Origin of the sequence: Buttiauxella sp. JUb87, assembly GCF_004361975.1 — a bacterium.
In the GTDB taxonomy this organism is placed as follows: domain Bacteria; phylum Pseudomonadota; class Gammaproteobacteria; order Enterobacterales; family Enterobacteriaceae; genus Buttiauxella; species Buttiauxella ferragutiae.
In genome coordinates, this window is record NZ_SNVY01000001.1 from 1,646,429 (window position 1) to 1,704,099 (window position 57,671).

47 protein-coding genes (2 of these 47 running past the window's edge) are annotated in these 57,671 nt (G+C 50.8%); 15 read left to right on the forward strand and 32 right to left on the reverse strand.

Annotation, left to right across the window (positions count from 1 at the left end; translation table 11 throughout):
• Positions 1-338, reverse strand: partial view of a uracil phosphoribosyltransferase gene (upp, locus tag EC843_RS07780; protein WP_034459132.1) — the 5' portion only. It extends 289 nt beyond the left edge of the window; only the first 338 of its 627 coding nucleotides appear in the window; the start codon lies at positions 336-338; its stop codon lies off the left edge, out of view.
• Between the two features lie 235 nt (positions 339-573).
• Between upp and purM the strand changes: the two genes are divergently transcribed.
• Together purM and purN are read left to right on the forward strand one after the other, a co-directional pair.
• The gene (gene purM, locus EC843_RS07785; protein ID WP_064544499.1) at positions 574-1,611 is read left to right on the forward strand and encodes a phosphoribosylformylglycinamidine cyclo-ligase; all 1,038 of its coding nucleotides are present in this window, start codon (positions 574-576) and stop codon (positions 1,609-1,611) included.
• Complete coding sequence (gene purN, locus EC843_RS07790) at positions 1,611-2,252, forward strand: phosphoribosylglycinamide formyltransferase (protein WP_064544498.1); 642 nt, start codon at positions 1,611-1,613, stop codon at positions 2,250-2,252. Before purM ends, purN begins: the two co-directional genes overlap by 1 nt.
• A 40-nt stretch (positions 2,253-2,292) precedes the next feature.
• Here purN and EC843_RS07795 read toward each other — a convergent pair whose 3' ends face one another.
• Positions 2,293-2,556, reverse strand: a complete 264-nt coding sequence (locus EC843_RS07795) for a SemiSWEET transporter (protein ID WP_064544495.1) — start codon at positions 2,554-2,556, stop codon at positions 2,293-2,295.
• The gene (locus EC843_RS07800; RefSeq protein ID WP_064544493.1) at positions 2,549-3,904 is read right to left on the reverse strand and encodes a glycosyl hydrolase family 28 protein; all 1,356 of its coding nucleotides are present in this window, start codon (positions 3,902-3,904) and stop codon (positions 2,549-2,551) included. The genes EC843_RS07795 and EC843_RS07800 overlap by 8 nt, the downstream gene beginning before the upstream one ends.
• A gap of 444 nt (positions 3,905-4,348) precedes the next feature.
• On the opposite strand from EC843_RS07800, the gene EC843_RS07805 reads away from it, so the two are divergent.
• Entirely contained in the window at positions 4,349-5,794 is a 1,446-nt protein-coding gene (locus EC843_RS07805; protein WP_064544491.1) for an MFS transporter, read from the forward strand.
• A gap of 10 nt (positions 5,795-5,804) precedes the next feature.
• Complete coding sequence (locus EC843_RS07810; RefSeq protein WP_064544489.1) at positions 5,805-6,911, forward strand: glycoside hydrolase family 88 protein; 1,107 nt, start codon at positions 5,805-5,807, stop codon at positions 6,909-6,911.
• A gap of 44 nt (positions 6,912-6,955) precedes the next feature.
• Here the strand turns inward: EC843_RS07810 and EC843_RS07815 are convergent, their stop codons facing one another.
• Positions 6,956-8,617 (reverse strand): hypothetical protein, encoded by a 1,662-nt coding sequence (locus EC843_RS07815; RefSeq protein ID WP_064544487.1) that lies wholly within the window; start codon positions 8,615-8,617, stop codon positions 6,956-6,958.
• A gap of 190 nt (positions 8,618-8,807) precedes the next feature.
• On the opposite strand from EC843_RS07815, the gene ppk1 reads away from it, so the two are divergent.
• Positions 8,808-10,868, forward strand: coding sequence for a polyphosphate kinase 1 (gene ppk1 / locus EC843_RS07820; protein WP_064544485.1), 2,061 nt, complete (start codon positions 8,808-8,810; stop codon positions 10,866-10,868).
• Between the two features lie 4 nt (positions 10,869-10,872).
• On the forward strand, positions 10,873-12,414 hold the full coding sequence (gene ppx, locus EC843_RS07825; RefSeq protein ID WP_064544483.1) for an exopolyphosphatase: 1,542 nt from the start codon (positions 10,873-10,875) through the stop codon (positions 12,412-12,414).
• Positions 12,415-12,619: 205 nt separating this feature from the next.
• Here ppx and EC843_RS07830 read toward each other — a convergent pair whose 3' ends face one another.
• Positions 12,620-14,857: an EAL domain-containing protein gene (locus EC843_RS07830; protein WP_133522010.1), complete on the reverse strand. Its 2,238-nt coding sequence runs from the start codon at positions 14,855-14,857 to the stop codon at positions 12,620-12,622.
• 365 nt (positions 14,858-15,222) lie between these two features.
• On the opposite strand from EC843_RS07830, the gene EC843_RS07835 reads away from it, so the two are divergent.
• Both EC843_RS07835 and EC843_RS07840 read left to right on the forward strand, forming a co-directional pair.
• Positions 15,223-15,393, forward strand: a complete 171-nt coding sequence (locus tag EC843_RS07835; RefSeq protein ID WP_083963314.1) for a YfgG family protein — start codon at positions 15,223-15,225, stop codon at positions 15,391-15,393.
• A 150-nt stretch (positions 15,394-15,543) separates the two neighbouring features.
• Positions 15,544-16,434: a manganese-dependent inorganic pyrophosphatase gene (locus EC843_RS07840; RefSeq protein WP_121815110.1), complete on the forward strand. Its 891-nt coding sequence runs from the start codon at positions 15,544-15,546 to the stop codon at positions 16,432-16,434.
• Between the two features lie 192 nt (positions 16,435-16,626).
• Here EC843_RS07840 and guaA read toward each other — a convergent pair whose 3' ends face one another.
• Together guaA and guaB are read right to left on the reverse strand one after the other, a co-directional pair.
• Positions 16,627-18,204: a glutamine-hydrolyzing GMP synthase gene (gene guaA / locus EC843_RS07845; RefSeq protein WP_064544477.1), complete on the reverse strand. Its 1,578-nt coding sequence runs from the start codon at positions 18,202-18,204 to the stop codon at positions 16,627-16,629.
• A gap of 68 nt (positions 18,205-18,272) precedes the next feature.
• On the reverse strand, positions 18,273-19,739 hold the full coding sequence (gene guaB / locus EC843_RS07850; protein WP_064544475.1) for an IMP dehydrogenase: 1,467 nt from the start codon (positions 19,737-19,739) through the stop codon (positions 18,273-18,275).
• Positions 19,740-19,908: 169 nt separating this feature from the next.
• On the opposite strand from guaB, the gene xseA reads away from it, so the two are divergent.
• Positions 19,909-21,291 carry an exodeoxyribonuclease VII large subunit gene (gene xseA / locus EC843_RS07855; protein WP_133522011.1) on the forward strand — a complete coding sequence of 461 codons (1,383 nt, stop codon included), beginning with the start codon at positions 19,909-19,911 and terminating at the stop codon, positions 21,289-21,291.
• Positions 21,292-21,294: 3 nt separating this feature from the next.
• Here xseA and EC843_RS07860 read toward each other — a convergent pair whose 3' ends face one another.
• On the reverse strand, positions 21,295-21,516 hold the full coding sequence (locus EC843_RS07860; RefSeq protein ID WP_133522012.1) for a zinc ribbon domain-containing protein: 222 nt from the start codon (positions 21,514-21,516) through the stop codon (positions 21,295-21,297).
• 211 nt (positions 21,517-21,727) lie between these two features.
• On the opposite strand from EC843_RS07860, the gene EC843_RS07865 reads away from it, so the two are divergent.
• Positions 21,728-22,336, forward strand: coding sequence for a lysozyme inhibitor LprI family protein (locus EC843_RS07865; protein WP_064544469.1), 609 nt, complete (start codon positions 21,728-21,730; stop codon positions 22,334-22,336).
• 84 nt (positions 22,337-22,420) lie between these two features.
• On the opposite strand, the gene der is transcribed toward EC843_RS07865, so the two are convergent.
• The 10 genes from der to EC843_RS07915 all read right to left on the reverse strand — a co-directional run bounded on the left by der (position 22,421) and on the right by EC843_RS07915 (position 39,161).
• Entirely contained in the window at positions 22,421-23,926 is a 1,506-nt protein-coding gene (gene der, locus EC843_RS07870) for a ribosome biogenesis GTPase Der (RefSeq protein WP_064544467.1), read from the reverse strand.
• Between the two features lie 120 nt (positions 23,927-24,046).
• Positions 24,047-25,228 (reverse strand): outer membrane protein assembly factor BamB, encoded by a 1,182-nt coding sequence (bamB, locus tag EC843_RS07875; RefSeq protein ID WP_133522013.1) that lies wholly within the window; start codon positions 25,226-25,228, stop codon positions 24,047-24,049.
• 10 nt (positions 25,229-25,238) lie between these two features.
• Positions 25,239-25,859 carry a YfgM family protein gene (locus EC843_RS07880; RefSeq protein ID WP_064544463.1) on the reverse strand — a complete coding sequence of 207 codons (621 nt, stop codon included), beginning with the start codon at positions 25,857-25,859 and terminating at the stop codon, positions 25,239-25,241.
• A 36-nt stretch (positions 25,860-25,895) separates the two neighbouring features.
• On the reverse strand, positions 25,896-27,170 hold the full coding sequence (gene hisS, locus EC843_RS07885) for a histidine--tRNA ligase (protein WP_121815105.1): 1,275 nt from the start codon (positions 27,168-27,170) through the stop codon (positions 25,896-25,898).
• 117 nt (positions 27,171-27,287) lie between these two features.
• The gene (gene ispG / locus EC843_RS07890; protein WP_121815104.1) at positions 27,288-28,409 is read right to left on the reverse strand and encodes a flavodoxin-dependent (E)-4-hydroxy-3-methylbut-2-enyl-diphosphate synthase; all 1,122 of its coding nucleotides are present in this window, start codon (positions 28,407-28,409) and stop codon (positions 27,288-27,290) included.
• Between the two features lie 37 nt (positions 28,410-28,446).
• Positions 28,447-29,457, reverse strand: coding sequence for a cytoskeleton protein RodZ (rodZ, locus tag EC843_RS07895; protein ID WP_064544458.1), 1,011 nt, complete (start codon positions 29,455-29,457; stop codon positions 28,447-28,449).
• Positions 29,458-29,897: 440 nt separating this feature from the next.
• A complete protein-coding gene (locus EC843_RS07900; RefSeq protein ID WP_064544455.1) occupies positions 29,898-31,064 on the reverse strand; it encodes a bifunctional tRNA (adenosine(37)-C2)-methyltransferase TrmG/ribosomal RNA large subunit methyltransferase RlmN in 1,167 nt (388 codons plus the stop codon).
• Between the two features lie 176 nt (positions 31,065-31,240).
• On the reverse strand, positions 31,241-31,672 hold the full coding sequence (ndk, locus tag EC843_RS07905; protein ID WP_064544453.1) for a nucleoside-diphosphate kinase: 432 nt from the start codon (positions 31,670-31,672) through the stop codon (positions 31,241-31,243).
• A gap of 190 nt (positions 31,673-31,862) precedes the next feature.
• Complete coding sequence (gene pbpC, locus EC843_RS07910; protein ID WP_133522014.1) at positions 31,863-34,184, reverse strand: peptidoglycan glycosyltransferase PbpC; 2,322 nt, start codon at positions 34,182-34,184, stop codon at positions 31,863-31,865.
• Between the two features lie 12 nt (positions 34,185-34,196).
• A complete protein-coding gene (locus tag EC843_RS07915; RefSeq protein WP_133522015.1) occupies positions 34,197-39,161 on the reverse strand; it encodes an alpha-2-macroglobulin in 4,965 nt (1,654 codons plus the stop codon).
• A gap of 323 nt (positions 39,162-39,484) precedes the next feature.
• On the opposite strand from EC843_RS07915, the gene EC843_RS07920 reads away from it, so the two are divergent.
• The 4 genes from EC843_RS07920 (at position 39,485) to EC843_RS07935 (ending at position 44,139) form a co-directional block, all read left to right on the forward strand.
• The gene (locus EC843_RS07920) at positions 39,485-41,029 is read left to right on the forward strand and encodes a PTS transporter subunit EIIC (RefSeq protein ID WP_133522016.1); all 1,545 of its coding nucleotides are present in this window, start codon (positions 39,485-39,487) and stop codon (positions 41,027-41,029) included.
• A gap of 11 nt (positions 41,030-41,040) precedes the next feature.
• A complete protein-coding gene (locus tag EC843_RS07925) occupies positions 41,041-42,408 on the forward strand; it encodes a 6-phospho-alpha-glucosidase (protein ID WP_064544445.1) in 1,368 nt (455 codons plus the stop codon).
• Positions 42,409-42,514: 106 nt separating this feature from the next.
• Positions 42,515-43,366, forward strand: a complete 852-nt coding sequence (sseA, locus tag EC843_RS07930; RefSeq protein WP_064544601.1) for a 3-mercaptopyruvate sulfurtransferase — start codon at positions 42,515-42,517, stop codon at positions 43,364-43,366.
• Complete coding sequence (locus tag EC843_RS07935; protein WP_133522017.1) at positions 43,366-44,139, forward strand: MurR/RpiR family transcriptional regulator; 774 nt, start codon at positions 43,366-43,368, stop codon at positions 44,137-44,139. The genes sseA and EC843_RS07935 overlap by 1 nt, the downstream gene beginning before the upstream one ends.
• A 33-nt stretch (positions 44,140-44,172) precedes the next feature.
• Here the strand turns inward: EC843_RS07935 and EC843_RS07940 are convergent, their stop codons facing one another.
• From EC843_RS07940 to trmJ, 12 genes are all read right to left on the reverse strand, one after another.
• Positions 44,173-46,155 carry a M48 family metallopeptidase gene (locus EC843_RS07940; RefSeq protein WP_166642047.1) on the reverse strand — a complete coding sequence of 661 codons (1,983 nt, stop codon included), beginning with the start codon at positions 46,153-46,155 and terminating at the stop codon, positions 44,173-44,175.
• A gap of 145 nt (positions 46,156-46,300) precedes the next feature.
• Positions 46,301-47,077 carry an enhanced serine sensitivity protein SseB gene (sseB, locus tag EC843_RS07945; RefSeq protein WP_133522019.1) on the reverse strand — a complete coding sequence of 259 codons (777 nt, stop codon included), beginning with the start codon at positions 47,075-47,077 and terminating at the stop codon, positions 46,301-46,303.
• Between the two features lie 124 nt (positions 47,078-47,201).
• Positions 47,202-48,488: an aminopeptidase PepB gene (gene pepB, locus EC843_RS07950; protein WP_064544437.1), complete on the reverse strand. Its 1,287-nt coding sequence runs from the start codon at positions 48,486-48,488 to the stop codon at positions 47,202-47,204.
• Between the two features lie 70 nt (positions 48,489-48,558).
• On the reverse strand, positions 48,559-48,759 hold the full coding sequence (iscX, locus tag EC843_RS07955; RefSeq protein WP_064544436.1) for a Fe-S cluster assembly protein IscX: 201 nt from the start codon (positions 48,757-48,759) through the stop codon (positions 48,559-48,561).
• Between the two features lie 12 nt (positions 48,760-48,771).
• Positions 48,772-49,107 (reverse strand): ISC system 2Fe-2S type ferredoxin, encoded by a 336-nt coding sequence (gene fdx / locus EC843_RS07960; protein ID WP_034459208.1) that lies wholly within the window; start codon positions 49,105-49,107, stop codon positions 48,772-48,774.
• 1 nt (position 49,108) lies between these two features.
• Complete coding sequence (gene hscA, locus EC843_RS07965) at positions 49,109-50,959, reverse strand: Fe-S protein assembly chaperone HscA (RefSeq protein ID WP_133522020.1); 1,851 nt, start codon at positions 50,957-50,959, stop codon at positions 49,109-49,111.
• 13 nt (positions 50,960-50,972) lie between these two features.
• Positions 50,973-51,488, reverse strand: coding sequence for a co-chaperone HscB (gene hscB / locus EC843_RS07970; RefSeq protein ID WP_121815095.1), 516 nt, complete (start codon positions 51,486-51,488; stop codon positions 50,973-50,975).
• Between the two features lie 61 nt (positions 51,489-51,549).
• Complete coding sequence (gene iscA / locus EC843_RS07975; RefSeq protein WP_064544430.1) at positions 51,550-51,873, reverse strand: iron-sulfur cluster assembly protein IscA; 324 nt, start codon at positions 51,871-51,873, stop codon at positions 51,550-51,552.
• 24 nt (positions 51,874-51,897) lie between these two features.
• Positions 51,898-52,284, reverse strand: coding sequence for a Fe-S cluster assembly scaffold IscU (gene iscU / locus EC843_RS07980; RefSeq protein ID WP_015703172.1), 387 nt, complete (start codon positions 52,282-52,284; stop codon positions 51,898-51,900).
• Positions 52,285-52,327: 43 nt separating this feature from the next.
• Positions 52,328-53,542: a cysteine desulfurase gene (gene iscS, locus EC843_RS07985; protein ID WP_064544428.1), complete on the reverse strand. Its 1,215-nt coding sequence runs from the start codon at positions 53,540-53,542 to the stop codon at positions 52,328-52,330.
• Between the two features lie 331 nt (positions 53,543-53,873).
• Positions 53,874-54,362 carry a Fe-S cluster assembly transcriptional regulator IscR gene (gene iscR / locus EC843_RS07990; protein WP_064544427.1) on the reverse strand — a complete coding sequence of 163 codons (489 nt, stop codon included), beginning with the start codon at positions 54,360-54,362 and terminating at the stop codon, positions 53,874-53,876.
• 130 nt (positions 54,363-54,492) lie between these two features.
• Positions 54,493-55,233 (reverse strand): tRNA (cytosine(32)/uridine(32)-2'-O)-methyltransferase TrmJ, encoded by a 741-nt coding sequence (gene trmJ / locus EC843_RS07995; protein WP_133522021.1) that lies wholly within the window; start codon positions 55,231-55,233, stop codon positions 54,493-54,495.
• A 119-nt stretch (positions 55,234-55,352) separates the two neighbouring features.
• Here trmJ and suhB point away from each other — a divergent pair, with 119 nt between their 5' ends.
• A complete protein-coding gene (gene suhB, locus EC843_RS08000) occupies positions 55,353-56,156 on the forward strand; it encodes an inositol-1-monophosphatase (protein ID WP_064544422.1) in 804 nt (267 codons plus the stop codon).
• Between the two features lie 192 nt (positions 56,157-56,348).
• Here suhB and EC843_RS08005 read toward each other — a convergent pair whose 3' ends face one another.
• On the reverse strand, positions 56,349-57,332 hold the full coding sequence (locus EC843_RS08005) for a nickel/cobalt transporter (RefSeq protein ID WP_133522022.1): 984 nt from the start codon (positions 57,330-57,332) through the stop codon (positions 56,349-56,351).
• Positions 57,323-57,671 carry the 3' portion of a DUF1007 family protein gene (locus EC843_RS08010; RefSeq protein ID WP_232886323.1) on the reverse strand. Its footprint extends 287 nt past the window's final position, so the window shows 349 of its 636 coding nt (coding positions 288-636); its start codon lies beyond the right edge, outside the window; the stop codon is at positions 57,323-57,325. Before EC843_RS08010 ends, EC843_RS08005 begins: the two co-directional genes overlap by 10 nt.

Genomic DNA, 57,671 nt, shown 5'->3' on the forward strand with positions numbered 1-57,671 from the left:
TAAGGCACCGGCTCCAGGGTTTCTTCATTACGATAGATACCCACTACGCTGATACGTGCGCTTGGAACGTTTTCCAGCACGCCTTCCATCATGCCCAAACCGGCACGCAGAATTGGCACAACGGTAATCTTTTTGCCTTTGATCTGGTCAATTTCTACCGGGCCGTTCCAGCCTTCGATAGTGACTTTTTCAGTTTCCAAATCCGCCGTGGCTTCGTAAGTTAGCAAGCTGCCAACTTCTGAGGCGAGTTCACGAAAGCGTTTGGTGCTAATGTCGTTCTCACGCATCAGGCCCAGCTTGTGTTTGACGAGTGGGTGTTTGACTTCCACGATCTTCATACTCTTTCTCCCCGAGATAGTTGGCCACCACAAAAAAAATCGCCGGATTATACCGCTTTTTGATGGTGGTGCCACAGGAATTGGCACTGATTGGGGTTGATCAAGATCAACGAGACTGGAATGAGTATATATCAACAATAATTACATCCTGCTGAATAAGGGGCTCGCAAACGTTTGCCTGCACTGTTAGAATTGCGGCGTTTTTTATTCCTAACCCATCCGCGGGGACTTAGCAGTGACCGACAAAACTTCTCTTAGCTATAAAGATGCCGGTGTTGATATTGATGCTGGTAACGCTCTGGTCGATAAAATCAAAGGTGTAGTGAAAAAGACCCGCCGCCCGGAAGTGATGGGTGGCCTGGGCGGTTTCGGTGCGCTGTGTGCGTTACCGCAGAAGTATCGTGAACCTGTGCTGGTTTCCGGCACCGACGGTGTGGGTACTAAACTGCGTCTGGCTATGGATTTAAAACGTCACGACACAATCGGCATCGACCTGGTGGCCATGTGTGTGAACGACCTGGTCGTTCAGGGTGCTGAACCGCTGTTCTTCCTCGATTATTACGCAACGGGAAAACTTGAAGTCGAAACGGCTGCAAGCGTCATTACTGGTATTGCCGAAGGTTGTCTGCAATCTGGCTGCGCATTAGTCGGCGGTGAAACTGCTGAAATGCCGGGCATGTACCACGGTGAAGATTACGACGTGGCTGGTTTCTGTGTCGGCGTGGTCGAGAAATCTGAAATCATCGACGGCTCCAAAGTGACCGATGGCGATGTGCTGATTGCGCTGGCTTCCAGTGGCCCGCATTCCAACGGTTATTCTCTGGTGCGTAAAGTGCTGGAAGTGAGCGGTACTGACCCACTGACTACCGAATTAGAAGGCAAACCGCTGGCAGATCACTTGCTGGAACCGACGCGCATTTACGTGAAGTCGATTCTGGAATTGATTGAACAGGTTGACGTTCACGCGATTGCTCACCTGACCGGTGGCGGTTTCTGGGAAAATATCCCACGCGTTCTGCCAGACAACACTCAGGCGATTATCACTGAGTCTTCATGGCAGTGGCCTGCGGTATTCGGCTGGTTACAACAAGCCGGAAATATCAGCCGTCATGAAATGTACCGCACCTTTAACTGTGGCGTGGGTATGCTGATTGCGCTGCCTGCTGCTGAAGCGGACAAAGCGGTTGAGTTTTTGAATGCAAAAGGTGAAAACGCCTGGAAAATCGGTAGTATCAAAGCTTCCGATTCCTCTGAGCGCGTGGTTATTGAGTGATGAAACGCATTGTGGTGCTGGTTTCCGGCAACGGAAGCAATCTTCAGGCAATCATTGATGCCTGCAAGCTTAAAAAGATTAATGGCACTGTAGCGGCTGTATTCAGTAATAAAACCGAAGCTTTTGGGCTTGAACGTGCGCGTGAAGCAGAAATTCCTGCTCACGCGTTAACCGCCAGCCAGTTCGTCGATCGCGCAGCGTTCGATCGTGAGTTAATGCTTGAGATCGACGCTTACGCCCCGGATCTGGTGGTTTTGGCAGGTTACATGCGTATTTTGAGCCCAGAGTTTGTCGGGCATTATGCCGGGCGCTTGATTAACATCCACCCTTCTCTGTTGCCGAAATATCCCGGCCTGCATACCCATCGTCAGGTGCTGGAAAACGGTGATGAAGTCCATGGGACATCGGTGCATTTTGTCACCGAAGAACTGGATGGCGGCCCGGTTATTCTGCAAGCCGAAGTGCCGGTATTTGAAGGTGATGACGAAGAAGACATCACCGCTCGCGTGCAGAATCAAGAACACGCAATTTATCCGTTAGTCGTTTCCTGGTTTATTGAGGGGCGACTGGAGATGCGTGAAAACAGCGCCTGGCTTGATGGCAAAGAATTACCACCGCAAGGCCACGCTGCAGACGAGTAAATCAACTGCCTTCTCCTCAACAGAGAAGGCAGTATCCCGCTTATTTCGCTCGTTCGTTCATCACCTTCATTGTTAACACGGTCGCCGCTAACAACAGGGTGATGCCGTTGGCGATCATCAGCGGCATATCACCGCTTGTTAGCCCATAAAGCAACCAACACAACACCCCAAAAACAAACACCAGATACATACTCAGAGAGATCGCTTTAGTATCGCGATTTTTCAGGATATGAATCACTTGCAGGGCAAAAGAACCGGTGGTGCAGCAGGCAGCAACTCCACCCAGCCATGCGAAATCAGACATCTTGTTTTACTCCATCACACTCTACCAATACCACAGCCTGTTCGTTCCAGTCGGAAGGTAGAGGCTGTGGACGAAAAACATCGATATTGCGCAGCGTCAGGCCATTCACTCCACAGCAATACAGCGCGGGCAAACCACCGGGATAAGCCTCAACACCGTAAGCACGCTGCGTATCTGGATTAAGACACCAGGCGTTGTCCAGCCCCATACCCGTTGGCGAAAGCGGGTTACAGGGTGGACGAATGTCGTATAAACCCTGCTCCGGTGAGGCGCTGATGCTTTGGGTGAGTTGCAAACCATCAATGATTACCTGGCGCACCAGTCCTGGTTGCTCGCTGTGTAAATTAACCGCCCCTTCACTCACGCCGGTTAAACCACGGAACTGGATAAACTCAATCGCACCTGGTTGAATCGCCGGGTCACGGAAACGGGCAGACAAGTAGACTGGATCAGCCTTACCCCAATGGCAGGCATGCACCATCTCGCAGTTAAAAGTGATGTTACTGAAGATCATGCGTCGTAAGCGTCCGCCGTCACGGGAGACAATCCCGATGGCGCGGTTTGATTCGTAAATGGCACAGTTGGTGACACAAATATCTTCAATGTCTTCCCAGGTTTCAGTACCAATTTTTACCGCACAACTTTTGGAACGTAACGTGCAGTTGTTCACTACCACATGGCGCGTCGGGCGTTGCAACGGTGCCGGTTTACGGCTCGTCTTCAAGCAGATAGTGTCATCGGCGGCGCTGAAATGACTATTGCTGATATGCACTTGCTGGCAACTGTCGATATCCAGTGCATCGGTATTAGCCAGTGAAAGATCGTTATCGATGGTGATGCCATGCACTTTTACCAGCTCACACGCCACCAGATGAATCGTCCACATTGGGGCATTTTCGATAGTAAAGTCGCGGAGCTGTACGTGACGGCAATCTTCAAAAACAATCATGCGCGGGCGCTGTTCGGCAGGCTTGCGATAGCCCATATCATCAGCCTGTGCATCAAACCAACCGTCAGCATTGCCATTAATCTTCCCGGCGCCACAGATGGTGATGTTATGCGCACCATAGGCGTATAAGAATGCCCAGCGCGAGCATTCCGCCTGGCTTTTAGTGGTGGCTTGCCCAAAGTCCTGGCCGTCATCGCTGACCCACAACTCAGCACCAGCCTGCAAACTGAGCGTAATATTGGAGCCAAGTGTCAGACCACCCAACCTGTAACAGCCACTTTCAACTTCCAGCGTTCCTCCCCCCTGTTGCGCCAAAGTATCCAGCGCTTTCTGGAAGCGGAGCGTATCGTGATTCTTATCGTCAGTATTCGCCCACTGCGGGGTCAGAGTCAGTTTCATGGTTCTCTCATCACTCGATGTAATAGACCCAGACATCTCACCATGCCCCTTCTCAGCACTCCACCGCGCCGCAATAGCTGATTAGCAGGAATGTTGCCTGACTCGCAAAATACCTTTTGCCCTGGGGTAAAAGGTGATCTTCATCACATCAGGTTTAAGCAGCATTTTTCCATTAGTGACGCAGATCACACTTTATTGCCCTTTCTGGCTTCTACGCCGCTCAAATACCAGGGGAACGATGAATACACATTCGATATTTCCCCACCCCCTTCGCATTACCGGACAAAACCCTTCCTGTCGCCATAGAGACTGCGGCCCACACTTCGTACCGTAGATGCCGAACTCCTTTTTTATCGACACGAGATAAGAACAATGGACACAACGACAAAAAACACGGCTCCAGCTGGAAGGGAAGTCAAAACCAAAAATATTCTCGCCTGGGGTATGGGCGATATTTTTGGTAGTGGCGCGATGACCATTACCGGCCTTTGGCTGCTGTATTTCTATATTGAGGTTGCCGGGTTATCGCCTGCTGCTGCCGCTTCCATCTTTGCCATCGCCAAAATTTGGGATGGGATTACCGACCCGGTGATGGGCTACATCACGGATAACATTCGCAGCCGTTGGGGACGCCGCCGCCTGTTCTTTATTATTGGCGCACCGTTCTCACTGACCTTCGCCTTGATGTGGATGAGTGGCTACGGATACTTCTGGTATCTCGGCACCTATTTGCTGTTCAGCACTGTCTTCACATTGCTGATGGTGCCTTACGATACGCTACCTGCGGAGATGACCAACCGCTACGAAACCCGCTCGAAAATGTCGGGTGCACGTATGCTGTTTGCACAAGCCACCGCGTTTCTTTCCGCACTGATACCTGGGCAAATTCTGGCGCACGTTGCTGATAAAGATCAGGCATTTATGCTTATCGGTATTACCTTCGCCGTGCTGTTCTCGCTGCCGTGGATTTTCGTCTGGCGTGGCACCTGGGAGCGTGACAACCTGCCGCCGCCACAAACGCAAACCGGGCTGCTCAACACGCTGAAATCTCTGTATCGGGAAATGTTGTCAACGTTTCGCCTTAAGACCTTCCGCATTCATATCATGATGTATGTCGGCGGCGCGGTTGCACTGGATATCTTCGGCTCGCTGTTTATGCACTTCATGACCTACGTGCTGCAAATCAGTGCCGGTCTGGCTTCGCAGGCGCTGAGCCTGATGACCTTGTTCCAGTTTCTCGCCATCCCTGTTTTCACCTGGCTGTGTATTCGCGTCGGCAACGGCCATGCGTATAAAGCGGCTATCGGCATGATTTTGATAAGCCTGGTCTACTTCAGCCAACTTTCCGCAAGCTACGCCTCCATTGGCATGCTGGTGCTTGGCGGGGCTGTCATGATGGGTATCGCGCGTGGTGGTACCTATCTCATTCCATGGAACGTGTACAACTTCTTACCTGATGTCGATGAGGCTTATACCGGCGTGCGCCGTGAAGGGATCTATGCCGGTGTCATGATGTTGACCCGCAAATTCTCCCAGGCACTGGCACTGTTTATTGTTGGCCTGGCGCTTGAGTCTTTCGGTTTTACCAAAGGTGTGGCATCGCAAAGCAGCACGGCCATTGATGGCATCTGGTGGGTGTTCGTTGTCGGCCCTGGCGTGTTGGCAGTCATGGCGATGTGCGGTGCCTTCCGCTTCCGCCTCAGCCAGTCACGCCACCAGGTACTGATCAGCGAACTGGAACGCTTACGTGCAGGTGGGAAACCGGAAGATGCTAGCCCTGAGACCAAAGAGGTTGTCGAAACCCTGACCGGCCACCCGCACAGCAATGCTAACTGGGCGTATCGTCCAACCCACGAAATCAAAATTACTCCAGCTACAACTTCTGTTTAAGGAACAGACCATGACTACGACACTGTTATCCCCAACCCGTGAACACACCACTGAGCTGATTGATAGCCTGATTGGTGGTCTGGTCGACATCAAAGACGCTGACGGGCGTTTTTTACAACGCCTCAGTGATGGCCGAATTGTTGATACCAAAGGCTGGGCAGGCTGGGAATGGACACACGGAATCGGCCTGTTTGGTTTATATCGCTACTATCAAGTAAGTGGCTCTGAGCGCGCCAAAGAGCTTATCGACCTCTGGTTTAGCGATCGTTTTGCCGAAGGCACTCCGGTCAAAAACGTCAATACTGCCTGCCCATTCCTGACACTGGCATTATGTTATGAAGAGCAGCCAAATCCGCAGTGGCTGCCATACCTGGAAACCTGGGGCCGTTGGCTCCAGCACCAGCTGCCGCGCACCGATGAAGGCTGCTTCCAGCATGTGACTTATGAAAACGACCACCACCAGCAAATCTGGGACGATACGCTGATGATGGCAGTTCTTCCGCTGGCTAAGATTGGCAAAATGCTTAACAAACCAGAGTGGATTGAAGAAGCAAAGTATCAGTTTACTCAGCATATTCAGTACCTGGCGGAACCTAAAACAGGACTGTGGTATCACGGCTGGAACTTTGAAGGGCGACACCATTTTGCTGGCGCACTGTGGGCGCGTGGCAACAGCTGGATTACGCTCGCCATTCCTGAGTTTTTGGAGTTGTTAGATTTATCACCGCAGGACGCGCTGTATCGCCAGTTGTGCAATGTTTTGCGCAATCAGGTCGCGGCACTGGCCGAATGCCAGGCGGAAAATGGCCTGTGGCCAACGCTGCTTAATGACCCTGAAAGCTATGTTGAAGCTTCGGCCAGTGCTGGCTTCGCGGCGGGGATCTTCAAAGCTGTGCGTCTGGGTTACCTGGAAAGCCACTGGCTGCCAGTCGCACAACGCGCCACCGATGGGATTATCAAGCACATCACGCCAGAAGGTGAATTGACGCAGGTTTCATTTGGTACCGCGATGGGTCACGACCTTGACCACTACCGAAATATCCCTCTGACCTCAATGCCATACGGGCAAGCAATGGCCATTCTTTGCCTGGTTGAATCACTGCGTTTACACATCTAGTCATCAGGTGGATAAAGCTTTTGCTTTATCCACCTTTTCTCCCCCTAACCTGACAATTTCGCTAACTCTTTGCTTAAACTCCCGGCCAGTGCGCGGGCGCGCCCGGCATCAAACATCACATGAATGGCCGGAGGAATGTCACTCCATTTGCCACAGAAATCTTCCATCTCATGAGCAGTGCCATACAAAGCCTGAATATTGGCCTGGCAAACTTCACGTAGGCTCCAGTTGTTTTCAACTTCACGCGCGTAGTGCAGGGTGAAAAAGGCTTTCTGCGCATGAATAAACGCCCGGCAATATAAAAACAGCCCCTGCCACTCCGTTTGCCAGCGTTGCGCTAATGCTGGCGGGAAGCCAGCATGTTTCGCGAATTCTAATGCCTGGCGCTGTACATTTTCCGCCCCTTGCCAGGCGAGATCTTTCTCGGCAGCAATCAACGACAGCTTCCGTGAAGCCCCTGCCGCATCCTGGCTTGCAAAGACGATGTCATCAGCAGAACCGGGCAACCAGTGGTTACGGTTAAGTTGCCCGTACAAACTCCAGACCACCTGGCCGTAGCTTTCAGGCAACAAGCTGTGACGATGAAAAACATGGTGGCGGGCATAAATAGCGCTGTAAATCACCTGATGCGCCTGTTCAAACAACCCCATTAGTACCAGAAGCTGTTGTTCATCCGCCGGCCATTGCCAGCATTCCAGTAACCAACGTTTCAGCAGTTGCGCGGTATTCTCTGACGGAGCCTGGGGATCGAGAAATTTGGCGCAGCTAAACAGGTTAAATTCACTTAACGTGCCAATCACACAGTGGTTATCGATACCTTCCCAACTGGCTTTGCATAACACACCTTTGATCGCCGGATTGCTGGCCCGGCACCACAGTAATCGCCCCTGGATTTCATCAACGCGGATAAACGGCAGATTTCCCCAGCAGACCTCTTCGCCTGCGGCATCGACTTCCGCCCAGACTTCGCGGTCTGTAATCGCCAGCAATGCCGGGTTATTAGGGAATTCGGGCCAGAAGCGTTCTGGTGTCAGTTTTATCGACACCGCCACATCAGCAGGTAAACCGGTGATAGCTTCAAGAACCGGTTCAACGCCGTCGATACTGGCGGGGAAAAGACGCAGCACCAGATGTTTGTGATGGCGAGCCATGACCTGAGCGGCAGCATTAAAGCAGCAACGATAAAGCGCCGAGCTGGCCGATTTTTTTTGCTGCGCCACGTTCTTTTTCCAGTCAGGCGTGGCTATCGGCACCAGACTGTCAGTATTGGAAATGGCCAGCAGCAGGCCATCTATCGCGGGAATCTGCTGGCACACCAGCGCCAGTTTATCGGCCAGATACTGGCTCCAGAAATCAACATCAAAACGCAGGCCGCCGTGACCATCGAATAATTGCGGTTGATGGAGCAGTAAATCAGCCGGAAAGCCTAGCTCTTTAGCCTGCAGATAAAAACGCAGACCGCGCGCTTTGCAATACTGAGCAAGCCGATTCAGGTAAACGCAACAGCAACGCTGATGCACGGAGATACGGTCATTGTATTGCGCAGGAGTGTAGCCCGCCGGAGTGACAAGCTTGCCGAGCAGATCGGTTTGCCCGATCACCACGGTATTAAAGTTATGTGCACAAGCGTAATCGACAAACTGGCAGGCTTGATGCCAGTTCCATAGCTCCTGGTTGTTCAGTTCAAGCGCCCGTGTTTCCCACATTCCCTACTCCTACTACAGTTTAAAACGCTATTTTAATTTATAGTTTCGCCTGTGACTGTTTCCTTTCTCACAGAGTCATGCGCTATACCTGAAGTTATTCAGACCCCAGCATTGGACAATCCCCGCCAAAGCTCGCCATAATGTCCAACGTGACGGCATTTAACGTCCACGAAAACGCAAGTGAGGGCTAATGGGTCAGGATAAGCTGTATATCGAAAAAGAACTGAGCTGGTTGTCTTTTAACGAACGTGTGCTCCAGGAAGCAGCGGACAAAATTAATCCGTTGATTGAGCGAATGCGTTTTCTCGGCATCTATTCGAATAACCTTGATGAGTTTTACAAAGTCCGTTTCGCTGAACTCAAACGGCGCATTCTGATCAGTGAAGAACAAGGTACGGCGCCCAATTCGCGTCATTTACTCAATAAAATTCAGGCGCGGGTGCTGAAAGCCGATCAAGAATTTGATGGCTTATACAACGATCTGCTGCTGGAAATGGCGCGTAATCAGATATTTTTGATCAACGAACGCCAGCTTTCCCCAAATCAGCAAAACTGGCTGCGCCACTACTTTAAACATTATCTGCGCCAGCACATCACCCCGATTCTGATTAACCACGACACCGACCTGGTGCAGTTCCTGAAAGATGATTACACCTATCTGGCGGTAGAAATTATCCAGGGCAGCGACATCCGCTACGCCTTGCTGGAAATCCCGTCCGATAAAGTGCCGCGTTTTGTGAATCTTCCACCGGAAGCACCACGCCGCCGCAAGCCGATGATCCTGCTGGATAACATTCTGCGCTATTGCCTGGACGACATTTTTAAAGGCTTCTTCGATTACGACTCATTAAACGCGTATTCGATGAAAATGACTCGTGACGCAGAATATGATCTGGTCACCGAAATGGAATCCAGCCTGCTGGAACTGATGTCATCAAGCCTGAAACAGCGTTTGACCGCCGAACCGGTGCGCTTTGTGTATCAGCGAGATATGCCCGACGCGATGGTTGAAATGCTGCGTAATAAGCTCACCATCACTAATTACGACTCTATTATTCCTGGTGGTCGGTACCACAATTTTAAAGATTTCATTAGCTTCCCGAATGTCGGCAAAGCCAATTTAATCAACAAACCGCTGCCGCGCCTGCGTCATATCTGGTTCGACAAATTCCGCAACGGCTTTGATGCGATCCGTAATCGCGACGTGCTGCTCTATTATCCGTATCACACGTTCGAGCATGTGCTGGAATTGCTGCGTCAGGCCTCGTTCGACCCCAGCGTACTGGCGATAAAAATCAATATTTACCGTGTGGCAAAAGACTCGCGCATCATTGAGTCGATGATCCACGCCGCGCATAACGGCAAGAAAGTCACCGTGGTGGTTGAGTTGCAGGCGCGCTTTGACGAAGAAGCCAATATTCATTGGGCAAAACGCCTGACGGAAGCCGGCGTGCACGTTATTTTCTCCGCACCTGGGCTGAAAATTCACGCCAAGTTATTCCTGATATCCCGTAAAGAAGGTGAGGAAGTGGTGCGTTATGCCCACATCGGCACCGGCAACTTTAACGAGAAAACCGCCCGTCTTTATACTGACTATTCGTTGCTGACCTGTGACGCACGTATCACTAATGAAGTACGCCGGGTATTCAACTTTATCGAAAACCCGTATCGTCCGGTGACCTTTGAGCACCTGATGGTCTCGCCGCAAAACTCGCGCCGCCTGCTGTACGATTTGGTCGATAAAGAAATTGCCAATGCGCAAAACGGACAACCGTCTGGCATTACTCTGAAACTGAATAATCTGGTCGATAAAGGGCTGGTAGACCGGCTGTATGCTGCGTCAAGCTCTGGCGTGAAGGTGAATCTGTTGGTGCGGGGAATGTGTTCGTTAATCCCTAATCTGGAAGGCATCAGCGATAACATCCGCGTGATCAGTATTGTTGACCGTTATCTGGAACACGATCGCGTCTATATTTTTGAAAATGGTGGCGATAAGAAAGTCTATCTCTCCTCCGCCGACTGGATGACCCGTAACATTGATTACCGCATTGAAGTAGCCGTCGCTATTCTCGACCCGCGCCTGAAACAGCGGGTGCTGGATATCATTGAAATTTTATTCAGTGATACGGTGAAAGCGCGCTACATCGACAAAGAACTCAGTAATCGCTATGTGCCGCGTGGCAACCGCCGCAAGGTGCGCTCGCAACTGGCGATTTACGATTACATCAAATCTCTGGAACAACCTGAATAACGCCATGCCGATAAAAAAACACGCTCCACGACCGCAAGAATTTGCCGCGGTAGACCTTGGTTCGAACAGCTTCCACATGGTTATCGCCCGTGTGGTTGATGGCGCGATGCAAATTATCGGGCGCCTGAAACAACGCGTCCACTTAGCTGATGGTCTGAATGCTGATAACGAGTTAAGCGAAGAAGCAATGGAGCGTGGGCTGTCATGCCTGGCGTTATTTGCTGAACGCCTGCAAGGGTTCTCAGCCGAAAATGTCTGTATTGTCGGTACGCATAGTTTGCGCCAGGCGGTCAACGCCGAAGCGTTCCTGAAACGCGCCGAGCAGGTTATTCCCTACCCGATTGAAATTATTTCCGGTAACGAAGAAGCGCGTCTGATTTTCATGGGTGTGGAACATACCCAGCCGGAAAAAGGCCGCAAACTGGTGATTGATATTGGAGGGGGTTCCACTGAACTGGTGATTGGCGAGGATTTTGAACCGAAGCTGGTCGAAAGCCGCCGTATGGGCTGCGTGAGCTTTGCGCAAAACTTTTTCCCCAACGGGAATATCACGCCAGAAAACTTCAAACGTGCGCGCCTTGCCGCAGTGCAAAAACTGGAGAATCTCTCCTGGCAGTATCGCTTGCAAGGCTGGAATGTGGCGATGGGCGCTTCCGGCACCATCAAAGCCGCTCATGAAGTGCTGGTGAATATGGGTGAGAAAGACGGAATAATTACCCCTGAACGCCTGGAAATGCTGCGCGATGAAGTATTGAAGTACAAGAGTTTCAGCGCCATGAGCCTGCCGGGGTTATCCGAAGAACGAAAAGCGGTATTTGTGCCGGGTCTGGCGATTCTTTGCGGCGTGTTTGATTCACTGGCAATTCGTGAATTACGTCTGTCTGACGGAGCGCTTCGCGAAGGTGTGCTGTATGAAATGGAAGGCCGTTTCCGCCATCAGGACATTCGTATTCGCACCGCGCAAAGCCTGGCGGATCAGTACCATATCGATAGTGATCAGGCTAAACGGGTACTGACAACCACCGAGCATATGTATCAGCAGTGGGAGATTCAAAACCCGAAACTGGCCAATCCCCAGATGGGCGCACTACTGAAATGGTCTGCGATGCTGCACGAAGTGGGGCTGAATATTAATCACAGCGGGTTACATCGCCATTCAGCTTATATTCTGCAACACAGCAACTTGCCGGGGTTTAACCAGGAACAGCAGATGTTGATAGCTTCCCTGGTGCGCTATCATCGTAAAGCGATAAAGATTGACGATCTACCACGCTTTACCCTGTTTAAGAAAAAGCAGTTCTTGCCGTTAATTCAGATCCTGCGCCTCGGCGTGTTGCTTAATAACCAGCGCCAGGCCACCACCACCCCACCGACTCTGGTGCTGGAAACGGATGAAAGCCATTGGACGTTGCGTTTTCCACACGACTGGTTCAGCCAAAACACGCTGGTGTTGCTGGATTTAGAGCGTGAACAGCAATATTGGGAGAGTACTCCCGGATGGCGGCTCTCAATCGAAGAAGAAGTCAGCCCGAACGTGGCTGCCTGACAGCAAAAAGCACAAACGCCCTGATGGGCGTTTCAGACTGATGACAAACCTCTTCGTAGGTCGGATAAGCGCAGCGTCATCCGACACTTTTATCTGCAACAACAGGCGAAAATGGTGGATGGCGCTAGCGCTTATCCCCCTTACAACACCTGTTTAATGACCGTTGTCAGCCATCTAAAACGCCCATCAGGGCGTTTATTGCTTTCTACGCCTTATCTGGCTGCTCAAGCAGAGTTTCAAGCAGTTGCGGGCGTCCTATCAAATAGCCCTGGACGTAATCGATTCCGAGGCTTTGCACGGCGGCTTTGACCTGTTCGCTTTCAACATATTCAGCCACCAGCTGCATCTTTTTCATGCGTGCCAGCTGACAGATAGAATCCACAATCTGATAATCCAGGCTACTGGTCATCATATTGCGAATAAAACTGCCGTCGATTTTGAGGATGTCCGCATTAATATCTTTCAGACGTGCATAACTGGCGTAACCGGTACCAAAATCATCAATCGCTATCCGGCACCCCATATTTTGTAATGCGTTCAACGTCGCATTGACCTGTTCAATATTAGTTAACGAGTTGCTTTCAGTAATTTCAAAAATAAGCTGCCAGGGTTCAATGCTGTAGCATTTCAACAAGTTTTTCACTTCACTGGCGAACTGCAATCGTCCCACCGATGCCGGAGTTAAGTTGATGGAAAAACGGCTGCCGGGGAGTTGTTCCCGATGGTTATTCATAAATTTCAATGTGGCTTCTAATACCCATCTATCGATTTTAGAAGATAAGCCAAACTCATGTGCCACCGGCAAAAACGCGTCAGGCATAAACAGATTATCCCCTGCGTTATCGCCCTTCATACGCAGCAATATTTCATGATAATTATCGCCGCGGATCCCTTCGATACGCTGCACCATCAACACGAAACTTCCGGAATCAATCGCTATCTGCAGGCGGTTCATCATTGCGACTTTATTTCTCACCGCGTTCTGCACATGGTTTGACCCCTGTTGCTGCAAGCTTTCTGGTTTTAGGGTCGTTAGCGACAAGTCAGCCATGGTGCTGAGTTCGCCCAGCAGGTAGTAAATGTGGGTGACGGGTTGGCGAATATGGCAATAACTGATGCCCACTTGTGGCTGCATCGCCATGCCATCCCACATAAAGCGAAATTTTTTCACATGCTGATCAAGGGACTCAATGCGCTCATGATACGAATCATAATTTACGCGCACTGCCAATTCATGGCCTGACAGGTGATAAACATTTTCGTTATTGCTCAAGAAATGTTGCAGATAATCATTGAGCTGCTGCTTATATTGGATACGTAGTTGTACGCCGTAGTTACGCCCTAAAAGCTCTAGCTCTGGCACACGCAAAAAAGCTAACGCCGACCACGGATGAGTGGATAACTCGCGGTTAAGTGCCCGTAAATTTGGCATCTGTACGACGGGGTCAATAAACGCAACACGGCGTGCTTTTCTATGCAGAAAGCGCTGGCGAGTGGTGACAACCGCCATCAGATAAATAGTCACCGAGAAGACGGCGTAACACGATGAAGCTATAGCCAGATGGAGCTGAAAGCCCATGTAGGGCGGCAAGTAGTTATGAAAACCGCTGCACAGGATAGTTAAAATAACGGTCCAGATGGTGGTGATAAACAGGAAACCAAAACGCATCGCCCCCCACAGCATGACCGGCAGGATGAGCGTTAGCGTGTAATCGGTAGTGAAAATGGTGCTGTAATCATTATTTGGCAATAACAGCAGGCTAATCAGAAGGACGACAAATGCGGCCCAAAGTGCCATCTCCGTTTTCGTCACCCCCGACTGCATCTGCGCTTTCATTCGCGAAACAAACGAGAAAACAAAACGCGGATTGCGGCACATCCGGATGACGATATAAAAGAACGGTATACCGGTTAAACAACCAATCAGCACTGCCTGAAAATTGATTAATGTCCTGGCATGGAAAAGATTTTCTACACTGTTTTGGCCCGCAACCTGGTACCAGCCAAAGAAAATACCAAACTGGTAGATAGCCCAAAAAATCAATGAGTTGATCAGTATCAACCAAATCATGCGTGGTGCTGTAAGGGTGATGACACCAAACATAACTGAATTGCGTCGGGGCACGAAAATACGATAGCCACCCCAGCTTATCATTATGGGAATTAAGAAATGTATGACCGCAATTAATGGGGCAAACTCACCACTAAATGGAATAAAGCAGATCGATAGCGCAAGCATAATTCCCGGCAGGGCTGCCCATCCGAAAATCAACATAAATGCGGTCATCAAACCAAGCGGCATGTAGACCAGGAACACCAGCCCGCCATCCATGATGGTATGGGCGTTACACCACATCGCGATGGGCAGCAGAATACTCGGCAGCACCAAAGGAAGCGCCCACCATTTGTTTTTAGATTTCTGATACCAGCTTGCCAGATACATTGATTGTCGCCAAAAACCCTGTCATCCAGCCTGGGTAAACTCCGAACAGGAATCCTGCCTGGTCGATAAGCCATATTGCTATGGAACGGAGTGCAGATTTTAGTTAGGGATTATCTGATGAAGGTGATCTATATCAACTTCTTGCCGGAGTTTTCATTTCTTGAGTAAAGAATTCAAAACAATGACTGTATATATATTAATCAGCCAATATTAAGATATGCTCATATAACAAGGGTGAATGATTCCGTAAATGACTCTGAGATGTCCGGCATTTGACCTTCAAGTAACGCTGTGTCTAAATACCACCGTCGCCCGCGGTTGACGGGTAAACATCAAGGTTCATTTGCGTGACACAGGTTACGAGTATGCGAAGACGACATAAGTTTAACAATCGTATGACCCGCATTATTCTGCTCATCAGTTTTCTCTTCCTTTTTGGCCGTTTTGTCTACTCTGCTATCGGTGCCTGGTACCATCATCAGGACAAAGTAGAAACACAGCAAAACAGCTTGTCTGTGGATAACACTAGCCGGTAACGCCTCACCTCAAAACATTGATATTCTAACCGCCAGACAGGTGGTCGATTCTGCTCGCCTGAACATTGTGAAATGACTGCGGATGGCGACCTATACTCTAACGACCCGCCATGAAGCGCGAAGAATAAATTTGTGACCAGGAGAGATTAAATGATACATGTCTTTGGCCATCTGAATCCCGACAGCGATACGGTCTGCACTGCATACATGGCTGCGCGTTGGCTGACGATTAAAGGGCAAAATGCTCAGGCATTTCGCCTCGGTGAATTAAACCCAGAAACAGCCTATATTTTTCGCCATGCCGGCCTGACGCCTCCGCCGCTGCTTGATGATTCCCTGGCGGGCAAAGATGTCTGGCTGGTTGATTTCACCGAACCCGCTCAGGGGCCTGCGTCACTGAGTGAAAGCAATGTTGTCGGGATTATCGACCATCACCGTCTTGGCGGCCTAATCACTCAACTCCCCCCTGAAGTCTGGATAAAACCTGTCGGCAGCAGTGCGACCTTGTTATGGCAGTTGATGACCCCAGCTATTCGCCGTGAGATTTCCCCTGGCGAAGCCATTTTGCTGTTAGGAGCCGCGCTGAGTGATACCGTAGCACTTCGCTCGCCGACCACCACTGACGACGATCGCCAGGCCATTGATGAGCTCTGCTCTCTGGCAAAAGTAGATCGGGAAGATTTCATTCGTGATTTACTGACCGCGAAGACAGATATTGTCGGTTTGAGCGCAGAAGAGTTGCTGAATAAAGACAGTAAAATGTTTGATATTTCGGGGAATAAAGTGCTAGCTGCACAACTCGAATTATATTCGCTGGACCAGGTAGAACCGCTTATGGATGAACTTAAATTAGCGATGGAACAGCGGGTCACCACATCCGGGGCTGACCTGGTGGTTTTGATGCTGACCGATATCAGCGCTGAGTGCTCAAGGCTCTATTTTGCTGGCCCTGCACTTGCCGATAATGCCCCCTGCACCATCGCCGGAATGTTAAGTCGCAAAAAACAGCTCCTTCCCTGGCTGCATGCGCGGCTTGGTTAAATTACATCATAAAAAAAGCCCATTAAAAAATGGGCTTCGACTGATGACAAACCTTTTCGTAGGTCGGATAAGCGCAGCGTCATCCGACAAAACTGGCGAATGACGCAAACGCTTATCCACCCTACAAAACCCGTTCATCACCCTTTGTCAGCAATCGACTGCCAGATAGTGACAGTTATGCCTAAAGACGGGTTATTCCCACTCGATAGTCGCTGGCGGTTTGCCAGAAATATCGTAAACCACGCGGGAAATGCCGTTAACTTCGTTGATAATGCGGTTGGATACACGGCCAAGGAAATCATATGGCAGGTGTGCCCAATGCGCGGTCATAAAGTCGATGGTTTCCACTGCGCGCAGTGAGACAACCCAATCGTATTTACGGCCATCGCCCATCACGCCAACGGAGCGAACTGGCAGGAACACGGTGAATGCCTGGCTTACTTTGTTGTAGAGATCTGCTTTATGCAGTTCTTCAATAAAGATGGCATCAGCACGACGCAGCAGGTCGCAGTATTCTTTCTTCACTTCGCCCAATACGCGCACACCAAGACCTGGCCCCGGGAACGGGTGACGGTAAAGCATGTCGTACGGCAGGCCGAGTTCCAGACCAATTTTACGTACTTCGTCTTTGAACAGCTCACGCAGCGGCTCAACCAGACCCATCTTCATCTCTTTCGGCAAGCCGCCCACGTTGTGGTGAGATTTGATGACGTGTGCTTTACCGGTCGCAGAGGCAGCAGATTCGATAACGTCCGGGTAAATGGTACCCTGAGCCAGCCACTTCACATCTTCCAGTTTCAGTGCTTCTTCATCGAACACTTCAACGAACACACGGCCGATGATTTTACGTTTCGCTTCTGGTTCGTTCTCGCCCGCCAACGCAGACAGGAAGCGTTCTTCACCTTTAACGTGAACAATGTTCAGGCCGAAGTGGTCGCCAAACATGTCCATCACTTGTTCAGCTTCGTTCAAACGCAGCAGGCCGTTATCCACGAATACGCAAGTCAGACGGTCGCCAATCGCGCGGTGCAGCAGCATAGCGGTAACGGAAGAATCCACGCCACCAGACAAGCCCAGAATAACTTTGTCGTTACCCACTTGTTCACGCAGACGAACAATCGCGTCTTCGATGATTTTTGCCGGAGTCCACAGCGCTTCGCAGCCACAGATATCCAGAACAAAACGCTCCAGCAGACGCTGACCCTGACGGGTGTGGGTCACTTCCGGGTGGAACTGCACACCATAAAAACGTTTTTCTTCGTTTGCCATAATCGCAAACGGGCAAGTCTCGGTGCTGGCAACGGTAACGAAGTCAGACGGGATCGCAGTGACTTTATCGCCGTGGCTCATCCAGACATCCAGCAACGGTTTACCATCGGCGCTCAGGGAATCTTCGATACCGCGAACCAATGCGCTATCAGTTTTCACTTCAACTTGCGCGTAACCGAACTCACGTTCACTGGAACCTTCAACATGGCCGCCGAGCTGCATCGCCATGGTCTGCATGCCGTAGCACACACCAAATACTGGCACACCTGCAGTAAAGACATATTCAGGCGCTCGTGGGCTGTTCTGCTCGGTAGTACTTTCCGGTCCACCAGAAAGAATGATACCGCTTGGATTGAAATCACGAATCTGTGCTTCCGTGACATCCCATGCCCACAGCTCACAGTAAACGCCAAGCTCGCGCACACGACGCGCAACGAGTTGAGTATACTGAGAACCGAAATCAAGGATAAGTATGCGATGTTTATGGATATTTTCCGTCATTGACGCTTATTCCAAGGCAAGTGAAACAGATAAAGAAAATCGCCCGGCATAAAGCCGGGCGAGGAGAATCAGGAGCCCATACGGTAGTTCGGGGACTCTTTAGTAATCGTCACATCGTGGACGTGACTTTCCTGAATACCCGCACCGCTGATGCGTACAAATTCCGCTTTGGTACGCAGGTCGTCGATGGTACCACAGCCGGTCAGACCCATACAGGAACGCAGGCCACCCATCTGCTGGTGAACGATCTCTTTCAAACGGCCTTTGTAAGCCACGCGACCTTCGATACCTTCCGGTACCAGTTTGTCGGCTGCGTTGTCAGTCTGGAAGTAACGGTCAGAAGAACCTTTAGACATCGCCCCCAGAGAACCCATACCACGGTAGGATTTGAAAGAACGGCCCTGGTAGAGTTCGATTTCGCCTGGAGATTCTTCAGTTCCTGCCAGCATGCCGCCAACCATCACAGCAGATGCGCCCGCCGCGATAGCTTTAGCGATATCACCAGAGAAGCGGATACCGCCGTCAGCAATAACAGGAATGCCTGTGCCTTCCAGTGCTTCAACAGCATCAGCAACCGCAGTAATTTGCGGAACACCCACGCCAGTGACGATACGAGTGGTACAGATGGAGCCTGGGCCGATACCGACTTTAACCGCACTCACACCAGCGTCAGCCAGCGCACGAGCGCCATTGGCTGTAGCAACGTTGCCGCCAATGATTTGCAGGTCAGGATATTTAGCGCGAGTTTCACGAATACGTTGCAGAACGCCTTCGGAATGACCATGAGAGGAGTCAATCAGTAAAACGTCGACACCAGCGGCCACCAGAGCGTCGATACGCTCTTCGTTGCCCGCACCTGCGCCTACGGCCGCCCCAACACGCAGACGGCCCTGGTCGTCTTTACAGGCGTTAGGTTTACGTTCCGCTTTTTGGAAGTCTTTTACGGTGATCATACCGTGCAGATGGAAATTGCCGTCAACGACCAACGCCTTCTCAACACGCTTTTCGTGCATTTTAGACAGCACGACATCACGAGCTTCGCCTTCTTTCACGGTAACCAGACGCTCTTTCGGGGTCATGTACACGCTAACAGGCTGGTTTAAGTCGGTGACAAAGCGAACGTCGCGACCGGTAATAATACCGACCAGTTCATTGGCTTCAGTGACCACAGGGTAACCCGCAAAACCATTACGTGCGGTGAGTTCTTTAACTTCGTGCAGAGTGGTTGTCGGCAGCACGGTCTGTGGGTCAGTTACAACGCCACTTTCGTGTTTTTTCACGCGTTTGACTTCTTCAGCCTGGCGCTCAATAGACATATTTTTGTGAATGAAACCAAGTCCACCTTCCTGAGCCAATGCGATGGCCAGACGGGCTTCCGTTACGGTATCCATTGCTGCTGAGAGCATAGGGATATTCAAACGAATAGTTTTGGTCAATTGGGTGCTGAGATCGGCCGTGTTAGGCAGAACTGTAGAGTGAGCTGGAACGAGGAGAACGTCATCAAACGTCAGTGCTTCTTTAGCGATTCGTAGCATGGCAATATCTCAACCTGGGGTGAATGAGAACAGATAAAATATTGCCGCGGCATTATACAGAGCGGAATCGATTGCATCCACACTTTTTTAAGAAAACTCCTTGCCAAGACGAATACGAAAGGTACTATCGACCGAATAACTTGCTGATTTAGAATTTGATCCAGGTCACATGCCAACGAAAAATACCCCTGCAATTTTTACTGTCAGCCGCCTGAATCAGACGGTGCGTATGCTGCTGGAACAAGAGATGGGGCAAGTCTGGATCAGCGGTGAAATTTCCAACTTTACCCAACCGGCTTCCGGTCACTGGTACTTCACACTCAAAGACGATACCGCTCAAATTCGTGGGGCGATGTTCCGCAACAGCAATCGTCGCGTCACCTTCCGTCCGCAACACGGGCAGCAGGTTTTGGTGCGCGCCACGCTCACACTGTATGAACCGCGTGGTGACTACCAAATCATCGTAGAAAGTATGCAACCTGCCGGTGAGGGGCTGTTGCAGCAGCAGTATGAAGAATTAAAACAGCGCCTCACCGTTGAAGGTTTATTCGACCAAATTCATAAGCAGCCATTGCCAACCCCTGCGCATCAGGTTGGGGTCATTACCTCAAAAACCGGTGCCGCACTGCATGACATCCTGCATATCCTGAAACGTCGTGACCCTTCGTTGCCAGTGATCATTTACCCCACTGCGGTTCAGGGCGCCGATGCGCCACTGCAAATCGTGCGTGCTATCGAATTGGCCAACCTCCGCAAAGAGTGCGACGTGTTGATTGTTGGGCGCGGCGGTGGTTCGCTGGAGGATTTGTGGAGTTTTAACGACGAGCGCGTGGCTCGCGCCATATTTGCCAGTCAAATTCCCGTAGTTAGCGCCGTAGGCCATGAAACTGACGTCACGATCGCCGATTTTGTCTCCGATGTTCGTGCTCCGACCCCTTCTGCAGCGGCAGAAATTGTTAGCCGTAATCAGGTGGAGCTGTTACGCCAGATTCAGTCGCAACAGCAACGCATGGAAATGGCGATGGATTACTACCTCGCCCAGCGCTCGCAGCGTTTCACCCGCTTACATCATCGTTTGCAACAACAACATCCACAGCTGCGTTTAGCTCGCCAGCAAACTACGCTCGAGCGCTTGCAACAGCGCCTGAATGGAGCAATGGATGCCAAACTGCGCCGCACCACTCAGCAGCAGCAACGCCTGATGCAACGTTTGAATCAACAACAACCGCAGCCAAGAATTCACCGTGCGCAGACTCGCTTGCAACAACTTGAATATCGCTTATCGCAGGTTGTGACTGCCCGCCTGAGCAATACCCGCCAGCGCTTTGGCACCGCTATTGCGCAGCTTGAAGCAGTCAGCCCGCTGGCAACCCTTGCGCGTGGTTATAGCGTGACTACGGCGACAGACGGCAAAGTGCTGAAAAAGACCAAACAAGTGCATTCCGGAGATACGCTAACGACGCGTCTGGAAGATGGTTGGGTGGAAAGCCAGGTCACCGGCATTACACCGGTGAAACCTGTTCGCAAGCGAAAAACGGTTGCGAAAAGTTAGAACTTAGTTCGCAACAGGCACGAAATCGACGCGTTTCTTCGAAATCAATCCGTGGCCGTTTTGGCAGAAATAGTCGACTGCGCCACACGCTTTTAAAACTTCCAGCGGCTTATGGCAATCCGGGCAGCGGGCTTCCAGGCGAAAATCCTGCTTGCAGGTTTCGCAGCGCGCGCCCGAGTCTGTTTGCTGTAATGGGGTTTCACACACCGGACATTTCACTTCCATAATTACTCCTGACAACTCTTCGCGATATTTGTCTTTTGATGATAAAGACAAACCTGCCAATAATCACCAATAACACTCCCCATGCTGGCAAACGGCTATTGGGGATGTCGTGTTGGGCGGGGTTCATTTATTTAAAACCAGATAGTGCTGATTGGAAAAAATGGGTGAATAGTGAATAACTTAATTTAGTATTTTTACCTGAGGGTTCATCATGAAAAAGTTGCTTCTTATCGCAGTGGCCTTACTCCCTCTCTCAGCATTGGCTGCCCCTCCGCAGGCGTTCAATTTTAGCTGTGGGAAAACTGGCGGAACTTACAGTGACGGTAAAGGTGGCGTGTGGGTGAATGGTCAAAAAGCGACGATTAAACAGAGCAGCCCGACCTATTGGGAAGCGACCAGTGGAAAAACAGTGATCAGCATTGTGCGTTCAGCAGACGGTAATCCTGAGATTTCTTTTACCGGCCCCAATCGTACTCACGGCGTCTGTTTGCCTGAAGATGAAGTAAGCTTTGCACCGACTGCACAGAAAAAAAATGAGCAGAAATCTGGGCCTTCATTTTCATGTTCAGCAGTAAGTAAAGGCAGTATGGAAGAGTTGATTTGCCAAAACGAAACGCTTTCCGCGCTGGATCTCAAACTGGCGAATATCTACAAGCAAGCTCTGGTGAAATCAAATAATAATTCCACGCTTAAAGCTGAGCAGCGTGGATGGATTAAGGGGCGTGATGAATGCTGGAAAGCAGATGACAAAACCTCTTGCCTGAATGACTCATATCAGCAACGCATCAGCGAATTACAGAAAAAGTACCAGGTACAATAAGCAAAATCGTTACCAATAGCCTGAATGTATAAAAGCCCGCGATGCGGGCTTTTTGTTTTGCTAACGGCTGGTAACCGCGCAGTTTTATTTGCTTTTCTTGATGTGCTTGATCAAACGCTTACGCTTACGCATCTGATTCGGTGTCAGCGTGTTACGTTTGTTGGCAAACGGGTTCTCGCCTTCCTTGAACTGGATACGGATTGGCGTGCCCATAACATCCAGCGATTTGCGGAAGTAGTTCATCAAGTAACGCTTGTAGGAATCCGGCAGGTCTTTCACCTGGTTGCCGTGGATGACGACAATTGGCGGGTTATAACCACCGGCGTGAGCGTATTTCAGCTTAACACGGCGACCACGAACCAACGGTGGCTGGTGATCTTCCGCAGCCATGGTCATGATGCGAGTCAGAAGCGCGGTGCTTACACGACGCGTGGAGCTGTCATAGGCTTCGCGAACAGATTCGAACAGGTTGCCAACACCGCTACCGTGCAACGCAGAGATAAAGTGCACACGAGCAAAATCGATGAAGCCGAGACGGTAATCCAGGGTCTCTTTGACTTGCTCCCTGACTTCGTTGCTCAGACCATCCCACTTGTTGACCACAATCACCAGTGAGCGCCCACTATTCAGGATAAAGCCGAGCAGCGACAGATCCTGATCAGAAATACCTTCACGAGCATCGATAACCAGCATCACAACGTTGGCATCTTCAATCGCTTGCAGGGTTTTGATTACCGAGAATTTCTCAACGGTTTCAGTGATTTTGCCACGCTTACGAACACCTGCGGTGTCGATAAGGATGTATTCGCGCTCGTCACGTTCCATTGGAATGTAGATGCTATCGCGCGTGGTTCCCGGCATGTCATAGACCACAACACGGTCTTCGCCAAGAATACGGTTAGTAAGCGTTGACTTACCTACGTTCGGACGACCAACAATTGCCAGTTTGATGGGTAAATCGATAGGGTTGAAAGCTTCTTCTTCCTCTTCTTCAATCTCTTCGTCGTCTTCAGAAACAATGCCATGTTTAGCATTGAATGCCGCCCAGTAGGCTGTATCTTCATCGATCTCTTCTTCCGGTTCACGCGGATTAGTTTCATCGATGAACGGAATCAGCACGTGTTCCAGCAGCGTTGTTACGCCGCGGCCATGAGATGCTGCGATAGGGTGAATTTCACCTAATCCCAAAGAGTAGAAATCGATAACCGCCTGATCAGGGTCCATGCCGTCAGTTTTATTCGCCACCAGGAAGGTTGGCTTCTGACGAGAACGCAGATGTTTGGCAATGGCTTCATCGGCAGGCATCAGGCCTGCACGCGCATCCACCATAAACAGCACTACATCGGCTTCTTCAATCGCTAACAGCGACTGTGCAGCCATATGTGTTTCAACGCCATCTTCCGTTCCATCAATACCACCGGTATCAATGGCGATAAATTCGCGACCTTCCACTTCAGCACGACCATACTTGCGGTCGCGAGTCAGCCCCGGGAAATCCGCGACCAGCGCATCTCGGGTACGCGTCAAGCGGTTAAACAACGTGGATTTTCCGACATTAGGGCGCCCGACAAGCGCAACCACAGGTACCATGATAAAAGCCTCATTACTCAAAATTCATCATAAAACGACGTCAAATCACATCGTTTCTAAAAACAGGAAACGGCTCCCGGACTACAGGAACCGTTTTTCTCTTAATTACTTCAGGCAAGTCTAACGCTTGATAGCGTACAACGTACCGTCTTTTGACTGAATCAACAGCTTGTCACTGGCAACAACTGGGTCAGTCTGGAATCCAGAACCGTCCACTTTTTGTTGGGCAACAAAGCGACCGTCATCAGCGTTGAGCCAGTGCATATAACCTTCACTGTCAGCGACAACCAGATAACCGTTGTACAGAACAGGTGAAGTCAGATTACGGTGCAGCAGATCACTTTGCGTCCACATCGTGACACCGCCATCAGCATTCAGTGCAATCACGCGGTCATTTTGGTCAACGAGGAAAATACGGTTCGCATCAACAAGAAAGTCGTTTACTGAACCTAATTCACGTTTCCACATCACCTGGCCTGAACGTAAGTCCAGCGCCGTCAGGTTACCGTTATATGCCAGCGCATAAACCACACCGTTAACAACAACAGGGGTCGTATCGACATCGCTCAGACGGTCAATCTCTGTCGAACCGGTTGCCTGAGAGATACGTTGCTGCCAAATCAACTGGCCTTGCTTCAGCATAACCGCGCTTACACGGCCGTTATCACCGCCAACAATTGCAGCACCAAACGCGACTGCAGGTGCTGATTCGCCACGCAGAGAAAGTGCTGGCATATCCAGGTTCACCGTCCACTTCACGGCACCATCAGCTTCATCAAATGCCTGAAGCTGGCCATTGCTGGTATGAACCAGAACTAAACCATCGCTAACCACTGGGCGAGAAAGCACTTCGCCAGCGGCCTTGCTTTGCCATGCAATACTACCATCAGAGGTGTTAAGCGCATAAACCTGCGCTTTTTCACTACCAACGTAAAGATGTGCACCTTCAACAGTTACGCCACCAGAAAGCAGTGCCGAAACGTTGCTGGTATAAAAGCTCGTTTTTTCGGAAAGGTCGACAGACCAGACTTCTTTACCGTCATCCGCGTTAACGGCTTTCACGATACCACGGCGATCGGCTGCATAAATGTTGCCGTCCTGCCACGCTGGATGCAAATTGGAATAGAAATCACCCACTCCGCTACCAACAGAAGTACTCCATGATTTTTCAGGTTCGAATTGGTTTTCGACTGTCGGCAGTGGAGACATTTGAACCACATCTTCTTCACCGCTAAACAGTGAACAACCGCTGAGCAGCGTCAGAGAAATCAGCCCTGGTACAAGTAGTTTACGCAATTGCATCGGGTCCCTCTTAGCTCGACAAATTATTAATTTTCATCTGCATCATTTCGCGCAGAGCTGGAGAAGCATCAGTTTGTGAGCCTTTGCTCCACGCATCGCGTGCACCTTGCTTATCACCTTTGCTGAGCAGTGCTTCACCGCGTAAATCAGCGATAATGGCTACCCAACCTTCACCTTTAATGCTATCAAGCGTTTTCAGCGCGGCATCAATTTGCTTTTGTTGGATTTGAACACGTGCCAGACGCACGTTAATCAACGCCTGCAAATTTTCGTCTTTAGTACTGCTCAGACCCTGCTGCAATTGAGCTGCCGCTTTCGCGAGGTCGTTGTTATCTGCATACTTCTGAGCAATTTCCAGTGATGCCAGGGCACCATAAGTGTTCTTCGTGTTTGCAGCGAATTTCTCTGCTGCACTCAACGTTGCAGGTTGGTCAGCACGCACAGCTTGAGTCACGGTTTGATACTCAAGAGAAGATGCCATTGAGCTTTCAGCCTGATGGCTATTCCAGTAACGCCAACCAACCAGTGCGCCAATACCCAGAACCACGCCCACTACCAGCGCTTTGCCGTTTTCGGCAAAGAAGCGTTTTACCGCATCAACCTGCTCGTTATCGTTTTCGTAAATTTCCACGCAGTCCTTCTCCTTAACGATTAATCACTGGGGAAATTAACCCAGTAGCGCCTGTAAATGAGCGACCGCGTTTACTTGTTCAACGGTAGTTTGCTCACCCGTGCGCAGATCCTTCACGACGACCTGACCATTAGCAACTTCAGTTTCGCCCAGCACCAGTGCAACACGTGCACCCCACTTATCTGCACGGACGAACTGTTTCTTGAAGTTACCACCGCCGTAGTTAGTCATCAGCTTGATAGCCGGGACCTGGTCACGTAATTGCTCAGCCAACAGCATTGCCTTAGCTTGCGTTCCCTGACCTGACGATATCAGGTAAATATCGACAACAGATTCTGCTTTAAATTCCGGATTAATGGCCTGAACCAGTAAAACAAGACGTTCCAGACCCATTGCGAAGCCAACAGCAGGCGCTGCACGGCCACCCAGTTGCTCAACCAAGCCGTCATAACGGCCGCCCGCACAAACGGTGCCTTGAGAACCCAGGCTGCTTGTTACCCATTCGAAAACGGTACGGTTATAGTAATCCAGGCCGCGCACCAGGCGCTGATTCACGGTATACGCGATACCGGCAGCATCCAGGTACTGACACAGACCTGCGAAGTGTTCGCGAGACTCTTCGTCCAGATAATCGCCAAGTGTTGGCGCATCATCCAGCAATGCCTGAACGTCTGGATTTTTTGAGTCCAGTACGCGTAACGGGTTGCTGTACATGCGACGCTGGCAATCTTCGTCGAGCTTCTCTTTATGCTGTTCAAGGAACGCAACAAGCGCGTCACGGTAGTTAGCGCGCGCTTCAAGAGAACCGATAGAATTCAGTTCCAGACTGACGTGTTTGTCGATACCCAAGGCACGCCACCAGCGAGCCGTCAGCATGATCAGTTCTGCGTCAATATCAGGCCCTTGCAGACCAAAGACTTCGACACCCAACTGATTGAACTGGCGATAGCGCCCTTTTTGCGGACGCTCATGGCGGAACATCGGCCCGATGTACCACAAGCGCTGTTCCTGATTGTACAGAAGACCATGTTCGATACCGGCACGCACGCAGCCCGCGGTGCCTTCAGGGCGCAAAGTCAGGCTATCGCCGTTGCGGTCCTCAAAGGTATACATCTCTTTTTCAACCACGTCGGTCACTTCACCGATGGCGCGTTTGAATAACGGGGTCTGCTCTACAATCGGCAAACGGATTTCACTGTAACCGTAGCTGCCGAGCACCTGTTTCAGAATGCCTTCAATGCGCTGCCAGATGGCGGTTTCGCCAGGCAGGTAATCGTTCATGCCGCGGATGGCTTGAATGTTTTTTGCCACGTTTATTCTCTACCGAATTTATACAAAAAATGAACCCGAAATCAGACTGTTTGCTATCGCGAAACGTCTGGCGGGTTCAATCATACACGGGAAGCCGAATGCTTCCCATGTTTCGCACTATTTTTCCAACTGCTGGATATTAATCCGTTGCGATTCATCAAGCATGGAGGCCTTGGCACGAATACGCGCTTCAAGTTGCGCAATCATGTTGTCGTTGTCCATTCGCTCACGTTGACGCACGCCGTCTTCGTAGAAACCGCTTTTCTTGTTGCCACCCGTCACGCCCAAAGTGGAAACCAGTGCTTCACCCGGCCCGTTCACCACACAACCGATGATCGAAACATCCATTGGCGTGATGATATCTTCCAGGCGCTCTTCGAGAGCGTTCACGGTACTGATAACATCAAATTCTTGGCGCGAACACGTTGGGCAGGCGATGAAGTTAATACCACGAGCACGAATACGCAAAGATTTCAGGATGTCGAAACCAACCTTGATCTCTTCTACAGGATCGGCCGCCAGTGAAACGCGCAGCGTGTCACCGATGCCTTCAGAAAGCAGCAAACCCAGGCCAATCGCAGACTTAACAGAACCGGCGCGCAGGCCCCCCGCTTCGGTGATCCCAAGATGCAACGGTTGATCAATCTGTTTAGCCAGTAAACGATAGGATTCAACCGCAAGGAAAACATCCGACGCTTTGACGCTGACTTTGAACTGATCAAAGTTAAGACGATCAAGATGATCGACATGACGCATCGCTGACTCTAACAACGCCTGCGGTGTGGGTTCGCCATATTTTTCCTGGAGATCTTTCTCCAGCGATCCGGCATTAACGCCGATACGAATAGGGATATTTTTGTCGCGGGCGCAATCGACAACCATACGAATACGCTCTTCATTACCAATGTTACCAGGGTTGATGCGCAGGCAATCAACGCCATACTCAGCAACTTTCAGGGCGATGCGGTAATCAAAATGGATATCAGCGACCAGCGGGACATTGACCTGCTGTTTTATAAGCTTGAACGCCTCTGCTGCGTCCATAGTCGGTACAGATATACGAACGATATCGGCACCCACTCTTTCTAACGCTTTGATCTGATTAACTGTTGCTTCAACATCCGTAGTACGGGTGTTGGTCATAGACTGGACGGCGATCGGTGCCCCGTCGCCGATTGGCACATTCCCGACGTAGATCCGTGTGGATTTTCTACGTTGAATTGGGGCTTTATTATGCATTACAAATCTCCACAATTACGCGTCATGCTGGCTGCGATTATTCAGCACTTACCGTCAGACGCGCAACCTGGCTAGTTCTGATAAATCGACTCAGGTCGACAGGTTTACCCTGAAACTGAATCTGTACTGCCGCCGGAGCACCAATTTTCAACTTATACGGAGCCTGGCCGGCTAAATTCAAATTGCCATCTTTACGCTGCATGCCGCTGAATAATTTTTTACCCGTCGCATCGGTCACTTCAAGCCAGCAATCGGCATTAAAATTCATGACTAACGCATTCGGATCTGCTGCCGCCGTGGCAGGATTAGTCACAGCGGCTTGATCGGTCGGTAAGGTGGCATTTGGTGCAGGCGGCGTAGTGGCCTGCACATTTTCAACAGGAGCCTGGCCTGGAGCCACTACAGCGGAGGAGTCCGCTGGAGTGGTTTGCTGGGCCGTTGCTGCCGGAGCCAGATTTTGTGTTGAATCAGTTCCAGGTGCAGATTGTGTCGCAGGTGCCTGCACGGGCTGCTGTGCTGAGGTATCAGTTGCAGATGAATCATTGGTACTCAATGGAACTGATTGAGAATTGCTATTGCTTGCTGAAAGTTCAGCTGAAGATTGATCTGCCATCGTCGAAATCTCTTCCTGTTGCGCTTTGTGGTTTTGCCACCACCATGCGCCCGTCAGACCGACAACAACAAACAGAACGAGCCAGGTAAAGCTCATTAACCAACCGTCACGTTTCTTGCGACGTTTCCCCAGGGAAAAACTTTGCATTGGGGCAACTTTGGCAGCCTTAATCGGTGCCTGTTTTGCCATCATCGGCAACAGTTCTTCTTCAGGGATACGCACCAGTCGTGCATAAGAGCGGATATAACCACGCAGGAACGTAGACGCTAACTCGGCAGGCGCCTTGTCATCTTCAATATCCCGGACGGTAGAAACCTTCAGGCACAGGCGTTCTGCCACAGCTTGTTGGCTAAGACCGAGTTCTTCACGAGCGGTACGTAGACGTTCACCCGTGGTTTTTGCTGCATTTGATTCTTGAGTGGCTTCAGTATTCATTAGCTACAACTACTGGTGCTGTTCGATTGAGGAATTAGGCAGGAGCCTTGTCGCACAGCATTTCCGCTACGCCACACTCTCCCGCTCCGCGAAACTAATTTATCTTCTGAAGGGCACCCCTTCAGACAACATAATATTCAGCTCAAACTACTCATTCACCTAAAACAACTGCATTACATGAACGATTTGTCACCGATGAGTTAACCATAGACATCATTTTGAATGTTGTCAGTGGATTGCGACCCATGATGGCTTAAATAGATGCGCCTAAACTATTGTTGTGCCGCTACATACTGCCTTAAAGTGCGGTGAAACGCACAGTAATTATTAATCTTAAACACGCTTGCGAACCTTGCATAACTGCAAGATATCACTACGTGTTTTTTGCGCCGTACAGCGGCATGACTGCATGGCGCCAGTCTGTTCAAAATGAATGCTTATCAGACTGCTTTAACATCAATAGGTTCACCCTGCATACGTTTGCGCAACGTACGTTTGGTACGGTCAATCACTTCACCTGCCAACTGGCCGCAAGCCGCATCAATATCATCGCCACGCGTTTTACGCACGATGGTTGTGAAACCGTAGCTCATCAGTACTTTCGAGAAACGGTCAATTCGGCTATTGGAACTGCGCCCGTATGGTGCCCCCGGGAACGGGTTCCATGGGATTAAGTTAATTTTACACGGCGTATCTTTAAGACATTCAGCCAGTTGATGCGCATGTTCAGTACCATCGTTGACGTGATCCAGCAGAACGTATTCCACGGTGACACGGCCCTGGTTGGCATTGGATTTCTCCAGATAGCGACGAACAGCCGCCAGGAAAGTCTCGATGTTGTACTTTTTGTTGATCGGCATGATTTGGTCACGAATATCATCGGTCGGTGCATGAAGAGATATAGCAAGTGCTACATCAATCATATCGCCCAATTTATCCAGAGCCGGAACTACACCCGATGTGGAAAGCGTTACGCGACGTTTAGAAAGCCCAAAACCGAAATCATCAAGCATGATTTCCATTGCTGGAACCACGTTGTTGAGATTCAGCAGCGGCTCACCCATGCCCATCATCACCACGTTGGTGATAGGACGTACGCCGGTTTTCTTTTGTGCACCGATAATTTTCGCCGCACGCCATACCTGGCCAATAATTTCAGAAACACGCAAGTTACGGTTAAAACCTTGCTGAGCGGTTGAGCAGAATTTACATTCCAGGGCACAACCAACCTGAGAGGAAACGCACAGTGTGGCGCGGTCTTCTTCAGGGATATACACGGTTTCGACCAGTTGATCAGCGATTCTGATTGCCCATTTGATGGTGCCATCGGCAGAACGTTGCTCTTCAGCAACTTCAGGAGCGCGGATTTCAGCGACTTCTTTAAGTTTGTTGCGCAGAACTTTGTTGATGTCGGTCATGTCATCGAAATCATCACTGCAATAGTGATACATCCATTTCATGACTTGATCAGCGCGGAAAGGTTTTTCGCCCATATCAGCGAAGAACTCACGCAGTTGCTGGCGGTTAAGATCCAACAGGTTAATTTTTTCTGACTTGTTGGAAACGACTGAAACAGGCGTCTCAGGAGTGACAATTTGCTCTGACATATTTTCTTCCGGCCTCGTTGTTACACGTTACGGCCCCAGGAGGGTTAAAAAGATACGCCCCAGAGAGCAAGCTCATCCGGGGCGTAGCATTGTACAAATTCTATGGCTCAGATGCCATGACTGAAAGCGATGTACATACAAATAAAATGTAACGGCCGCTTAACAGATAGTGCTAATTAACGAGTGCGCGGACAAACTTCGCCTTCAGCGAAGAAATAGGCGATTTCACGAGCAGCAGATTCTAAAGAATCAGAGCCGTGGGTGCCGTTCTCGGTGAAGCTATCAGCGTAATCTGCGCGCAGAGTCCCTGCCAAAGCGTTTGCTGGGTTAGTCGCGCCCAGAATGTCACGGTGACGCTGAACGGCGTTTTCACCTTCCAGAACGCTAACCACGATTGGGCCAGAAGTCATGAACGCAACCAGACCATCGAAGAATGGCTTACCTGTGTGCTCAGCATAGAAGCCTTGAGCCTGTTCTGAAGTCAGGTGCAACATTTTGGCGCCAACAATTTTAAACCCTGCGGATTCAAAACGAGCATAAATATTACCAATAACGTTTTTTGCCACCGCGTTTGGTTTGATGATGGAAAAAGTACGTTCAATAGCCATGATTACCTCTGTGTCTGTTCTGTTTGCCCGGTCCCCACCATTCTTCATTTAGGGGATACCCGGTTATGATTTGGCGCCGATTATAATGAGCAAGTCTCGAGTTGCCTATGGATGCAGGTAACATTTTTTTAAAATAAAACGAACATCGGCAACACTTCTCATCTAAACGCCTAAAAATCACACTATTACTCTACTGCAATGTGAAATGAGCAGCGGCAATCTGCCCGGCACCATCAAGGACCAATACCTGATACTTACCCGGTTTATCCAGATTCAGCGCAATTCCGTTCTGGTTTTCACTGACCGGTTCGCCATTCAAAAACCACCAGCGATCGCCCTGGCCCCCCTGAGCGCTAAGGCGGAGCACCAGGCGCAATTCACCCGGCAGACGTTTCAAAATAGCGCCCTCGCGTACCCCTAACAACAATAAAGGCGTAACTTCATCTTTCTGCTGTGGTGGACACTGTTCCGAGACCGCAGGCAAACGAGCGACTCTTCTTTCGCCCTCCGGTAACCATGGCTCAAGCGGCAGGGGCCATAGTGCAATAGTATGTTGTGTTGCCCCCGGGCAATCGGCAGCCACACGTTTCCCTTGTTCATCCAGCCATATTACCTTTCTCGACCCCTGAATCCCCTCCTGCCCCGGAGCTTCTAGTGTTGGCGGTTGGCTACCATCCAGTAACCAGCCCGATAGTCTGCGTCGGCAATTGCTGTCTCCAGCCGCCAGGTTTTGCCCTCCCGGCCAGCAAATTTCACCGGCAGAAACCGTTGCCGGACGCGGGTCAACCGATAAACGCGCTTGCTGAACAGCGGAAGTGGCTTGCAGCAGATTATTAACCTGGTTTAGCAGTGGCACGGCGCTGCCTAATCCAAACTGCCCAGCAACCGGCGTGCTATCAGGGCGTCCGGTCCAAATACCAATGAGATAGCGGGGATTTATTCCGATAGCCCACGCATCACGATAGCCGTAACTGGTGCCCGTTTTCCAGGCCAAAGGCACCACAGCAGGCAAAGTGGCATCCGGTTGCGGCTGCGCTTCGCCTGCCAGAACTCGACGAATAATCCACGCGGCTCCCGCAGACATCAAAGGACGCTCAAGTAATGGCTGGTCGGGTTGCAAACGTAGATGCGCCGCGCGACCATGGCGAGCAAAAGCGCTATAAGCAGCAACTAACTGATCCAGTCGCGCCCCCCCACCACCAAGAATGAGCGAAAGATTGGGCTCACTGCCAGCCGGGAAACGCAGATCCAGCCCCACATTACGCAGTTGTGCTGCAAACCGTTTTGGCCCATACGCTTCCAATACCTGAACAGCAGGAAGGTTAAGCGAGCGCACCAGAGCCTCACTCATACTCACTGGCCCATGAAAACCAGTGTCGAAATTTCCTGGCCGGTAATCGCCGAAACGGCGTGGCACATCCTGTAACAACGAAGTGGGATGTATCAGCCCATCGTCCAGCGCCAGGCCATAAACAAAGGGTTTCAGCACCGAACCGGGTGAACGAATGGCCGTCACCATATCAACATGCCCGAAACGGTTTTGGTCATTGATATCGACCGAACCTACCCAACCGCGCACTTCCATGGTGGTGTGATCGACGACCAGCATCGCCAGTGATGATCGCGAAGGCAATTGTGCTTTCCAGTTAAGGGCTAGTTCTTCCAGTTGACGCTGTAACGATGCGTCGATGGTGGTCGTGATTTTCTGAGCGGGACTGCGATTTGCCAGATAGCGCGACAGCAGCGGAGCCAGTTGCGGCATCTGCCGTGCGGCCAGCCATACCGGTTCCTCCAGCGATTCCTTAACCTGCTGAGGTTCCCAAACGGCTTGTTCTGCCATACGAAGAAGCACTTTATTACGCGCGGTCTGAGCCCGTTCTGGCCAGCGGTCCGGGCGCAAACGACTGGGCGCCTGTGGAAGTACCGCCAATAAGGCCGCCTCCGCATAGCTAAGTTGTTGCGGGGACTTACCCAAATAGACCCAACTGGCCGCCCCTACGCCCTGTAACGTGCCGCCAAAGGGGGCTCGATTAAGGTAAATAGTGAGAATTTGTTGTTTTGAAAGATGCCATTCAAGCTGCAACGCTCGCCAGACCTGGCGGATTTTCCCGCCAAACGTACGAGGATGCGGATCAAGCAAACGCGCGACTTGCATCGTCAACGTACTGCCACCCGAGATCACTTTCCCATTGCGAAGATCCTGCCAGGCCGCTCGTAAAATCGAAAGTGGATTGATCCCTGGATGATCCCAAAACCAACGATCTTCGTAGTTGATCAAAGCTTCGAGATAGCGGGGAGAGACATCATTCAGCGTGACCGGATAACGCCAGATGCCGTTCTCATCGGCAAAGCGCCACAGCGGCGTGCCGTCTGCCGCAACCACGACACGTGCAGGATTCGCCTGTGACAACGGCAATGGCCAAATCCGGTCTGCCAGCCAAATTCCCAGACAAATAAAGAGCGGCACCACAACCAAAAGGTAGCGGCGCCGCCAGCATAAAACTTTTAACATTCGCAAGGCCAGTTACGGATGAACTGTCAGCAAACCAGTGCTGGCTCCTGTAGCCCGCCACTGCGGAACATACATTGATTCCACTTGTGAAACCGGAACCTGATAAGTCCCGGGAGTGACCGCCCGCGCCAGATAAACCAGAGTGGCATGCTGGCTTTCATTGAGTGGTAATGCAGCCACAAAGCGATCATCACGGAACTCCAGGTGCTGGATATCAGCCTGCTGCATCTGGCTCAGTAAGCCCTGAACCTGGTTATCACCTTCACCTAAACTGGCACTACTTTCAGAAAGGTTCTGGTTTTCCAGCTCAAGCCCCGCTGGCAGTAAATCGACCACCAGCGCATCAGGCACATTTTTATCCGCCCAGACATCTAACCAGACCATCACTAACTCACCGCTTTTCAGTTCTGACAACGATTTGCTATTGCCTTTAGCATCCAGGAAATGGCGCTCAATATGCAGCACATTGCTATATGGCGCTGGAGCCCGTTGTGGATAGCCGACGCTGTCTAAGCGGAGATAAAGATTACCTGTACCGGTGTTAGTCACTTGCAAACGCTCAAGTTGTTCAGCAGTCAAATTACGAGTCATTGATTGCCCGCTTGCCAGTGGTTCGTCAGTAAAGGAAACCTGCGATTGCCACTCCCCTTTTGCGGTTTGCCAGTTACGGCCAGCCAGGAATAGTGCGTTACTTTCCTGAGTCGACAACCAGCGTTGGCTAAAAGCGAGGTTAGAGAGGTTCACAAGCAAGTTATTCTGCTGGTCCGGCAGCAATTTGTTCTCTTCAAGAAGGCTCAGCATCATCGCGTTATCACGCAGTTCACTGCCGTAGTCAGCTAACCAAATACGCTCATTGCTGCGACTAGTTTGCAAACCTAACTTGATAGCTTCATCGCCTCGCGGAGCATCACCCATCAGTTTTAACGCCACGCCTAATTGCACCAATGGCAATCCGGCACGGGCTGAGCTGTGATGCGACCAAAGCTCACGCAGCGCCCCGAGCGGTGCTTTTTGCTGACGTGCCAATACTTGTGCGGCGTAGGCCTGAACCGCAAATTTAGTGCCCGCAGAGTCATCGCTATAACGCAACGCGATAAGCCCTGAATCCTGCAAATAACGCAACAGACGCTGATTTGCTTCAGTCAGCGCATCTGTATTCACGCTATAACCTTGCTCACTGGCACGCACCAGGAAATCAGTGACGTACGCCGTTAACCAGTATTCTTCTGGCCCTTCTTTGTCCCATAAGCCAAAGCTGCCGTTATCACGCTGCATATCAAGCAGTCGAGAAATCCCCAGGTCGATGGCGGCACGGCGCTGTTCATCGCTGGTTCCTTTTATCCCCAGAGCCGCGAGTTGCGCCTGATTGGTATAAAGCGAAGGGAACAGACCGCTGGTTGTTTGTTCAAGGCAACCATACGGATAGGCTTTCAGTTCCCGGATATAACGCGCCAGGTTCAACGGTGGACGGCCACTGAGAAGAATTTGTCCTTCAAGCGTTGCTGGTGCCAAACCGGAAATATGCTGCGGTGGAATATCCCAGACGTCACCCGCAGCCAGCACCGCACCGCTATTGATGTTTTGCGCCGGGAACGGAGGCCGTACGCCCAATTTCCATTGTTTTTGCAGTGCGCTGAATGTTTCGCCAGGTAAGTTTATGCCACTGATTTGCGCAGTGAGCTGCCCGTCACCAAAACCATCCAACGCATGGACTGAGATAAACAGGGTTTTACGTGCACCAGGTAACAGTTGCACTGTTTGCTCAGCAGATGAGTCCAGCGAAATCAAACCACTGGTTTTCAGGTTTAGGTTCAGTTGTTGCGGCTGGTCGGTAAGATTAGTGAGATCCATTGCCAGGCGGCTACTGTCACCACTTGCCATAAAGCGCGGTGCCGCCAGTTCGCTCACCAAAGGTGCCGCAACCACTACTTTTTGCTCGCTGTTACCAAAACGGTCATCGGTCCAGGCTTGCGCCATTACCCGTAACTCGCCGTTAAAGTCGCCAATCGGCAGCGTGACGATTCCTTCACCCTTCTCGTTCAGCTGTACCGGTTGAGCTTGCTCAGCAATGATAGTGACGTGGTTTACCGGTTTTTTACCACCGCGACTTAGTGCATCGCCTTCATCACCATCACCACCAAAGCGTAACGCGGCTAAGCGCCCTTCCCCTTCAATCACCTGACCGTAGATATCATATAAATCTGCGCCATAACGTTTGCGACCAAAGAAGGCTTCCCAAGGGTCTGGCGTTTTGTAGTCAGTAATATTCAGCACACCGCTATCAACAGCGGATACCAGCACATTAATTTGCTTCGGCATTTCGCCATTAATCGGCTGGGTTTTAACTTTTACGGTGAGATTTTGATTCGGGCGCATTTTGGCCGGAGCCTCCAGCGCCAGTGCCAGGCGGCGGCTTTCGTCACCCAGTGGCAGATGCAAAATACCAACAGCACGTTTCGGCGTTGCCGCACGGCTCTTATCACCAGGACGAATCACCAGGGTACTCAGATAAAGGTCATGGCGCTGCCAGCTTTTATCGACCGGAATAGCAATATCCAGCCCTTTTTCTGGCACATCAATTTCTTTCCACCACAATGGGCCATCACTGGATTCCACCATCGCGTAGCCTTTACCGGCTGCTGGGGCGGAAATATGCAGATTGATGGTGTCACCTGGCTTATAAGCTGGTTTGTCTATTTTCAGCGTCACACGATCTGGGCGCACAGCGCCAGCGCCGTCACTGTTATCTTGCCAGCTATAACCCGCCCAAAAACGCATACTACTGACAATGTTTGTCTCCGGGTCACGGACTTCAAGACGGTAAGAACCCCATTCAACGGGGAAAGCCACTTTGCCAGTTTCACCCGCGGCAAGCGTGAGTTTTTGCTCAGCTTCTACCAGATCTTTCTGGTCATATTGTGACTGCCAGCCTTCACCTTCTTCCCAACTCCAGAAGTAATCACGGCGCTCACGGATGAGCCGCACATCCAGCCCCGAAACCGCCAGTTTTTCCCCTTTAGCATTGGCGTACACGATGTCAAAACCGGCGTTAGTGTCTTCGTCAACGATAGGTTGAGTACGGGTGCTGTCGGTTCGGTAATCGTAAATTTCTTTACTGGCAAATTGCGGACGAATACCCGGCAACGCAGCGCCTGGCCAGATAGCTTGTTCAGCGCGACGCGTCACTGGACGGCCACCTGATTCCAGCAAACTGGCTTGCAGCACCAGCCGTAACGGTGAATGAACGTCAGACCATTGGCTGTCTGCACTGACGGTAGTTTTACCTTGCTCATCAAGCTGGAGCTGGACTTCATCCAGATTACGAGTGAGGTTTTCTTCGTTGATGTCACCAAACTGGAACCCAGGCAATGCAGACACCGCTTCACGCAGTGGGCGTAAGAACAGTTGCCCTTGCAGATTATTACCGGCTGCTGGCGCACCATACAGATAGCGACCGACAATTTCGAAATTCACAGAATCATCAGGACTGACAGGCTCTTTACTACCAGTGATGTTGAGCGCCATGCGCTCCGGCATAAAGTCTTCAACTTTAAATGACCAGATACGTGGCTGGTTATCGCCAGTATTCACACGTACTTGCCAGTTGCCGGTTTGCACATTCGGGTTCAATGGATAGCTAAATTTGTACAAACCATTTTCAGGTTGCCAGACTTGCGTCCTGGCGACCTGGCCGTCTGGTTTCACCACTTCGAGTTTTACCGGCTGCGCAGGTAGTGCTTTACCGTCGCCATCACGTAACAAGGCATTCAGCAGTAGCGTTTCACCAGGGCGGTAAAGATCGCGTGGGCCAAACATAAAGAACTGCTTACTGAAGCCGGTTTCCCCGGCAATATCAAATTCAGCCAGATCCAGCGCCGGGCGGCTTAAATCCAGCAGCGTAGTTTGCTCGCCTGTTCTCGCCAGCAAGATTGTGCCTTTACCTGGTTTTTCCAGCTTAGCGTGACCATCGCCATCGCTCTTCGCTTGTGCCAGTGTTTGCCCTTTTTCATCAAGCAAGGAGATTTCCACGCTGGATTGCGCGGCACCATTTTCCAGGCTTTGCGTGAAGACATCTAACCGATCATGGTAGCGGTGTGCTGACACACCGATGTCGCTCAACGTAAACAAGGTTGCGGCATTGCTATAACTGTAATGACCAGCCTGACTCATTATCGCGATGTAGACACCAGGCTGTTGCAGCGGTTTAATTTCGCCTAATGGCAGCAGGAGTTTTTCGCGGGTATTGCGCGCCGGATTGAGATCAAACCTGCCGCTGTAAACCAGTTCCGCAAGCTTGAGTAAATTGTCAGATTCCCAGTTAGACACTGAGTTTCGGTATTGCCACTGGCTGATGAATGAACTTAAAGATTCACTTTTTATCCGGTAGAAATTGACGTCGATTTTATCAACGTTGAGTGCCATCACCGGTAAACCTGCCATCACTTTGGTTGGCAGCAATGAACCCCTGCTGGCAAACCCCACGCTTGGTTGGATATCGCGGGTCGAAATTTTCTTTTCGAAGTGGCTGTCAAAAGTCGTTTTATTGAGAGCCAGCAAGCTGTTATCAACGGTCAATATCAGTTCACGTTTCGGCTCAAGATGGCGCAAACGTAATTCTTTCAGGTCGGCTGAAAGTTCCCACGCACCATCGACTTTACCGCTGGTTTTGTCCACCAGATGGGCCACGCGGGAGAAATCTTGATTGGGATCGAGTGGAATTGAAAAAGTCATGACTAACGTGCTTGCGCCATCGAGTTGTACCTCGGAGGCATCGAGCAATTTAAGCGGTTTGCCCGCAGAGTCTTTCGCTAACTTTTCGAGTTGCGAGGCATCAGGCTTCGCCGCAGGAGCAGTACTTTGCTGAGCCGTGCTATCGCTTTTCGCTGCTGGCTGAGGTTTATCGTTATTGTCGCACCCTGAAAGTGCCAAAGCTGCTACGAGCGCCGCTACCAGCGCACCCAGACGTATTGCTTTCATGTTTTATCCCTGGCCGATAAGGCCCATTAACTCACTACGTAGTACATGTATTATGCGGGTACATTAAAAAAACGAAAGTATGAAGATTCGGCATTGCGTACTTTCTCGCAAAGGAAACGTTTTATTGTGCAACGGTTTCAACTGAAATTTGGATGCAAAGTGGAAGCATGATCACAGCCTGAAACGTTACATGTTACCTTGTGAGTCATTTGTTTTTAAAACAATAAGATAGTTGGATTAGCAGTCTTTATTCTTGCTACATTTCAAGCTGAGTCGCTGCCTCAACGCGGTGTTTAGCCAAAGTGATAATAAGAGACTGCTAAATGAAAAGTGCCGTTAACGCTCTACAAAATTTCGGAAAATCACTCTACGGCCCGGTGCTTATTTTGCCGATCGTCGGTTTATTTATCGCGTTCGGTAATGTATTGGGCAATGGCAACCTGGCAGAATATTTACCCTTCCTCGGCCACCCTTCCATTCAACACACTGGCGTTCTCATCTCCAAATCCGCGGTATCGGTTCTGGCGAACCTGGCGCTGGTATTTGGCGTAGGCATTCCCATTGGTCTGGCGGCCAAAGACAAAGGGTATGCTGCATTAATTGGTCTGGTTACTTTTATCGTATTCATTAATGCGATGAACGTAACGTTACAGCTTCAAGGCGAACTGGCTCCTGCCGACCAAATGCGTGCCGCAGGGCAAAGCATGGTGTTGGGTGTCCAGGTGCTTGAGATGGGCGTTTTCGCAGGGATCCTCACGGGCGCACTGTCGGGATATTTGTACAACCGTTATTCCAGCGTACAGTTTTCTGGTGCGATGGCGATTTACTCAGGGCACTGTTTTGTCGCCATTATCATGCTTCCCGTCTCGATGTTACTCGGTGTAGTGATGAGCGAACTCTGGCCGTTTGCCCAGCATGGCATCAGCGCACTGGCGCTGGCGATTAAAGGCGCCGGAGTGTTTGGCGTTGCTATCTACGGTTTCCTGGAACGCATCCTGGTGCCAACCGGTCTGCATCACCTGGTCTATACCCCATTCCTGTATACCGAATTAGGCGGCACGGCCGATGTTTGCGGCAATATTTACCAGGGCGCGCGCAATATTTACTTCGCAGAAATGGCCTGCCCGAGCGTGCATCAACTGAGCAGTACTGTGGTGTGGGACGCGCGCGGAATCAGCAAAATGTTCGGCCTCCCTGCGGCAGCACTCGCCATGTATATGACGGCGAAACCGGAACGCAAAGCGGCAGCGAAAGCCATTCTCATCCCGGCAGCGCTGACGTCCATGCTGGTTGGAGTCACGGAGCCACTGGAGTTTTCCTTCCTGTTTGTCGCCCCATTGTTGTTTGGTGTGCATGCGGTTCTGACCGGCATCGGCATGATGCTGTTCTATTTGCTGGGCGTTCACGCCATCGGTGCCAACGGCATTATCGATTTCATTCTTTATAACCTGCCGCTGGGGACTGAGAAATCCAACTGGCCGATGTATATCGTCGTCGGGCTGACGATGTCGGTCATCTATTTCCTGGTGTTCCGCTTCCTGATTCGCCGTTTCGACATGAAAACGCCGGGCCGTGAGGACGACGAGCAAGAAACAAAACTGTATAGCAAACAAGAGTATCAGGCCAAAGGTAGCAACGATGGATTAGGTGAAGCCATTATTGAGGGCCTCGGTGGACGAGCCAATATCGAAGTGGTCGACAACTGTTACACCCGCCTGCGAGTGACGGTACGTGATGTGACAGTTATCGACGAACCCCGCCTGAAATCGACTGGCGCGAAAGGGGTGATTAAGCAAGGTAATAACGTTCAGGTGGTCTACGGGCTGCATGTCAAAAAAATGCGTGAAGCAGTAGAGACTTATCTCTAAAGGAGCTAATGATGTTTAAACCCCCGTTTATTTTGTCCATTGCCGGTGGCGGTAGTACTTACACACCGGGCATTGTTAAGAGCCTGATGGTGCGCCTGGCCGATTTCCCATTAGCTGAAATCCGCCTCTATGATATTGATGGCGAGCGCCAGTCGGTGATTGCTCCGGTGGTTGAGAAAGTGATTCGCGACCATAGCCAAAGCATTAAATTTACCGTCACCACCGACCCGGAAGTTGCCTTTAGCGGTGCCCATTTTGTTTTCGCTCAAATGCGCGTTGGCCAGTACAAAATGCGCGAGCAGGATGAAAAAATCCCACTACGCCATGGCGTGGTAGGGCAAGAAACCTGTGGGCCTGGCGGGCTGGCATATGGCCTGCGCACCATTTTGCCGATGGTGGAATTGTGTGATTTTGTCGAACGTTACGCGCATCAAAAAGCGTGGATTGTTAACTATTCCAACCCTGCGGCGATTGTTGCCGAAGGCGTGCGTCGCCTGCGCCCAAAAGCGCGAGTACTTAATATTTGTGATATGCCGGTCGCCGCGATGCGCAATATGGGTGCCATTCTCGGTGTTGACCGCCATAAATTAGAAGTCGATTACTTCGGCCTCAACCATTTTGGCTGGTTTACCCGTGTGCTGGTTGATGGGGAAGATCGCCTGCCGGAATTGCGCCGCCATATTGCGAAATTTGGCCTGCTGACCGAAGATGCTGCGCAAACCGATCCGCAGCATTCCGATCCGTCTTGGGTAAAAACCTGGCGTCACATCAAGCCGATTATGGACCATTTCCCGCAATTCCTGCCAAACCCGTATTTGCAGTATTACCTGATGCCAAACGACATCGTTGAGCATCAAAACCCGGACTACACCCGCGCTAACGAAGTGATGGATGGGCGCGAGAAGAAACTGTTTGCCGCCGCCGCCGAATATAAGCAAACCGGTATTTTGCCGGATGCCTTCCACGTTGGTGTGCATGGTGCGTTTATTGTTGATGTTGCCTGTTCGCTGGCCTTTGATTTACGCCAGCGCCACCTGGTGATTGTGGAAAACAAAGGTGCCATTGCCAACCTGCCATACGATGCCATGGTGGAAGTGCCTGCTTATATTACTTCCGAAGGGCCAGAACCGGTGCGCATGGGCGCGGTTCCGCTGTTCCACCAGACGTTGTTAATGCAGCAGTTAGCCTCAGAGCAGTTGCTGGTTGAAGCCACCATCGAAGGCAGCTACGAGAAGGCGTTACAGGCATTTACGCTTAACCGTACTGTGCCAACCATGCAGCATGCGAAAGCGATTCTCGACGATATGATTGAAGCCAATCGTGATTACTGGCCGCAATTGCAACAGGCCTGGAAAGATGGCGAAGCGGTGAAAGCGTAACTTTATCTAATATTTACGGCACACTTCGCAGCAGTGGATATGGTTGCTTGTCGGTTTGCTTAAAAACACCGACAATCCGTTAATCAATGACGATTCGGAGGCAACCATGTCCACCACTTTCTTCGTTGCGGGCGACTGGCTCGCAGAACATATTAATGATGAGAATATCCAGATTATTGATGCTCGCATGGCGCCTCCAGGCCAGGAGCATCGTGATCTCGCAGGTGAATACCGCGCAGGCCATCTGCCAGGCGCGGTATTTTTTGATATCGAAGCCCTGTCCGATCACACCAGTCCTCTGCCGCATATGATGCCGCGCCCTGAAGCCTTTGCTGTCGCCATGCGCGAGCTGGGTATCAGCCAGGATAAACATCTGATTGTTTACGATGAAGGTAACCTATTTTCCGCCCCACGCGCCTGGTGGATGCTGCGGACTTTTGGCGTTGAGAAAGTCTCGATTCTGGCCGGGGGGCTCGCCGACTGGCAGCGCGAAGAATTACCGCTGGAAAAAGGTGATGTTGAATTACCCGAAGGCGAGTTCGATGTGAATTTCGACCCACTAGTGATTAAACGTCTGACCGATGTGCTGCTGGTCAGCCATGAAGGCACCGCACAAATCGTCGATGCTCGCCCTGCCCCACGCTTTAATGCACAAATGGACGAGCCACGTCCGGGTTTAAGACGCGGTCATATTCCGGGCGCCTTAAACGTGCCATGGAGTGATTTGGTAGAAAATGGTCAGTTGAAAACCACTGATGAGCTGAATGAAATTTTCATCCGCCAGGGTGTGAGTTTTGATAAACCGGTTATCGCCAGTTGCGGCTCAGGTGTCACTGCGGCGGTGGTCGTGCTGGCGTTAACGACGCTTGGCGTCAACGGTGTTTCTCTGTACGACGGCTCCTGGAGTGAATGGGGTGCCCGTTCTGATTTACCTGTCGAACCTGCACAATCACTGTAATGGACAACCGCCTGGCAGGCTTGCTCGAGCGCGGAGAGTCTTTAACCCGCGCTGAGTACCGTGTTCTTTCGCATTTGACCAACCATCCATTGCTGGTAGGCAAAATCACGGTTCGCGAACTTGCCCTGGCGACGTTTGTCTCCAGCGCGACCATTATGCGGCTGTGCCAGAAGCTTGGATTTAGCGGTTACAGCGAGTTTATCTGGCACTGTAAGCAACTGCTTTCCAATACACCGCATATTGCTCAACAACCCGCACCACCCGCAGGCGCCCTGCCGGTTTTATTCGATGAATTTGTGGCTAATTACCGGCAAACCTTTCGTTGGGTGACGCCCGAGCTAATGGCGCAATTCGCGGCGCTGTTACGCGAAAAAGAGAGTTTCTTTTTATACGGCGCGGGTTTTTCCTATCTGTTTGCCGAATATCTCACCAAGAAACTTCAGGTGCTGGGGAAAACTGCATTTATTTCCGGGCCAGGCGATAGCCGAGGCATTTTCCTGAGTAACGCGTCGAAGTATCAGGTGTTTATCGCCATTTCACGCAGCGGTGAAACCGAACAGGTACTGGATAAAGCGCGGATTGCACAGAATGTTGGGATGTCGATTGTGGCATTTACTCGCGCGTCGCCGAACAGTCTGTCCGAACTGGCGGATGTGCATTTTCAACTGTATGACGAGGCAGTCCACTATGCAGCAGAAGCTTCTGGGATCACCTCGTTTGAGTCGAATCTGTTGCTGTTAATGGATTTACTGCTGGCGCAGGCAATAAACTAAATATCAGTTTTACCTGCACCAGAATATTCTCGTTTAACTATTCAACTCAATAAGAACTCTACGCGCATGTGCAGCCTGCAGATATTTCGCTAATAACTCATACAATTCATCAAAGCTTATCTTTTCGTTGCAGCCTTCTTTGAGCAGCGTCCCGGCAATGATCATGGTTATTTTATGTTTTTTGGTAACGACGGCAATGGATCGAGAAAAACGCCCCAGTAAAGAAATGGGCAATTCCGCATCCTCGCGCATAATGAGATCCAAATAACAATTACTCTGAATCACTCGCATTGAAATATCTTCTATATCAACAAGCATGACAGGTTTATTGAGCTGTACACTCAAGATACTGTCATTGGACAAGGTAAATAGCGGTTGAAGCGTTTTCCTGTACATCGCCACAGAAGCAAGAGCAAAGAATAGTGAGAAGCCAGCTGTCCATGCCGCTACCTTTACTTGCGTTGAACCGGCAGCACCAGGGCCTGAAAAGATAAGAGACGTAACCCATGCAGCGATAATAAATAATACCATTGCAAATCCCCCCATAAACCAAACGTTTTTTTTGCCTAAGCGAAATGTCAGCGTTTCTTCTGGGGCGACGATTTGAGAGACGGCTTCCAACTCTTTGCGAATTTGCTCACCCTGTTCACCCAGTTCTTTTTTGAGAGCCTGTGTGAGTTGTTGACATAAGCCTTGAGGGTCTGCAAACCACTTATCCATATTATGATAGTCATGTTCACTGACTGGACGAGAAGCTTGTATGAGCAGTGCATCATCAACCTGCACATTCAGGGCCGCAATGCGTAAGCTTGTGGGTGGGTGGCTGTCTAGTGGATGGATGGTACTGTTTTCAAGCTGTGCTTTCGCATCAATAGTTTCTCTTGATTTCAGAGCTTCAAAGACTGTGGCAGCCAGATCGGGGTCGTTAAACTTCCCTTGATAAAGCCGATGAATTTGCTGGCTAATATCATCGTTCAATGCACAAATGCGCAGTAATGCGCTAGAAAACGCCTGCTCGCTACTGGCTTTTGCACCAACAGCATCGGCAGCATGCTCACGGATACGGCTCCAGTAATTAACCGTTTCGTCGAGATTCTTGAGGAAATAATTCCCGATATAAAGAGCAGGATAGATAACGATGTTATCTATCCATGAATTGCCCATCGCTTTAATAGCAACCTGTTCCAGACTATTTTGCAGGCCGCTGTACAGTGGTGTAAAACGCAAACTGTACTGGGTATCTTGCCCGGTAAAATGCCCCAGTTCATGGCCGACGACCGCAGCAATTTCATCTTCACTCATAAAGCGTGCGTAAGTGACAGGAAAATACAACGTATTACCGGTTAAATGCTCACCATCAACAAGCTGCACTGAATTAGCGGTAACATAAAAACACTCTTCCATACCCACAACGATATTATCCGGAATGACTGCATTAATTTTCGCAGCCAGCTCCCGAACCCATTGCCAGAGGCCAGCAGCCTGTTGTTCAGAAACATTATGTCCAATAACTAATGAAGGTGTGGGTTGGAACATGGCAAAACAATTTTTAATATTGATGAGACTTTTTATTAATATCCATAAAACACCTAATACCCCCATTCCAATCAGGGTAAGTAATTTATAACTCCCGGTATCCATTTCAAATGCAGAAACGATCCAGGCAATTTCTGAAAAAGCATAAAATATTATACTGAGACCACAAAAAACAATCTGCCCCAACATCATGAATGGGAATACTTTTCGGCAGCGGTTAAACATGATAACCAGTGTGTTCTGGGATTTTCTGGCAACAGTTGTACTATAGCGGCAGAGTGCCATCGCGGCACCACTTATAAATAAACTAAGCAGTGACGATATCAAACCTATTGTTGATAAAAAATGCCGTAAAGCCATTTCATTATAATCATAATCTGAAGGCGAAACTCCATCATTCATCCGATACAGTTGGAAAAAACCATAAAGCGTAATTAACACTGGAATAACAAATATATACAAGAACCCTTTGTTTTTCATCACAACCATCCCGGTCATTGAAAATAAGAATATTAAACATTATAAAATAATATTGCTCGCAGGTAATTATAAATGCAAGGTACCAAACTCTGAAAAATTTACATGGTAATAAAAACAGCACCATGCGTGTGCTGTTTTTATTTTTTTAGATAATCCGATTGGTTTTAAAATCTCGCAAGAAACTGCCCCAGCGGCGTTCGTAGAATGGCGTAATGTGCGCCATCATAAAGTGGCTGATGCCATTTTCGCCTTCCACCACCTGGCAAATATCAACTGGCTCATCGCCTGGTAACGTATCAGTCGCGACACTTCCAGCCTGGCGAATAATCGCTTCGATATCCCCTTCAGCTTCAATACCAATCAGCAGGTTTGGCTGCTCGTCAGCACGTTCTTTAATAGAGCAGATGAACGCACGTTTTACAGTTTTCAGGTTTTTGAACAGCGTAGTTAATGAATCGACCATTTGCGCCGGTGGCTCAGCCACTTCGGAAAGCAGCAACGATGTCCCGCCATCCAGCACTTCCTGCTGGGTTAAAGGATCGCTTTCATCGCTGATTAAATGAGTGATTTCACGCGGGGTAAATTCTTTGCCGGTCGGCAGTTTAGCGTTCAGAAACAGTGTCGCGCCCTGCGTCATTTCAAACAGCGTGCGCACTGGCATCACAACAAATGCCTGCTCGTGGCTGATGGCTTGTTGCAGCGCTTCAACAGAGGTGAAAAACGGAATGACAGAGGTGCCATCGTCTTTTTCCCAGTGCTGCAATTCGACGGCACTATCGGCGTCAATGGCTTCGCCTTCAGCGGCGCTACCCGGGACCCAAACGGTGGATTCCAGTAACACGCGGAAAAATGCCGGGCGGTGAGCAGGTTCAGTGGCCGCCTGTTCAAGCAGCGTTTCGAGTTCGTTTTTGAGTTCTGACATGGTGGTTCCAGAATGAGTCTGTGGGGCAAACAACCCTCACCCTAACCCTCTCCCTGAGGGAGAGGGAATTGGCCGTTTTCCCCCTCTCCTGGGGGAGAGGGTCGGGGTGAGGGCGAAAAGCGAATTACTGACTAACCAGCAGATTTGCAATCGCACGCACACCAATGCCTGTTGCGCCAGCAGACCACTGCTCAACCGCACCTTTACGATAAGTTGCAGAGCAGTCGATGTGCAGCCAACCTTCGTGATAGTTTTCCACGAAGTGAGACAGGAAGCCCGCAGCCGTACTCGCACCCGCAGGGAAGGAGGCGTTGGAGGTGTTGTTCAGCTCGGCAAAGTTGGACGGCAACTGGTTGCGGTGGAACTCAGCCAGTGGCAAACGCCAGAACGGTTCGTTTTCTGCCGCAGCACTCGCCATCAAGCGATTAACCAGTTCATCATCGAAGCTGAACAGCGCGTGGTAATCGTTACCCAGTGCCGTTTTCGCCGCTCCCGTTAAGGTTGCGCAGTCGATGATTAATTCTGGTTTTTGCGCACACGCGTCAATCAGGCCGTCAGCCAGTACCAGGCGGCCTTCCGCATCGGTGTTCATAATCTCAACAGTTTTGCCGTTGCGATATTTAATGATGTCGCCCAATTTAAAGGCATTGCCGCTAATCAAGTTATCTGCACAGCACAGGTACAGTTTGACGCGTTTGTTCAGGCCACGAGTAATCGCAAATGCCAGTGCGCCGGTGATGGTGGCCGCACCGCCCATATCCGATTTCATGGAGTCCATGAACGCGCTTTGCTTGATGCTGTAGCCGCCGGAGTCGAAAGTAATACCTTTACCCACCAGGCAGGCATAAACCGGTGCATCCGGGTTGCCTGTTGGGTTGTAATCCAGCGCCAGTAAAACCGGTGCACGCTCTGAACCACGGCCAACAGTATGGATACCCATATAGTTCTGGTCGCGCAGATCTTCACCTTTAGTGATGCGGTAAGAAACGTTATCGCATGCCACATCACACAGCAGGTCTATGGCGCGTGAAGCCAGTTGCTCTGGGCCAAGTTCTTCGGCTGGTGTATTGATGGTATGACGTACCCAGTCGATGATTTTCAGGCGGTTATTCAGCTCTTTTTGCTCTGCTTCGCCCAGCACTGCCCAGTCAACTTTACGCGTACCTTTTGGTGCGCGATAGCCTTGCCAAAATGCCCAGCTTTTTTCTACATCCCAGCCGTCACCTGCCAGTTGCACATGCTTCAGGCCCTGGCCGTCAATTTTACGGGCAGCACGCTGGATTAACCCCAGGTCATCTTTGCCTGTCAGGTGCAGGGTAATCCCTTCGTCGTTGATACTATAAGCGGCTTTTTCGCCCCAACGCGCATCGGCAGGCGACGTGGAAAGGCTAATTTTCATGGCTTCTGTCATGTTCTTTTCCTTATATTTTTCAGCTCATGCTACATATAAAAACGGGCCGCCAGAGGCAGCCCGCTTATTTTTATTCTGCTTCATCTAACCAGACTAACAGAATTGCTTCCAGAATTTTTTCATTGGATGCGTTTGGATCGTCGTCAAAATCTTCCAGGTCGCAGATCCATTGATGCAGATCGGTGAAGCGTACCGTCTTCGGATCGAGATCCGGGCGGCTGTCGTACAGTGCTTCGCCGATTTCGCGGCTATCGGTCCATTTCAATCCCATTTGCGACTCCTGTTAATGCTCACGCGCATGGTTGATGGTGTAGCGCGGCATCTCAACGACCAGGTCTTCGTCTGTGACGCGAGCCTGGCAGCTTAAGCGGCTTTCCGGCTCAAGACCCCAGGCTTTGTCCAGCATGTCGTCTTCGTCTTCCGTGCTTTCAGCCAGGGAGTCGAAACCTTCACGCACTACGCAGTGGCAAGTGGTGCAAGCACAGGATTTTTCACAGGCGTGTTCAATCTCGATACCGTTGCGCAGGGCAACATCAAGAATGGTTTCACCGACATTCGCTTCCAATACTGCGCCATCTGGGCACAAATCCTGATGAGGCAGAAATACAATCTTTGGCATGTTAAACCTCGTCCACGGAGTGGCCTTTCAGCGCCTTACGGATTGATTCATCCATACGACGTGCGGCGAAATCCTGGGTTTGTTTGTCTACGTTTTTAATGGCTTGTTCAATCGCATTGATATCGTCACCCGCAGCAGCGGCATGGAGTGCCACTATTGTCGCGTCGATATCTGCACGTTCAGCGGCGCTTAACAGCGCGGCGTCTGCGGCTAACGCACCTTGCAGGCTTTCCAGCACGCGGGCCGCGTCAACTTTTTGCTCCGCAAGCATACGCGCTTGCACGTCTCGCTCAGCAAAACTCATGGAGTCCTGAATCATTGAGGCAATTTCGCCGTCGCTCAGGCCATAAGAAGGCTTCACCTGAATAGAAGCTTCAACACCTGTGGATTTCTCCATGGCGGTGACGCTTAGCAGGCCGTCCGCATCAACCTGGAAGGTGACGCGGATATGCGCCCCGCCCGCAGGCATTGCCGGAATACCGCGCAGTGCAAAACGAGCCAACGAACGGCAATCTTGTACCAGTTCGCGCTCGCCCTGCATTACGTGAATCGACATCGCCGTTTGGCCGTCTTTAAAGGTGGTGAAGTCCTGCGCACGCGCCACCGGAATAGTGGTGTTACGTGGAATGACTTTCTCTACCAGGCCGCCCATGGTTTCGAGGCCGAGCGACAGTGGGATCACATCCAGCAACAGCATGTCGCTGTCCGGCTTGTTGCCCACCAGAATATCCGCCTGAATGGCAGCACCGATGGCGACAACTTTATCCGGGTCGATGGACGTCAACGGCGTGCGGCCAAAGAACTCGCCGACACGTTCGCGCACTAATGGCACGCGGGTTGAACCGCCAACCATTACCACTTCCAGTACTTCGTCAGCTTCCACGCCTGCGTCTTTCAACGCGCGACGGCAAGCCAGCAAAGTACGTTTAACCAGGGCTGCAATCAGTTCGTTGAACTGTTCGCGGGTCACGGTACCCGTCCAGCCAGCCACTTCTACCGTGGTAGTTTCGGCATCGCTCAGAGCAATTTTCGCGGCAATGGCGGCGTCCAGTAACTGGCGCTGCACGCGGTCGTCGCTACGGTCAGCAACGCCTGCTTGCCCGCGTAACCAGTCGGCTAACAGGTGGTCAAAGTCATCGCCGCCTAGTGCAGAATCACCGCCGGTCGCCAGCACTTCAAACACGCCACGGCTTAAACGCAGGATGGAAATATCAAACGTACCGCCGCCTAAATCGTAAACCGCGATAACGCCCTCTTTGCCAGAGTCCAGACCGTAGGCAATCGCTGCCGCAGTCGGTTCATTCAGCAAACGCAGCACGTGCAGGCCGGCCAGACGCGCGGCATCTTTGGTGCCCTGACGCTGTGCATCGTCGAAATACGCCGGAACGGTAATCACCACACCATCAAGCTGGCCTTCCAGCGCTTCGGTGGCGCGTGCGCAAAGGGCTTTAAGGATGTCGGATGAAATACGGATAGGGTTCAGCAGCCCAGCTGGCGTGTTGATCATCGGCAGGCCATTCTCACTCGCCTGGAGTGAATAAGGCAGATGCGGATAGCGCGCCTGAATATCGGCCAGCGAGCGGCCCATCAGACGTTTTACCGAGCTGATGGTGTTCGCCGGGTCGGTTGCGGCTTGCGCACGCGCATCCCAGCCCACATCCAGACCTTGTTGCTGATAGTGCACCACAGAAGGTAACAGGTGACGCCCTTCATGGTCAGGCAGCGTTTCGGCTTGCCCGCTACGAACAGTTGCAACCAGTGAATTGGTAGTACCTAAGTCGATGCCCGCCGCCAGCTTGCGCTGATGAGGTGCCGCACTCAGGCCCGGCTCACTAATTTGTAATAACGCCATATTGAGCTTCCAGTTAAAAATCGAGCAGCTTTTCTTCGAGTTGTTCTATTTGGCTGCGCAGTTTATCGAGAAAACGCAGTTTACGCACCGTATCCGCCGCCTGCGTCCAGTCCTGATTATCCAGTTGCTGCACCATTAGCGCCATGCGGGTTTTCACCATTGCATTAACGTTGGCACTAAAGGATTCCAGACGGTCACTATCTTTGGCGTGCTCAATGTTATCAAGCTCTTCGCGTAATTCGAGTTGCTCCATCAAAAACGCGGTGTCGCGCACGGTATGCTGTTCATTCGCCAGGTCAAAACCGTTGAGGGAGAGAATGTACTCGGCGCGCGGCAGTGGATGACGCAGCGTTTGCCAGGCCTGGTTGATGGTCGCAGATTGTTGGACCGCCAGCAGTTGCTCCGCCTGAGGGCGGCTGGTGTATTTATCAGGGTGGAACTGACGTTGCAGCTCCTGGTAACGGGTAGCCAGCAGCTCAGTATTGAGGGCAAAACTTACCGGTAACCCAAAGAGGGTAAAGTAATCCATAACAGGCTCGGGTAACTTTAGACCCCGCGCAACGTGAAGTTACACGGGGGATTGGCGAGTATCAGACGTGGAAGCTTTCACCGCAGCCACACTCATCTTTCACGTTCGGGTTAGTAAATTTAAACCCTTCGTTAAGACCTTCTTTGACGAAGTCGAGCTCAGTGCCGTCTAAAAATTGCAGGCTTTTACCATCGACGACCACTTTCACGCCTTTGTCTTCGAACACGGTGTCATCTGCCATCGGTGCGTCAACAAATTCCAGAACATAAGCCATACCGGAGCAGCCTGAGGTGCGAACGCCTAAACGCAAACCAAAGCCTTTTCCGCGATTGGACAGGAAGGCATTCACACGTGCGGCAGCACTGTCGCTAAGGGTAATCGACATACAACAACCTCTACTCAACAATAATTATTTAGCTTCACGCTTGCTTTTGTAATCCGCGATAGCCGCTTTGATAGCGTCTTCTGCAAGGATTGAGCAGTGAATCTTCACCGGTGGCAGTTCAAGTTCTTCTGCAATGTCGGTGTTTTTGATTGCTTGCGCTTCATCCAAAGATTTACCTTTAACCCATTCGGTTACCAGCGAACTGGAAGCAATGGCAGAGCCACAGCCGTAGGTTTTGAAGCGAGCGTCTTCAATAATACCTTCATTGTTGACTTTAATCTGCAACTTCATCACGTCACCACAAGCAGGCGCACCCACCATGCCGGAACCGACGCTGTCATCGCTGTTGTCAAAAGAACCCACGTTGCGTGGATTTTCGTAGTGATCGATTACTTTTTCGCTATAAGCCATTTTTTATTCTCCAGAATCCGATATCGACGTCCGTGACGGACAATTAGTGATGAGCCCATTCGATGGAATTAAGATCCACGCCCTGCTTAAACATTTCCCACAGCGGAGAAAGGTCGCGCAGACGGCCAATGGACTTACGTACCAGTTCGATGGTGTAGTCGATCTCTTCTTCAGTAGTAAAACGACCCAAAGAGAAACGGATGGAGCTGTGAGCCAGTTCATCAGTCATGCCCAGTGCGCGCAGCACGTAGGATGGCTCAAGACTTGCTGAAGTACAGGCCGAACCGGAAGAAACCGCGAGGTCTTTGAGTGCCATAATCAGTGACTCACCTTCAACGTAGTTAAAGCTCACGTTGAGGATAGTTGGAACGCCATGTTCCAGGTCACCGTTCAGATACACTTCTTCCATATCTTTCACGCCATTCCACAGACGGTTACGCAATACGCGCAGACGGGACATTTCTGTTTCCATCTCTTCTTTTGCGATACGGTAAGCTTCGCCCATGCCAGCAATCTGGTGAACAGGAAGAGTACCAGAACGCATGCCGCGCTCGTGACCGCCACCGTGTACCTGAGCTTCGATACGAATACGTGGTTTACGACGAACATACAGCGCGCCGATCCCTTTCGGGCCATAGATTTTGTGACCAGAGAAGGACATCAGGTCAACTTTGAGAGTGCTCAGGTCGATAGGCATTTTACCCACGCTCTGAGTCGCATCTACGTGATAGATAATGCCACGCGCACGGCACATTTCGCCGATTGCCGCGATATCTTGTACCACGCCGATTTCGTTGTTCACGTGCATGATGGAAACCAGAATGGTGTCGTCACGCATCGCCGCTTCCAGCACGTTCAGGTCAACGATACCGTTGCTCTGCGGTGCCAGATAAGTCACTTCAAAACCTTCACGCTCAAGCTGACGACAGGTGTCCAGCACGGCTTTGTGTTCGGTTTTTACGGTGATGATGTGCTTGCCTTTCTTCTGATAGAAGTTAGCGGCACCTTTAATAGCGAGGTTATCGGATTCAGTTGCGCCGGAGGTAAAGACGATTTCACGCGGGTCTGCACCAACCAGTTCAGCGATTTGGTTACGGGCGATATCAACAGCTTCTTCCGCCTGCCAACCGAAACGGTGCGAACGAGAAGCCGGGTTACCGAAGGTTCCGTCCATAGTCAAAAACTGCATCATTTTCTGCGCAACACGCGGGTCAACTGGCGTAGTGGCAGAGTAATCGAGATAAATCGGTAATTTCATGCTTTTAAACTCCGTACATCACTCAATGCGAAATCCCCTTCATCTTTCAAGTTACAGGTGTGTTGGCTGCTCTCACTCACCCGAATCACTTAGTTTACTAAGCTCATCGGGGTTCCTTCGCTTGCCGCCTGCCTGCAACTTGAAATATTTTGGGGATTGTCATTCTTTAAAAAATGACAAAGATTCTAAAATTCTTTTTTATCTTTACCCTAAATAGTTCGTGTTGCAGCAAGGCGGCAAACTTGAGAGTCCCCAGGAGCTTACATCAAGTAAGTGACTGGGGTGAACAAGTGCGGCCAACACAGTTGCAACCCGAAATATGATGGGTAAATTAGGCGCGCAGTTTGACGTCGATTGCGTCTTGAGAGCGCGTACTGCGATGGTTTTCATTATGCTGACGGCCAGAGACGTCCAGCACTTCCTGGTTATTCACCAGCTCACCCAAGGTGATGTTATTCAGAAAACCGGTCAGACGGTCACTCAGATCGCGCCACAGTGCGTGAGTCAGGCACTTATCGCCGCCCTGACAACCACCTTTGCCCGCGCAACGCGTAGCATCTACAGATTCATCGACGGCACTAATCACTTCGCCGACTGCAATGCTGTTTGCTTCTTTACCCAGCAGATAACCGCCGCCTGGACCACGTACGCTGGCAACCAGGCCATTTTTACGCAGACGGGAGAATAACTGCTCCAGGTAGGAGAGAGAGATTCCCTGACGTTCAGAAATATCAGCCAACGGTACCGGGCCTGATTCGGAGTTCAACGCAACGTCAAGCATTGCGGTCACGGCATAACGTCCTTTCGATGTCAGTCTCATGTCTTACATAACCTCAAATCGCCCCTCGAACCGGGGGTTTTTTATAAATGTGATTGTCACATAGCAGGTCGCAAGTCTGACATTCCCGAGTAAATTGGTCAACTATTTAACCTAGTAATTTACTCAAGTATTATTTGCCGTGTTTTTTCTCGTTATCAATAGAAGAAAGCATGCCGCGCAGGATGTTAAGTTCTTGAATTTCCGGGCGTGCACGAGTATACAGGCGGCGCAACTTACTCATAATCTGGCCAGGATGTGTTGCGCGAATAAAGCCAGTTTTCAGCAACACTTGTTCCAGGTGACCATAAAAACGCTCGAGATCGTCAACCGCCGGGTACTGTGTTTCGTCTTCAACAACGACCGCTTCTTTGCCTTCTTCTTGAGTCGCAAGCCAGGCGATACGAATTTCATAAGCCAGGATCTGCACCGCCATCGCCAGGTTCAGCGAGCTATATTCCGGGTTTGCCTGAATCGCCACGTGGTAGTGGCATTTCTGCAATTCGTCATTGGTTAAGCCTACACGCTCGCGGCCAAAAACAATGGCGACTGGCGCATGTTGCGCTTCAGAAATACTCTTTAAACCACATTCGCGTGGATCGAGCATCGGCCACGGCAATGTACGCGAACGCGCACTGGTGCCAACCACCAGAGTACAGCCAGCCAACGCTTCATCAAGGGTATCGACAATTTTAGCTTCACCGATAACATCACTGGCACCCGCAGCAAGCGCAATAGCTTGAGAGTCAGGTTTAACCAGCGGATTGACCAGCCAAAGATTGGTCAGCCCCATGGTTTTCATCGCACGGGCTACAGAGCCCATGTTGCCGGTATGGGAGGTTTCAACCAGCACTATACGTACGTTTTGCAGCATTATTGACTCATAGCCTGAAAAGATTATCGCGATATCCTATCATAACCCTGGGACATATTCCGAACGCTCTGCTATACTCCGCCGCGTTTTCCCGTTCTTTAACATCCAGAGAGAGACCGATGCATCCGATGCTCACCATCGCCGTGCGCGCTGCGCGCAAGGCGGGCAATTTAATTGCCAAGAACTACGAAACCCCTGACGCTGTAGAAGCGAGCCAGAAAGGCAGCAACGATTTTGTGACTAACGTAGATAAAGAGGCCGAGCGCCTGATTATCGAAATTATCCGCAAATCCTACCCGCAACACACCATTATCGCTGAAGAATCAGGCGAACTGGCGGGTACCGAGCAGGATGTGCAATGGGTTATCGATCCTCTGGATGGCACTTCAAACTTCATCAAACGTTTGCCACACTTCTCTGTTTCTATTGCTGTTCGTGTTAAAGGCCGCACCGAAGTTGCTGTGGTTTATGACCCAATGCGTAATGAGCTGTTCACAGCCGTTCGCGGTCAAGGCGCACAGCTGAACGGTTACCGTCTGCGCGGCAGCAATGCACGCGATCTTGACGGCACTATTCTGGCAACCGGCTTCCCATTCAAACTGAAGCAACACGCCACTCCATATATCAACATTGTTGCCAAACTGTTCACGCAGTGTGCTGACTTCCGTCGTACCGGTTCTGCTGCACTGGATCTGGCATACGTTGCGGCTGGCCGCGTTGATGGTTTCTTCGAGATTGGCCTGAAGCCGTGGGATTTCGCAGCAGGTGAACTGATTGCTCGCGAATCTGGTAGCCTGGTATGTGATTTCACCGGCGGCCATAACCACCTGACCAGCGGCAACATCGTTGCAGGTAATCCACGTGTTGTTAAAGCCATGCTGGCAACAATGCGTGATGAATTGAGCGAAGCGCTGAAGCGTTAATCTTTAAAGCCCTCACCCTAACCCTCTCCCCCAGGAGAGGGGACTGTTCGGTTTCCCCCTTCGGGGAGGAGAATGTCCGGTTTTCCCCCTCGGGGAAGAGACTGTCCGGTTTCCCCCTCGGGGAGGAGACTGTTCGGTTTTCCCCCTCGCCCTCAGGGAGAGGGCCGGGGTGAGGGTTGTTTTAATCAAGGACTAAAACGGTCGTATCCCGCGCATTACCGGTTGAGCACTCAGCCACATCACCGCCGCAGCTAAAACTAAAATCCCACCGCCCGCTAACGCCAGTGTCGCCCAGGCTACTTGTCGCCATAAAACCGGGGCTTTGTTACCACTCACTCGCACCGCAAGCTGACGGAAACCGTGTACCAGAAACGCCAGCCCAGAAATCGTAATTGATGTCCCGGCAGCCATCGTCAATGCCGACAACATTCCCCAGCTATACACGCCAATGACTTTACTAAACAGCAGCACCATGATGGCACCGGAACACGGGCGCATCCCCATCGACAGCACAATCATCACGCGGGCACGCCAGTCCTCTCCTGCATCAAGCTGTTTTTCTGTCGGCAAATGCTGATGGCCACAACCACATTTTTCGTCGTGAACATGATGCGGCGTGAACGAGGTAAAGCGCTTCGGTTTTCGCAAAACACGGTGTAAATTTCGTAAGGCGCGGCCACACAACATCAAGCCTAAAATCCCCACCAGCAAATAACTGCTTTTCTCCAACCAGAAACTGCTCGTATGCAGTTCCCGTGATGGCAATTCCAGAATCCCCAGCACCACCGTTACCAACGCAATAGCCACGCCTCCCTGCATTAAGGCAGCGGCAAAAGTCAGTTTCAGGCTGCTTTTCAAACGCGAAGGATGGGTGGCAAGCCAAGTGGCGATCACCACTTTGCCATGCCCCGGCCCTAACGCGTGCAGCACACCGTAAACCAGGCTAAACGACAGTAATGACCAACCCGCTCGCTCCGGGTTTTCGGCAACCTCACGCAAAAGTGCGCTCATTTGTTGGTTAATTGCTTTCTGCCAAATTGCACTATTAAGGATAATTTGCGGCCAGTAGTGCCACAGGCTGTACAGCCCAACCGCACAGACAAGCAGGAAAAGAGCCAGCGGCCACAGTTGTATCCAGCGGCGTGAAGAGGATCGAGCTGAAGGAATTACTGACATTGCAACGTAACCTGTTGAGCAAATTGTTTACCGAGTTCCATATCTTCTGGTGGCGCATCGGCTTTATCTAACGACAAGGCAAACGCCTGCATATCTTCAGTCGGTTGCGGTGTTTTGACCGAGATTTTGCAAAGTGCGGCTAATGTTTTCGGCACTTTGGCATCTTCAGGACGGTCGTAACTCATATCGACAAAATAGCTCGGGTCGAAGGTCGCGAATTGGTATGTTTGCCCTTTTAACGGCTGCGGATGTGCCAGCGGTAAAACAAAGGTTAACACTGCCTGATGCCCTACCCGTGCCAGCCCGTACTCGGGTGGTAAATTGTTAAACGTCACTTTT

Bases quoted from the DNA above. Each gene is read 5' to 3' on its own strand.
- purN (WP_064544498.1), top strand. From the start codon at position 1,611: ATGAAACGCATTGTGGTGCTGGTTTCCGGCAACGGAAGCAATCTTCAG.
- EC843_RS07795 (WP_064544495.1), bottom strand. From the start codon at position 2,556: ATGTCTGATTTCGCATGGCTGGGTGGAGTTGCTGCCTGCTGCACCACC.
- EC843_RS07800 (WP_064544493.1), bottom strand. From the start codon at position 3,904: ATGAAACTGACTCTGACCCCGCAGTGGGCGAATACTGACGATAAGAAT.
- EC843_RS07805 (WP_064544491.1), top strand. From the start codon at position 4,349: ATGGGCGATATTTTTGGTAGTGGCGCGATGACCATTACCGGCCTTTGG.
- EC843_RS07810 (WP_064544489.1), top strand. From the start codon at position 5,805: ATGACTACGACACTGTTATCCCCAACCCGTGAACACACCACTGAGCTG.
- EC843_RS07815 (WP_064544487.1), bottom strand. From the start codon at position 8,617: ATGTGGGAAACACGGGCGCTTGAACTGAACAACCAGGAGCTATGGAAC.
- ppk1 (WP_064544485.1), top strand. From the start codon at position 8,808: ATGGGTCAGGATAAGCTGTATATCGAAAAAGAACTGAGCTGGTTGTCT.
- ppx (WP_064544483.1), top strand. From the start codon at position 10,873: ATGCCGATAAAAAAACACGCTCCACGACCGCAAGAATTTGCCGCGGTA.
- EC843_RS07830 (WP_133522010.1), bottom strand. From the start codon at position 14,857: ATGTATCTGGCAAGCTGGTATCAGAAATCTAAAAACAAATGGTGGGCG.
- EC843_RS07835 (WP_083963314.1), top strand. From the start codon at position 15,223: ATGCGAAGACGACATAAGTTTAACAATCGTATGACCCGCATTATTCTG.
- EC843_RS07840 (WP_121815110.1), top strand. From the start codon at position 15,544: ATGATACATGTCTTTGGCCATCTGAATCCCGACAGCGATACGGTCTGC.
- guaA (WP_064544477.1), bottom strand. From the start codon at position 18,204: ATGACGGAAAATATCCATAAACATCGCATACTTATCCTTGATTTCGGT.
- guaB (WP_064544475.1), bottom strand. From the start codon at position 19,739: ATGCTACGAATCGCTAAAGAAGCACTGACGTTTGATGACGTTCTCCTC.
- xseA (WP_133522011.1), top strand. From the start codon at position 19,909: ATGCCAACGAAAAATACCCCTGCAATTTTTACTGTCAGCCGCCTGAAT.
- EC843_RS07860 (WP_133522012.1), bottom strand. From the start codon at position 21,516: ATGGAAGTGAAATGTCCGGTGTGTGAAACCCCATTACAGCAAACAGAC.
- EC843_RS07865 (WP_064544469.1), top strand. From the start codon at position 21,728: ATGAAAAAGTTGCTTCTTATCGCAGTGGCCTTACTCCCTCTCTCAGCA.
- der (WP_064544467.1), bottom strand. From the start codon at position 23,926: ATGGTACCTGTGGTTGCGCTTGTCGGGCGCCCTAATGTCGGAAAATCC.
- bamB (WP_133522013.1), bottom strand. From the start codon at position 25,228: ATGCAATTGCGTAAACTACTTGTACCAGGGCTGATTTCTCTGACGCTG.
- ispG (WP_121815104.1), bottom strand. From the start codon at position 28,409: ATGCATAATAAAGCCCCAATTCAACGTAGAAAATCCACACGGATCTAC.
- rodZ (WP_064544458.1), bottom strand. From the start codon at position 29,457: ATGAATACTGAAGCCACTCAAGAATCAAATGCAGCAAAAACCACGGGT.
- EC843_RS07900 (WP_064544455.1), bottom strand. From the start codon at position 31,064: ATGTCAGAGCAAATTGTCACTCCTGAGACGCCTGTTTCAGTCGTTTCC.
- ndk (WP_064544453.1), bottom strand. From the start codon at position 31,672: ATGGCTATTGAACGTACTTTTTCCATCATCAAACCAAACGCGGTGGCA.
- pbpC (WP_133522014.1), bottom strand. From the start codon at position 34,184: ATGTTAAAAGTTTTATGCTGGCGGCGCCGCTACCTTTTGGTTGTGGTG.
- EC843_RS07915 (WP_133522015.1), bottom strand. From the start codon at position 39,161: ATGAAAGCAATACGTCTGGGTGCGCTGGTAGCGGCGCTCGTAGCAGCT.
- EC843_RS07920 (WP_133522016.1), top strand. From the start codon at position 39,485: ATGAAAAGTGCCGTTAACGCTCTACAAAATTTCGGAAAATCACTCTAC.
- EC843_RS07925 (WP_064544445.1), top strand. From the start codon at position 41,041: ATGTTTAAACCCCCGTTTATTTTGTCCATTGCCGGTGGCGGTAGTACT.
- sseA (WP_064544601.1), top strand. From the start codon at position 42,515: ATGTCCACCACTTTCTTCGTTGCGGGCGACTGGCTCGCAGAACATATT.
- EC843_RS07935 (WP_133522017.1), top strand. From the start codon at position 43,366: ATGGACAACCGCCTGGCAGGCTTGCTCGAGCGCGGAGAGTCTTTAACC.
- EC843_RS07940 (WP_166642047.1), bottom strand. From the start codon at position 46,155: ATGAAAAACAAAGGGTTCTTGTATATATTTGTTATTCCAGTGTTAATT.
- sseB (WP_133522019.1), bottom strand. From the start codon at position 47,077: ATGTCAGAACTCAAAAACGAACTCGAAACGCTGCTTGAACAGGCGGCC.
- pepB (WP_064544437.1), bottom strand. From the start codon at position 48,488: ATGACAGAAGCCATGAAAATTAGCCTTTCCACGTCGCCTGCCGATGCG.
- iscX (WP_064544436.1), bottom strand. From the start codon at position 48,759: ATGGGATTGAAATGGACCGATAGCCGCGAAATCGGCGAAGCACTGTAC.
- fdx (WP_034459208.1), bottom strand. From the start codon at position 49,107: ATGCCAAAGATTGTATTTCTGCCTCATCAGGATTTGTGCCCAGATGGC.
- hscA (WP_133522020.1), bottom strand. From the start codon at position 50,959: ATGGCGTTATTACAAATTAGTGAGCCGGGCCTGAGTGCGGCACCTCAT.
- hscB (WP_121815095.1), bottom strand. From the start codon at position 51,488: ATGGATTACTTTACCCTCTTTGGGTTACCGGTAAGTTTTGCCCTCAAT.
- iscA (WP_064544430.1), bottom strand. From the start codon at position 51,873: ATGTCGATTACCCTTAGCGACAGTGCTGCCGCACGTGTGAATGCCTTC.
- iscU (WP_015703172.1), bottom strand. From the start codon at position 52,284: ATGGCTTATAGCGAAAAAGTAATCGATCACTACGAAAATCCACGCAAC.
- iscS (WP_064544428.1), bottom strand. From the start codon at position 53,542: ATGAAATTACCGATTTATCTCGATTACTCTGCCACTACGCCAGTTGAC.
- iscR (WP_064544427.1), bottom strand. From the start codon at position 54,362: ATGAGACTGACATCGAAAGGACGTTATGCCGTGACCGCAATGCTTGAC.
- trmJ (WP_133522021.1), bottom strand. From the start codon at position 55,233: ATGCTGCAAAACGTACGTATAGTGCTGGTTGAAACCTCCCATACCGGC.
- suhB (WP_064544422.1), top strand. From the start codon at position 55,353: ATGCATCCGATGCTCACCATCGCCGTGCGCGCTGCGCGCAAGGCGGGC.
- EC843_RS08005 (WP_133522022.1), bottom strand. From the start codon at position 57,332: ATGTCAGTAATTCCTTCAGCTCGATCCTCTTCACGCCGCTGGATACAA.